The 53,542-nt window shown below is 68.5% G+C and carries 57 protein-coding genes and 1 pseudogene (2 of these 58 only partly in view); 30 read left to right on the top strand and 28 right to left on the bottom strand.

Features of this window, described 5'->3' with window-relative positions; genetic code table 11:
• Positions 1–487 carry the 5' portion of a 2-hydroxyacid dehydrogenase gene (locus ACW4E8_RS18630; protein WP_456805867.1) on the bottom strand. 449 nt of this gene lie to the left of the window's left edge, so the window shows 487 of its 936 coding nt (coding positions 1–487); it begins with the start codon at positions 485–487; its stop codon lies off the left edge, out of view.
• 387 nt (positions 488–874) lie between these two features.
• Here ACW4E8_RS18630 and ACW4E8_RS18635 point away from each other — a divergent pair, with 387 nt between their 5' ends.
• Complete coding sequence (locus ACW4E8_RS18635; RefSeq protein WP_456805868.1) at positions 875–1,330, top strand: YccF domain-containing protein; 456 nt, start codon at positions 875–877, stop codon at positions 1,328–1,330.
• A 4-nt stretch (positions 1,331–1,334) separates the two neighbouring features.
• On the opposite strand, the gene ACW4E8_RS18640 is transcribed toward ACW4E8_RS18635, so the two are convergent.
• Genes ACW4E8_RS18640 through ACW4E8_RS18650 form a run of 3 tightly spaced genes read right to left on the bottom strand, consistent with a single transcriptional unit; the run spans position 1,335 to position 3,701 of the window.
• Positions 1,335–1,805 (bottom strand): MarR family winged helix-turn-helix transcriptional regulator, encoded by a 471-nt coding sequence (locus ACW4E8_RS18640; protein WP_456805869.1) that lies wholly within the window; start codon positions 1,803–1,805, stop codon positions 1,335–1,337.
• Between the two features lie 44 nt (positions 1,806–1,849).
• Positions 1,850–2,029, bottom strand: a complete 180-nt coding sequence (locus ACW4E8_RS18645) for a hypothetical protein (RefSeq protein WP_456805870.1) — start codon at positions 2,027–2,029, stop codon at positions 1,850–1,852.
• A complete protein-coding gene (locus tag ACW4E8_RS18650; protein ID WP_456805871.1) occupies positions 2,019–3,701 on the bottom strand; it encodes an FAD-dependent oxidoreductase in 1,683 nt (560 codons plus the stop codon). Before ACW4E8_RS18650 ends, ACW4E8_RS18645 begins: the two co-directional genes overlap by 11 nt.
• Positions 3,702–3,895: 194 nt before the next feature.
• On the opposite strand from ACW4E8_RS18650, the gene ACW4E8_RS18655 reads away from it, so the two are divergent.
• From ACW4E8_RS18655 to ACW4E8_RS18665, 3 genes are all read left to right on the top strand, one after another.
• Positions 3,896–5,683 (top strand): OPT/YSL family transporter, encoded by a 1,788-nt coding sequence (locus ACW4E8_RS18655; RefSeq protein WP_456805872.1) that lies wholly within the window; start codon positions 3,896–3,898, stop codon positions 5,681–5,683.
• A 123-nt stretch (positions 5,684–5,806) separates the two neighbouring features.
• Complete coding sequence (locus ACW4E8_RS18660) at positions 5,807–6,964, top strand: acyl-CoA dehydrogenase family protein (protein WP_456805873.1); 1,158 nt, start codon at positions 5,807–5,809, stop codon at positions 6,962–6,964.
• A 32-nt stretch (positions 6,965–6,996) separates the two neighbouring features.
• Positions 6,997–7,569, top strand: coding sequence for a hypothetical protein (locus ACW4E8_RS18665; RefSeq protein ID WP_456805874.1), 573 nt, complete (start codon positions 6,997–6,999; stop codon positions 7,567–7,569).
• A gap of 100 nt (positions 7,570–7,669) precedes the next feature.
• Here the strand turns inward: ACW4E8_RS18665 and ACW4E8_RS18670 are convergent, their stop codons facing one another.
• Entirely contained in the window at positions 7,670–8,044 is a 375-nt protein-coding gene (locus tag ACW4E8_RS18670; protein ID WP_010811174.1) for a hypothetical protein, read from the bottom strand.
• A gap of 171 nt (positions 8,045–8,215) precedes the next feature.
• The gene (locus ACW4E8_RS18675) at positions 8,216–11,062 is read right to left on the bottom strand and encodes a M16 family metallopeptidase (RefSeq protein WP_456805875.1); all 2,847 of its coding nucleotides are present in this window, start codon (positions 11,060–11,062) and stop codon (positions 8,216–8,218) included.
• Positions 11,063–11,225: 163 nt separating this feature from the next.
• Here ACW4E8_RS18675 and ACW4E8_RS18680 point away from each other — a divergent pair, with 163 nt between their 5' ends.
• From ACW4E8_RS18680 to thpR, 3 genes are read left to right on the top strand one after another with little or no spacing between them, the layout of a single operon-like run.
• Positions 11,226–12,707, top strand: coding sequence for an AlkA N-terminal domain-containing protein (locus tag ACW4E8_RS18680; protein WP_456805876.1), 1,482 nt, complete (start codon positions 11,226–11,228; stop codon positions 12,705–12,707).
• Positions 12,704–13,204 carry a methylated-DNA--[protein]-cysteine S-methyltransferase gene (locus tag ACW4E8_RS18685; protein ID WP_456805877.1) on the top strand — a complete coding sequence of 167 codons (501 nt, stop codon included), beginning with the start codon at positions 12,704–12,706 and terminating at the stop codon, positions 13,202–13,204. The genes ACW4E8_RS18680 and ACW4E8_RS18685 overlap by 4 nt, the downstream gene beginning before the upstream one ends.
• 19 nt (positions 13,205–13,223) lie before the next feature.
• Positions 13,224–13,793 carry an RNA 2',3'-cyclic phosphodiesterase gene (thpR, locus tag ACW4E8_RS18690; RefSeq protein ID WP_456805878.1) on the top strand — a complete coding sequence of 190 codons (570 nt, stop codon included), beginning with the start codon at positions 13,224–13,226 and terminating at the stop codon, positions 13,791–13,793.
• Here thpR and ACW4E8_RS18695 read toward each other — a convergent pair.
• Positions 13,777–14,400, bottom strand: coding sequence for a LysE family transporter (locus tag ACW4E8_RS18695; protein WP_456805879.1), 624 nt, complete (start codon positions 14,398–14,400; stop codon positions 13,777–13,779). The genes thpR and ACW4E8_RS18695 overlap by 17 nt on opposite strands.
• Positions 14,401–14,532: 132 nt before the next feature.
• Between ACW4E8_RS18695 and ACW4E8_RS18700 the strand changes: the two genes are divergently transcribed.
• Both ACW4E8_RS18700 and ACW4E8_RS18705 read left to right on the top strand, forming a co-directional pair.
• The gene (locus tag ACW4E8_RS18700) at positions 14,533–15,426 is read left to right on the top strand and encodes a LysR substrate-binding domain-containing protein (protein WP_456805880.1); all 894 of its coding nucleotides are present in this window, start codon (positions 14,533–14,535) and stop codon (positions 15,424–15,426) included.
• A gap of 175 nt (positions 15,427–15,601) precedes the next feature.
• Positions 15,602–16,360 (top strand): flagellar brake protein, encoded by a 759-nt coding sequence (locus tag ACW4E8_RS18705; protein WP_456805881.1) that lies wholly within the window; start codon positions 15,602–15,604, stop codon positions 16,358–16,360.
• Between the two features lie 104 nt (positions 16,361–16,464).
• Here ACW4E8_RS18705 and ACW4E8_RS18710 read toward each other — a convergent pair whose 3' ends face one another.
• The 4 genes from ACW4E8_RS18710 to ACW4E8_RS18725 all read right to left on the bottom strand — a co-directional run bounded on the left by ACW4E8_RS18710 (position 16,465) and on the right by ACW4E8_RS18725 (position 20,838).
• A complete protein-coding gene (locus ACW4E8_RS18710) occupies positions 16,465–17,313 on the bottom strand; it encodes an IclR family transcriptional regulator domain-containing protein (protein ID WP_013954068.1) in 849 nt (282 codons plus the stop codon).
• A 129-nt stretch (positions 17,314–17,442) separates the two neighbouring features.
• Positions 17,443–17,859: a DUF6691 family protein gene (locus tag ACW4E8_RS18715; protein ID WP_456805882.1), complete on the bottom strand. Its 417-nt coding sequence runs from the start codon at positions 17,857–17,859 to the stop codon at positions 17,443–17,445.
• 3 nt (positions 17,860–17,862) lie between these two features.
• Positions 17,863–18,297, bottom strand: a complete 435-nt coding sequence (locus ACW4E8_RS18720; protein ID WP_456805883.1) for a YeeE/YedE family protein — start codon at positions 18,295–18,297, stop codon at positions 17,863–17,865.
• Between the two features lie 246 nt (positions 18,298–18,543).
• Entirely contained in the window at positions 18,544–20,838 is a 2,295-nt protein-coding gene (locus ACW4E8_RS18725) for a patatin-like phospholipase family protein (RefSeq protein ID WP_456805884.1), read from the bottom strand.
• Between the two features lie 234 nt (positions 20,839–21,072).
• Here ACW4E8_RS18725 and ACW4E8_RS18730 point away from each other — a divergent pair, with 234 nt between their 5' ends.
• From ACW4E8_RS18730 to ACW4E8_RS18755, 6 genes and pseudogenes are all read left to right on the top strand, one after another.
• Entirely contained in the window at positions 21,073–21,309 is a 237-nt protein-coding gene (locus ACW4E8_RS18730) for a hypothetical protein (RefSeq protein ID WP_456805885.1), read from the top strand.
• A 46-nt stretch (positions 21,310–21,355) separates the two neighbouring features.
• Positions 21,356–21,682 (top strand): hypothetical protein, encoded by a 327-nt coding sequence (locus tag ACW4E8_RS18735; protein WP_456805886.1) that lies wholly within the window; start codon positions 21,356–21,358, stop codon positions 21,680–21,682.
• A 77-nt stretch (positions 21,683–21,759) separates the two neighbouring features.
• Positions 21,760–21,963 (top strand): oxidoreductase-like domain-containing protein, encoded by a 204-nt coding sequence (locus ACW4E8_RS18740; protein ID WP_456805887.1) that lies wholly within the window; start codon positions 21,760–21,762, stop codon positions 21,961–21,963.
• Complete coding sequence (locus ACW4E8_RS18745; protein ID WP_456805888.1) at positions 21,960–22,823, top strand: NAD-dependent protein deacetylase; 864 nt, start codon at positions 21,960–21,962, stop codon at positions 22,821–22,823. Before ACW4E8_RS18740 ends, ACW4E8_RS18745 begins: the two co-directional genes overlap by 4 nt.
• Before the next feature lie 360 nt (positions 22,824–23,183).
• Positions 23,184–24,095 (top strand): DMT family transporter, encoded by a 912-nt coding sequence (locus ACW4E8_RS18750; protein ID WP_456805889.1) that lies wholly within the window; start codon positions 23,184–23,186, stop codon positions 24,093–24,095.
• A gap of 134 nt (positions 24,096–24,229) precedes the next feature.
• Positions 24,230–25,285: pseudogene (locus tag ACW4E8_RS18755) on the top strand (MFS transporter); the annotation flags it as partial.
• Between the two features lie 171 nt (positions 25,286–25,456).
• Here ACW4E8_RS18755 and ACW4E8_RS18760 read toward each other — a convergent pair.
• The 3 genes from ACW4E8_RS18760 to ACW4E8_RS18770 form a co-directional block, all read right to left on the bottom strand.
• Positions 25,457–26,020 (bottom strand): DUF1439 domain-containing protein, encoded by a 564-nt coding sequence (locus ACW4E8_RS18760; protein ID WP_456805992.1) that lies wholly within the window; start codon positions 26,018–26,020, stop codon positions 25,457–25,459.
• Positions 26,021–26,139: 119 nt separating this feature from the next.
• A complete protein-coding gene (locus ACW4E8_RS18765; RefSeq protein ID WP_456805890.1) occupies positions 26,140–26,343 on the bottom strand; it encodes a SlyX family protein in 204 nt (67 codons plus the stop codon).
• 86 nt (positions 26,344–26,429) lie between these two features.
• A complete protein-coding gene (locus ACW4E8_RS18770) occupies positions 26,430–26,855 on the bottom strand; it encodes a VOC family protein (RefSeq protein ID WP_456805891.1) in 426 nt (141 codons plus the stop codon).
• A gap of 265 nt (positions 26,856–27,120) precedes the next feature.
• Here ACW4E8_RS18770 and ACW4E8_RS18775 point away from each other — a divergent pair, with 265 nt between their 5' ends.
• On the top strand, positions 27,121–28,059 hold the full coding sequence (locus ACW4E8_RS18775) for a LysR family transcriptional regulator (RefSeq protein WP_456805892.1): 939 nt from the start codon (positions 27,121–27,123) through the stop codon (positions 28,057–28,059).
• Positions 28,060–28,074: 15 nt separating this feature from the next.
• On the opposite strand, the gene ACW4E8_RS18780 is transcribed toward ACW4E8_RS18775, so the two are convergent.
• The 3 genes from ACW4E8_RS18780 to ACW4E8_RS18790 are packed head-to-tail and all read right to left on the bottom strand — an operon-like array spanning position 28,075 to position 31,048.
• The gene (locus ACW4E8_RS18780) at positions 28,075–28,851 is read right to left on the bottom strand and encodes an enoyl-CoA hydratase (protein WP_456805893.1); all 777 of its coding nucleotides are present in this window, start codon (positions 28,849–28,851) and stop codon (positions 28,075–28,077) included.
• Positions 28,852–28,866: 15 nt separating this feature from the next.
• Positions 28,867–29,835, bottom strand: a complete 969-nt coding sequence (locus ACW4E8_RS18785; protein ID WP_456805894.1) for a tripartite tricarboxylate transporter substrate binding protein — start codon at positions 29,833–29,835, stop codon at positions 28,867–28,869.
• A 49-nt stretch (positions 29,836–29,884) separates the two neighbouring features.
• On the bottom strand, positions 29,885–31,048 hold the full coding sequence (locus ACW4E8_RS18790; protein ID WP_456805895.1) for a CaiB/BaiF CoA transferase family protein: 1,164 nt from the start codon (positions 31,046–31,048) through the stop codon (positions 29,885–29,887).
• Between the two features lie 302 nt (positions 31,049–31,350).
• On the opposite strand from ACW4E8_RS18790, the gene argG reads away from it, so the two are divergent.
• The 4 genes from argG (at position 31,351) to ACW4E8_RS18810 (ending at position 36,086) form a co-directional block, all read left to right on the top strand.
• A complete protein-coding gene (argG, locus tag ACW4E8_RS18795; protein WP_456805896.1) occupies positions 31,351–32,676 on the top strand; it encodes an argininosuccinate synthase in 1,326 nt (441 codons plus the stop codon).
• A 230-nt stretch (positions 32,677–32,906) separates the two neighbouring features.
• The gene (locus ACW4E8_RS18800) at positions 32,907–34,244 is read left to right on the top strand and encodes an MFS transporter (RefSeq protein WP_456805897.1); all 1,338 of its coding nucleotides are present in this window, start codon (positions 32,907–32,909) and stop codon (positions 34,242–34,244) included.
• A gap of 17 nt (positions 34,245–34,261) precedes the next feature.
• Positions 34,262–34,855, top strand: coding sequence for an RBBP9/YdeN family alpha/beta hydrolase (locus ACW4E8_RS18805; protein WP_456805898.1), 594 nt, complete (start codon positions 34,262–34,264; stop codon positions 34,853–34,855).
• Between the two features lie 67 nt (positions 34,856–34,922).
• Positions 34,923–36,086 carry a porin gene (locus ACW4E8_RS18810; RefSeq protein WP_456805899.1) on the top strand — a complete coding sequence of 388 codons (1,164 nt, stop codon included), beginning with the start codon at positions 34,923–34,925 and terminating at the stop codon, positions 36,084–36,086.
• 68 nt (positions 36,087–36,154) lie between these two features.
• Here the strand turns inward: ACW4E8_RS18810 and ACW4E8_RS18815 are convergent, their stop codons facing one another.
• On the bottom strand, positions 36,155–37,159 hold the full coding sequence (locus ACW4E8_RS18815; RefSeq protein WP_456805900.1) for an AraC family transcriptional regulator: 1,005 nt from the start codon (positions 37,157–37,159) through the stop codon (positions 36,155–36,157).
• Positions 37,160–37,274: 115 nt separating this feature from the next.
• Here ACW4E8_RS18815 and ACW4E8_RS18820 point away from each other — a divergent pair, with 115 nt between their 5' ends.
• The 4 genes from ACW4E8_RS18820 to ACW4E8_RS18835 are packed head-to-tail and all read left to right on the top strand — an operon-like array spanning position 37,275 to position 40,329.
• Entirely contained in the window at positions 37,275–38,333 is a 1,059-nt protein-coding gene (locus ACW4E8_RS18820; RefSeq protein ID WP_456805901.1) for a 3-keto-5-aminohexanoate cleavage protein, read from the top strand.
• 54 nt (positions 38,334–38,387) lie between these two features.
• The gene (locus ACW4E8_RS18825; protein WP_456805902.1) at positions 38,388–38,588 is read left to right on the top strand and encodes a DUF1289 domain-containing protein; all 201 of its coding nucleotides are present in this window, start codon (positions 38,388–38,390) and stop codon (positions 38,586–38,588) included.
• Entirely contained in the window at positions 38,585–39,301 is a 717-nt protein-coding gene (locus ACW4E8_RS18830; protein WP_456805903.1) for a DsbA family oxidoreductase, read from the top strand. The genes ACW4E8_RS18825 and ACW4E8_RS18830 overlap by 4 nt, the downstream gene beginning before the upstream one ends.
• A gap of 53 nt (positions 39,302–39,354) precedes the next feature.
• Entirely contained in the window at positions 39,355–40,329 is a 975-nt protein-coding gene (locus ACW4E8_RS18835; RefSeq protein ID WP_456805904.1) for a Bug family tripartite tricarboxylate transporter substrate binding protein, read from the top strand.
• Positions 40,330–40,396: 67 nt separating this feature from the next.
• Here the strand turns inward: ACW4E8_RS18835 and ACW4E8_RS18840 are convergent, their stop codons facing one another.
• From ACW4E8_RS18840 to ACW4E8_RS18850, 3 genes are read right to left on the bottom strand one after another with little or no spacing between them, the layout of a single operon-like run.
• On the bottom strand, positions 40,397–42,043 hold the full coding sequence (locus tag ACW4E8_RS18840) for a fatty acid--CoA ligase (RefSeq protein WP_456805905.1): 1,647 nt from the start codon (positions 42,041–42,043) through the stop codon (positions 40,397–40,399).
• An 11-nt stretch (positions 42,044–42,054) separates the two neighbouring features.
• A complete protein-coding gene (locus ACW4E8_RS18845) occupies positions 42,055–42,903 on the bottom strand; it encodes a TauD/TfdA dioxygenase family protein (protein WP_456805906.1) in 849 nt (282 codons plus the stop codon).
• Positions 42,904–42,928: 25 nt separating this feature from the next.
• Positions 42,929–43,909: a quinone oxidoreductase family protein gene (locus ACW4E8_RS18850; RefSeq protein WP_456805907.1), complete on the bottom strand. Its 981-nt coding sequence runs from the start codon at positions 43,907–43,909 to the stop codon at positions 42,929–42,931.
• Between the two features lie 25 nt (positions 43,910–43,934).
• Between ACW4E8_RS18850 and ACW4E8_RS18855 the strand changes: the two genes are divergently transcribed.
• The 6 genes from ACW4E8_RS18855 (at position 43,935) to ACW4E8_RS18880 (ending at position 47,795) form a co-directional block, all read left to right on the top strand.
• Positions 43,935–44,114: a hypothetical protein gene (locus ACW4E8_RS18855; RefSeq protein WP_456805908.1), complete on the top strand. Its 180-nt coding sequence runs from the start codon at positions 43,935–43,937 to the stop codon at positions 44,112–44,114.
• Complete coding sequence (locus ACW4E8_RS18860) at positions 44,102–45,100, top strand: AraC family transcriptional regulator (protein ID WP_456805909.1); 999 nt, start codon at positions 44,102–44,104, stop codon at positions 45,098–45,100. Before ACW4E8_RS18855 ends, ACW4E8_RS18860 begins: the two co-directional genes overlap by 13 nt.
• A gap of 154 nt (positions 45,101–45,254) precedes the next feature.
• Positions 45,255–45,449, top strand: a complete 195-nt coding sequence (locus tag ACW4E8_RS18865; RefSeq protein ID WP_456805910.1) for a type II toxin-antitoxin system HicB family antitoxin — start codon at positions 45,255–45,257, stop codon at positions 45,447–45,449.
• A gap of 66 nt (positions 45,450–45,515) precedes the next feature.
• On the top strand, positions 45,516–46,064 hold the full coding sequence (locus tag ACW4E8_RS18870; protein WP_456805911.1) for an MOSC domain-containing protein: 549 nt from the start codon (positions 45,516–45,518) through the stop codon (positions 46,062–46,064).
• A 78-nt stretch (positions 46,065–46,142) separates the two neighbouring features.
• Positions 46,143–47,099: a prolyl aminopeptidase gene (gene pip, locus ACW4E8_RS18875; RefSeq protein WP_456805912.1), complete on the top strand. Its 957-nt coding sequence runs from the start codon at positions 46,143–46,145 to the stop codon at positions 47,097–47,099.
• Positions 47,100–47,141: 42 nt separating this feature from the next.
• Positions 47,142–47,795, top strand: coding sequence for a glutathione S-transferase family protein (locus ACW4E8_RS18880; protein ID WP_456805913.1), 654 nt, complete (start codon positions 47,142–47,144; stop codon positions 47,793–47,795).
• A gap of 101 nt (positions 47,796–47,896) precedes the next feature.
• Here the strand turns inward: ACW4E8_RS18880 and ACW4E8_RS18885 are convergent, their stop codons facing one another.
• The 7 genes in view from ACW4E8_RS18885 to ACW4E8_RS18915 are tightly spaced (at most 49 nt apart) and all read right to left on the bottom strand, a layout consistent with a single transcriptional unit that may run on beyond the window.
• Positions 47,897–49,135: a cation:proton antiporter gene (locus tag ACW4E8_RS18885; protein ID WP_456805914.1), complete on the bottom strand. Its 1,239-nt coding sequence runs from the start codon at positions 49,133–49,135 to the stop codon at positions 47,897–47,899.
• A 33-nt stretch (positions 49,136–49,168) separates the two neighbouring features.
• Positions 49,169–49,861: a 4'-phosphopantetheinyl transferase family protein gene (locus tag ACW4E8_RS18890; protein ID WP_456805915.1), complete on the bottom strand. Its 693-nt coding sequence runs from the start codon at positions 49,859–49,861 to the stop codon at positions 49,169–49,171.
• Complete coding sequence (locus ACW4E8_RS18895) at positions 49,861–50,310, bottom strand: excinuclease ATPase subunit (protein WP_456805916.1); 450 nt, start codon at positions 50,308–50,310, stop codon at positions 49,861–49,863. The genes ACW4E8_RS18890 and ACW4E8_RS18895 overlap by 1 nt, the downstream gene beginning before the upstream one ends.
• 49 nt (positions 50,311–50,359) lie before the next feature.
• Entirely contained in the window at positions 50,360–51,589 is a 1,230-nt protein-coding gene (locus ACW4E8_RS18900; protein WP_456805917.1) for a beta-ketoacyl-ACP synthase, read from the bottom strand.
• A complete protein-coding gene (fabG, locus tag ACW4E8_RS18905) occupies positions 51,586–52,317 on the bottom strand; it encodes a 3-oxoacyl-ACP reductase FabG (RefSeq protein WP_456805918.1) in 732 nt (243 codons plus the stop codon). Before fabG ends, ACW4E8_RS18900 begins: the two co-directional genes overlap by 4 nt.
• Entirely contained in the window at positions 52,314–52,778 is a 465-nt protein-coding gene (locus ACW4E8_RS18910) for an ApeP family dehydratase (protein ID WP_456805919.1), read from the bottom strand. The genes fabG and ACW4E8_RS18910 overlap by 4 nt, the downstream gene beginning before the upstream one ends.
• 2 nt (positions 52,779–52,780) lie before the next feature.
• Positions 52,781–53,542, bottom strand: partial view of a beta-ketoacyl-ACP synthase gene (locus tag ACW4E8_RS18915; protein ID WP_456805920.1) — the 3' portion only. The gene runs 426 nt beyond the window's last position; only the last 762 of its 1,188 coding nucleotides appear in the window; its start codon lies beyond the right edge, outside the window; it ends in the stop codon at positions 52,781–52,783.

Raw genomic sequence — 53,542 nt, forward strand, 5'->3', positions numbered from 1 at the left:
CCTCGCCGCGCCGGGCAATGCGCCGGCCGATGGTGCCCAGCCCGACGATACCCAGCCGCTTGCCCGAGACATTGGGCCGCAGCGGCAGCGCGGTGCGCCAGGTGCCGGCGCGCGTGGCCGCGTCCAGCTGCGGCACGGCGCGCACGGTCGCCAGCAGCAGCGCGAAGGCGTGGTCGGCCACGCAGCTGTCGTTGGTGCCGGCGCCGTTGGCCACGGCGATGCCGCGTGCGCGGGCGTGGGCCACGGCGATGTTCTCGAAGCCCGCGCCCAGCGCGCACACCAGTTCCAGTGCCGGCATCGCGTCGATCTCCGCCGCGGTCAGGCCGGTCGAGCCGATGGTCAGTACCGCGCGGATGCGTTCGCCCTGCGTGGCGATCTGCGCGGCGCGGCCTTCGGCGTCTGGCGCGTAGAGGATCTCGAATCGTTCGGCAATGGCGTCGCGGTGGTGGGTAGCGACCTGGGTCAGGATCAGCAGCGTGGGCTTCATGGCGGGGACAGCGGAGTAGGCGGTGGAGTCGGAGAAGGGTGACAGCGTGTTGGATGCACCCGGAGTCCGTCACGCGGATAGCGGGCAGACGTCACATTCTAGCGCTGGGGCGTCGGGCTTGCCGAAGGCGACAGCACGCGCGGAGGCACGCAGAAACGGGTACGCTTTGCCTGCGGCAGCGGGGTTTGCGACCGGTCTTGCAGAGTGGAATATGCCTATAAACAAGGCTCGAACGCGTTTCCCGAAGGGCCGGCGGTGCCGTTCTGCCGGTCCCGGCGAGGCACGCAGAAACGGGTACGCTTTGCTGCCACGCCCCCTTCGCCGCCATGCCGCCACAACACCATTGCGTATCATGCGTGTTCTCTTCCTCACACGTGAAAGAACGGCATGCGCGCAATCGGCAACTTCCTCTGGTTCATCCTTGGCGGCGTGGTGATGGGCCTGGCCTGGTGGCTGGCCGGGCTGCTGGCCTTTATCTCGATCATCGGGATCCCCTGGGGCAAGGCCTGCTTCGTGATCGGCACTTTCACTTTCTTCCCGTTCGGCAAGCAGGCCATCAGCCGGCGCGAGCTGACCGGGCGCGACGATGTCGGCACCGGTGCGCTGGGGCTGGTCGGCAATGTGCTGTGGTTTGTCTTTGCCGGCGTGTGGCTGGCCATCGGCCACGTGATGGCGGCGGTCGCCAATTTCGTGACCATCATCGGCATCCCGTTTGCGATCCAGCACCTGAAGCTGGCCGGCATTGCGCTGGCGCCGATCGGCCAGACCGTGGTTACCAATGAAGTGGCCGACGCCGCGCGCCGCGATGGCGCACGCGTGCAGGTGGAAAATCTGCGCCGCTGAAGGATCAGGCGCCGGCGTCTTCGGCGCCTTCTTCGTCCTGCTGGCCGGCGTGCGCGACCAGCCGGTCGAGCAGGCTGCCCAGCAGCGCCTGTTCGGTGTCGCTCAGGCAGCCGAAGATCTCCGCATTGCGCTTGGCGATCATCGCAATCGCCTGCCGGTACAGCGGCTTGCCCTGCGCGGTCAGTGACAGCACCACGCCGCGCCCGTCGGCTTCGCTGGCCTCCTTGCTGACCAGCCCGCGCGCCACCAGTGCCTGCGCCGAGCGGCTGGCCTGGCCCTTGGTCAGGTTGGCGCCCTGCGCCAGCTCATTGACCGACAGCGGCGCAAAGGCGCCGATCGCCGCCAGGCAGCGGCCCTCGCTGAGCAGCAGGCCGCATTGCTCCAGGTAGGCGGCGGCGCTGTCCTTGTCGCTGAGCTTGTTGACCTGGTGCAGGCGGTAGGTCAGGAACTGGTCGAGGCGTGGCAGTGGCTTCATGGCGTGTCCTTGTCAGGCGTCGGCATTGTAGAGTCCTATGTTCGCTATTGCTGGCTGTGCGCCTCGGCTTCGCCGATCAGCGCGAGCACCGGCGCTAGCGCCTCCTGCCGGCTCATCAGGCCCAGGCACACCATTGCCAATAGCAGCGGGGTGCGCGCTTCGCCGGCACGGCCCATGGCCTCGCACAGGCGGGTGTAGGCGAGGTCGAGGTCTTCAGCTTGCATGGCGGGCTCCGGTTTGCATCAGGGGGGCGAGGGTGGCGCGCACGGCGTCCCATGACGGTTCGCGCCAGCGTGCCAGTACATAGCCATCGGGACGGATGAGGTAGAGCGTGCCGGGTCGTGCGCCGTAGCGGGCGTGGGCCTGGCCTGCGACGTCGGCCAGCGCCGCGGCGCCGGCCAGGTTGCCGCCGGTGACCACCACGTGTGCCTGCACGGCGTCCGGATGCGCGTGCGCGAATGCGGCCAGCGGTTCGGGCAGCGTGGGCGCATCGCTGAAGTACAGCAACGTGAACCGTTGCCCGAAGCATTGCGTGAGGTGCCCGACCTCGTCGGGGCCAGCCACGCGCATTTCCGGCGCGGGCATGCCGGGCGCGGCGCCAGGGCAGTCGTCGCCAAAGTCGCTGGGACCGTTCAGCGCCGAATCCGTATAGGCAATCGGCGCCGACTGCCGCGGATTGATCAGCGACCGCACCGCGGGCTGGTGCTGCGCCAGCCGCAACGTGGCCTCGCGCATCAGCCGGAAGGCGAAGTCGGGCGGTGCCATGAACTCGGTGCTCTTGGCGCCGTAGGCGATGTTCTGCCGCGTGGCATGCACGCGTTCGGTCGAATAGGAATCGAGCAGGCTGTCGGGCGCCTGGCCGCGCAGCACCCACGCCAGCTTCCAGGCGAGGTTGCCGGCATCGTCCAGCCCGGAGTTGAGCCCGCGCACGCCAAAGATCGGCACCAGGTGCGCGGCGTCGCCGGCAAACAGCACGCGGCCGTGGCGGTAGTCCTGCAAGGTCAGGCACTTGGCGTTGTAGATGGAGATCCACAGCGGCCGCCACGGCTCGGTCTCGCCGATCATGTCGAGGTGGCTCTGCACGCGCGGCAGCACGTTCTCCGGCTTGACGGCTTGGTCGGGGTCTTCGTCGTCGCGGATCTGGTAGTCGATGCGCCAGACATCGTCAGGCTGGCGGTGCATCAGGATGGTCGATCCGGGGTTGGAAGGCGGGTCGAACCAGGCCAGCCGCTCCACCTCGCGCCGCGTCTTCTGCACGATATCGACGATCACGTAGCGGCCTTCGTACTGGGTGCCTTCCATGCGCAGGCCCAGTTGCTCGCGCACGGTGCTGCGCCCGCCGTCGCAGGCCACCAGCCATTGCGCGTCGACCTGCACCACGCCTTCGCCTGTCTGGATCTCGGCCACGACGCCGCTGCCGTGCTGGCGCACTGCCTGCACGCGCGCGCCGAAGCGCACATCCGCTGGCGCGGCGCCGCGCAGCGCGGCGTCATGGGCGAAGGCCTCCAGGTAGTACTGCTGGATGTTGACCATCGGCGCAAAGCGCTCGCCGGGCTCGCTGGGCATGCGGAAATGCAGCACCTCGGCATCGCGGTAGTAGCTACGCCCGCCCACCCACGGCAGGCCGGTTTCGACGGTGGTGCGGTCCGCGCCCACCCAGCCGAGGATCTCCAGCGAACGCCGCGCCATGCAGATGGCCCGGCTGCCGGCGCAGTAGCCGTCGTCGGCTTCCACCACCAGCGCGGCAATGCCCTGGCGCGCCAGCAGCGCGGCCAGCGTCAGGCCGACCGGGCCGCCGCCGGCAATCAGTACCGGCACGCGCTGCGGCCATGGGCGCGATGACGAGGGCGGCGGTGCCGGTGGCACGGCCGCGTGGGGTGCGGTGGAGTCTGGCATGGCGGGGCTGTGGTGTCTCTGCGATGTAGTTGTGTACGCAACTATATCGACCAGATGGTTGCGTACGAAACTAGTGTAAACCCGGCCGGGCATCGGCCGTCCGGCGAAAGTTGGAGACAAGTCGCACATCGCCGCAGGGCGGCCTTGGCCTATGCTTCGCAAGAGGCACACTGCCTCAGCCCGCTCGCTGCGCCATGCCCACGCTCCCGACCGATGCCGCACCCCGCGCCACCTGGCTGCCCTCGCCGGGCAGCTGGCAGTACCACGTGCTGCTGGGCGCGGCAGGCATGCTGGTGCTGGGGCCGCTGGGCGGCATCGCTGCCGCGTATATGAATTTCTCGCTGGGCTTCTTTGTTGGCGGGCAGGTGCTGGCGGGCATCCTCGGCTCGGTGGTGACCGCCGGCTATGGCGCGCCCGGGCGCCACGGCGCCAACTACATCCAGACCGCGGCGGCGTCGGTGGCGGGCATGGGCGGCATGGCCGTGGTGCTGCAGGCGATGGCGTGGCTGGGCATGGCGCAGCCGCCGCTGTGGCAACTGGTGCTGTACATGCTGTGCATCGGCATGTTCGGGGTGGGTGTGGGCATGCTGTACACGCCATTGCTGGTGGACCGGATGCAGCTGACCTTTCCGTCGGGGCTGGCCGTGGCCAATATCCTGCGCGCCCTGACCGATCCGGCGCTGCTGCGGCGCTCGGTGGCGCGGCTTGGGGGCGGCACGGCGCTGGGCCTGGGCTGCGGCCTGGGCGCGGCGCGCGTGCCGTGGCTGGCGGTGCTGGACTTGTCGGCCGCAACCTTCGGCGCCGGGATGATTGTCGGCGCGCGCGTGGGCATTGCCGCGCTGGTGGGCGGGCTGGCGGGCTGGGCCATGACACCGTGGTTTGTCGCCGCGGGCTGGATGGCGCCTGGCGAGCCCTATCGCAAGGCCACCTTCCTGGTGGCGCTGGGCATGATCATGGGGGCGGCCGCCGTCGATGTGGCGTTGCTGCTTGCGCAGGCGTGCCGCCAGTGGCGTGCAGGGCGGAAGCAGCGGCACCCTGCGCCGCGGCGCGGGCCGGGCATGGGCTGGGTGGCGGCCTGGGCGCTGCTGTGGGGCGCGGCCACGGTGGCGGCGGGCGTGGCCTGGTTCGGCCAGCCGTTGGGCTTCCAGCTGATGGCGGTGCTGCTGGTGCTGGTGTTTGCCCTGGTCAACGGCATCTCGGTCGGCATGGTCGACCAGAACCCGATCTCGTCCGCCTTCGTGCTGTCCGTGATCCTGATGGCCGCCGCCGGGCTGCGCGCGCCCCATGTCGGGCTGATTGCCGCCACGGTCTTGCTGGTGGCCACGGCCGAGGCGAGCGACATGCAGCAGGACCGCTCCACCGGCTGGCGCCTGGGCAGCGACCGCATGGTGCAGTTCGGCTACCAGGTGGCGGGCATCGTCGTGGGTGCGCTGGTTGCGGTGGCGATGGCGCGGCTGTTCATGCATGCCTACCCGGTACTGGCGCTGGACCAGACCAGCCTGCCGGCCGACCAGCAGCCGGCGCGCTGGACCTCGGCCATGACATACAAGATCGTGGGCGTGCTGCACGGGCTGGCGCAAAGCCGTGCCGGCCAGCATGTGGCGGTGGCAACGGGTCTGGCGCTCGGCCTTGCCACCGCGGTATTGCGCAAGGCCATCCTCGGGCGGCCGGCGTGGCAGCGCTTTGCGCAAGCCAGCCGGCGCGGGCGGGTGGCGGATTTCCTGCTCGATGCGGTGATCCTGCCCTCGCCCTATGCGTCGTCATTCGGTGGCTTCGTCAACCTGGCGGCGGCCGGGTGGATGGCGGCCGGCGGCGTGGTGGCGGGCCTGGCCGCTGCCGTGGCCAGGCCCGCAAGGCCGGCCCGGGGTTTGCCGCAGGACATGAGCACCGCATCGCTGGTCGGTGGTGGCCTGATCGCGGGCGATGCGCTGGCGGCGCTGGCCATCGGCGTGGCGGGCCTGTTATCCGCTACATGGGGTTGAGGCCGGCTACGATTGTCAAATTATATTGACGCTTCTGTCCAGGTTTCAGTGGATTGTCAAATCGCGCGACCGGCGTACCATAGGCGGCCAGACTGACGGACTGGCTTGACCCGGAGAATCACCATGGCCCTTGACCAAGAATCCTTTGCCCTGCTGCGCGCCTCGGTGCAGCGCTTCATCGACGAACGCCTGAAGCCCGCCGAAGACACGCTGGAGGAAACCGACGACGTGCCCGCCGAGATCGTCGCGGACATGAAGGAGATGGGCCTGTTCGGCATCTCCATCCCCGAGAACTACGGCGGCATCGGCCTGTCGATGTCGCAGGAATGCGATGTGGTCTACGACCTGGGCCATACCGCCTTTGCCTTCCGCTCGGTGTTCGGCACCAACGTCGGCATCGGCTCGCAGGGCATCCTGATGGACGGCACCGAGGAGCAGAAGCAGGACTACCTGCCGCGCATCGCCAGCGGCGAGCTGATCATCTCGTTCGCGCTGACCGAGCCCAATGCGGGTTCCGACGCGGCCTCGCTGCAGACCAGGGCGGAGCTGGATGGCGACCACTATGTCATCAACGGCACCAAGCGCTTCATCACCAACGCGCCGCGCGCCGGCGCATTCACGCTGATGGCGCGCACCGGCGGTGCGGGCGCTTCGGGCATCTCGTCCTTCATCGTGCCGGCCGACACCCCGGGCATCTCGCTGGGCAAGCCGGACAAGAAGATGGGCCAGCGCGGCACCAAGACCTGCGACGTGGTGCTTGAGAACGTGCGCGTGCCGGCCGCCAACATCATCGGCGGCGTGCCGGGCGTGGGCTTCAAGACCGCGATGAAGGTGCTGGACCGCGGCCGCCTGCATATCTCGGCGCTGGCCTGCGGCATGGCGCATCGCCTGATCACGGACGCGGTGGCCTACGCCAGGGAACGCAAGCAGTTCGGCAAGCCCATCGGCGACTTCCAGCTGATCCAGGCCATGCTGGCCGACAGCCAGGCCGAGCTCTACGCCGGCCTGTCGATGGTGCGCGACTGCGCGCAACGCTATGACGCCAAGCCCGCCGGCAAGAGCGATCCGGAAGTCAGCATGCTGGCCTCGTGCACCAAGATGTTCTGTACCGAGATGGTGGGCCGCGTGGCCGACCGCGCGGTGCAGATCCACGGCGGCGCCGGCTATATCGCCGAATACAAGGCCGAGCGCTTCTACCGCGACGTGCGCCTGCTGCGCCTGTATGAAGGCACCACGCAGATCCAGCAAATCATCATCGCCAAGCAACTGCTGCGCGACTGACCATGCAACCGCCCGGCGCGGCAGGAGTCGACATGAACACGATGCAGTTACGCGGGCCGGACGGCCCGCTGCAGGCAGGGCATGATGGCGACGCGCCGCACCGGCTGCGCGCCGTGGTGGCAACTTATCGTCCCACGCTGCAGGCCTACACGCTGGCGGTGTCGCCGGCTGAGCTGATGGCGCTCAGCGCGCTGCCGGCAGAGATGGCGGGCGGCGTGGGCGGCACCTGCGATCCACGCGCGCACGCGCACCTGGCGCGCTTGCGTGGCGAGGTCCAGGCCAGCGGCATTGCGTTGCCGGGTGCAATCGTGGTCGCGGTCAGCGGCGGTAGCCTGCAATGCGAGTCTGACCACCTCTACACGCTGTCGCTGCATCCGCGCCGCGGCGACCGGCTGATCGTGCTGGACGGCTATGAGCGGCTGCTGGCGCTTGCGCATGGCGAACGGCGGCAATGCAAGACGCTGGTGTCGGCGGTGCTGTGGCGCGCGGCGCTGGATACTGCCGCGGCGGTGCCGGCGGCGGAGGCCGCCAACGAAACGATCGACGCGGCCGTGGCGCAGTCGTGCGCGGCGCGCTGGGCCAACGCCACGCGGGTGTGGCATTGACCGGGCACTGGGCACGAAGAACGTGATCAGCGCAATGTGACGGAAGCCGCCTGCATGGCGGCTTTTTCTCTTCTAGTGGCCTGGCGTGCGCGCAAGCCGCTTATTGCGGCCACACGCCATCGACATCGCGCAGCAGGTGGCCGGCGAGGATATAGTCCCCGAGCCGCGTGGCCTTGGCCTCGAGGTCGAGCAGTTCATGGTCCGCCAGCGTGCCGAGATCGAACTGGCAATAGAGATTGCGTTGACGGAACGTGGCCTTGGGTTTGGCCAGCCCTTCGATCAGGGCTTCGCGGGAACGGACGGCGATGCTTTCTTGTCCGCGATACTGCACCTTGATACCGCGCTTTTCTCCGAGCCTGCCGAGTTCGACGGCATCCTGCCATCCTGTCTCGTAGTCCAGCTCAAGCGCCAGCACGCCTTCCGAGGCCAGAAGCCTGAGCGCTTCTGCCTTGCTGCCAGCTCGCACGATTGACATCCACACCTCTTATATCGACTTATACTGTACGAATATACAGTCAACCCGGGGTCGCGGCAAGGGGCTTGCACCGGACGCCTGCCAACCGCTCCCTGTCTTGCCGCAGCGATGTTGCGCTGGCCGCGCCTGCGGCCTTTCGCCAGTGCAGCCGAATATTGTTTCCCGCGTATGTCAGGGGTGCGCCAGCGGTGCCGCGCCGGCCGCTTCGTTGCCTGTGCTCCCGGCCGCGCCGGAGCCACTTCCGCTGCCGGTTGCGCCCGCCGGCGCCGGTGCGCCGCTGAAGTCGCCAGCATAGACGCGCGACAGCGTGCCTGGCTGCATGTAGCGCCGAATGGCCGCGTTGACGGTTTCCGGCGTGGCGTTGCGCAGGCGCTCTTCGAGTTCGGCGGTGAAGGCCATGGTGCGGCCCAGGTAGAGCTGGTTGGCCAGCGCGCCGGCCAGCGCGGCGTCGTTGCTGCGGCTGACCATGCCCTGCTGCAGCAGGCCGCTGACGGCCTCGGCCAGTTCCTGCGCGGTGATGCCGTCGCGCACGAAGCGCTCCAGCTCCTCGGTCACGGCGCGTTGCAGGCGCGGCAGGTTCTGCGGAGCGTATTGCGCCTGCAGGCCGAAGCGTCCCGCGCGGTCGAGCGCGCCCACCTGCACCCAGCTGCTCGCGCCATAGCTCAGGCCTTCCCGCTGGCGCAGCCGGTCAGCCAGGCGGCTGCGCAGGCTGGCGCCGCCGAGCACGCGGTTGGCAATCATCATCAGCGCATAGTCCGGCGCGTCGCTGGTCAGGTCGATCGGCGCGGCGGCCAGGTAGATGGCATTGGCCTTGCCCGGCGCGGGCAGCGTGAACTCCGCCGGCGGGATCGGCACATAGGGGCGCTCGACGCGCGCGTAGGGCTGTTGCGCGCCCCAGTCGCCGAACAGCTGCGCTGCCTGCGCGGCTGCGGCCGGTGCATCGAAGTCGCCCACCAGGCTCAGCTGCGCATGGCCCGCGCCGTAGAAGCGCGCGTGGAAGTCGCGCAACTGCGCCAGCGTGACGGCCTGCAGGTCGGCGATGTTCTCGGCAAAGGTGCGCGCATGGCGCGGGTCGCCCGCGGGGTAGGGGTCGCCATGGCGGCCCAGCGTGTTGGACGCCATCACGCCCGGCTCGCGCTGGATGCTTTCGATATCCGCGATGCTGGTCTTGCGCAGCGTCTCGAACTCCGCCTCGGGGAAGGTCGGCGCGCGCAGCAGGTCGCGCAGCAGGGCCAGCAGTTCCGACAGGTGCGCGCGGCGCGTCTCGAAGCTGACGGTCACGCGCTCAGAGCCGCCAGAGATGCCGACGCGCGCGCGCAGCGCCTCGATGCGGTCGGCGATCTGCTGGCGGTCCATGCCAGCCGCGCCGCGCCGGAGCATGGAGGCGGTCAGCGCGCCCACCGTGGTCAGCCCCTGCAGGCTCTGCGCGTCGCCCATGCGCAGCACCAGCGCGCCGTGCACCACTTCACCGCGCGCGGGCTTGGGCAGCAGCGCCAGCTGCATGCCGTTGGCCAGCGTCTGGCGCGTGGTGTGGGCCTCGATATTGGCGGGGCTGGGATCGAATGCCGCGACCGCGGCCATCGGCTGCTTGCCCTGGTAGCCGCTGACCATGGCCGTGACATCGGGCGCCGGCGGCACCTGCGTGCGCGACGGCTGCTCGACGGGAAGGAACACGCCCACGGTGCGGTTCGATGCCTGCAGGTAGTTCAGCGCCACGCGCTGCACGTCGGCCAGCGTGGTGGTCTCGATGCGGTCGCGCGCCACGAAGAACAGGCGCCAGTCGCCCTTGGCGATGGCCTCGGACAGCGCCACGCCGAGCGCGCCGGGATCGTTCATGTAGTGCTCGTACGCGTTGCGCATGCGCACGCGCGCGCGTTCCAGCTCGGCCTCGGTCACGGGCGCCTCGGCAAAGCCCTCGACCTGCGTGATCAGCCCGGCGCGCGCGGCCGCGAGCGGCTGGTCTTTGGACGTCTCGACCATGAGCAGCAGCGCGCCCGGGTCCTTCATCGCATAGAGCGCGGTGCCGACCGACACGGCCTGGCCACGCTCGACCAGCGCCTTGTACAGCCGCCCGCCCGGCGTGTCGCCGAGGATGATGGTCAGCAGCGAGAGTGCCGTGCTGTCCGGATGCGCACCCGGGCTGACGTGGTATTGCGCGGCGACCAGGCTGTTGTCGCCGGGGCGCATCACTACCAGTTCGCGCGCGCCTTCCTGCGCGGGCTCGACGGTATGCTCGGGCGGCAGCACGCGCTGCGGGCGCGGGATCGGCCCGAAGTAGCGCTCGACGCGCGCCAGTGTGGCGGCAGGGTCGAACTTGCCCGCCACCACCAGCACCGCGTTGTCGGGTTGGTAGTAGCGGCGATAGAAGGCGCGCAGGCTGTCGATGCTGACCTGCTCCACGTCGCTGCGCGCGCCGATCGGGGCCTTGCCGTAGTTGTGCCAGCGGTAGGCGGCGGCCATGGTCTGCTGCATCAGCATGCGGCCGGGGCTGTTCTCGCCCATTTCCATCTCGTTGCGCACCACCGTCATCTCGCTGTCCAGGTCGGCACGCGAGATCACGCTGTTGACCATGCGGTCGGCCTCCATGCGCAGCGCCCAGTCGAGGTTGTCGTCGTTGGCGCTGAAGGTGCCGAAGAAGTTGGTACGGTCCTGCGCGGTGGTGCCATTCACGCTCATGCCGCGCCGGGCGAACTCGGTCGGGATGGTCTTGCCCGGCAGCGATGGCGTGCCCTTGAACAGCAGGTGCTCGAGCAGGTGGGCCATGCCGGTCTCGCCATAGTTCTCATGGCGGCTGCCGACCAGGTAGGTGATGTTGACGGTGGTGGTGGCCTTGGCCGCGTCCGGTGCCAGCACGATGCGCAGGCCGTTGGGCAGGCGGTATTCGGTGATGCCTTCGACCGACGCCACCTGCGTGGCCCTGGCAGGCGTTGCCGCGGGGGCGGTCTGCACCGGCTGCGCCAACGCCGGTGTGCAGGCAAGCGAAGCAAGCAAGGACAGGTGCAGGGCAGTGCGGCGCATGGCGTCTCCGGGCGGGCGGTGGCAGTGAGTTGGTGGGTGAGGCACGAAGCGCATTCTAGCCGCCGCCACTACCAGGAACTGTGCCGCAGCCCACGCCTGCGCGCCAGAGGGAAATGTCCGAATCCAGCGGGTAAGCGCTTGCAGGTAGCGGTAGCATGCCGTCATGCACCTCGATCCCGATACCTGCTACAAGGCCGTGGCCTCGCACGACCGCCGCTTCGACGGACGCTTCTTCGTGGGCGTGTCGTCGACGGGCGTGTATTGCCGGCCGGTGTGCGCAGTACGCACGCCCAAGCGCGAAAACTGCACCTTCTACGAGAGCGCCGCCGCGGCGGAGAAGCATGGCTTCCGCCCCTGCCTGCGCTGCCGTCCGGAGCTGGCACCCGGGCATGGGCTGGCCGATATTTCAGGCCGGCTGGCGCAGGCCGCGGCCACGCTGATCGATGAGGGCTTCATGGCGGAAGGCAGCGTTGCCGCACTGGCAGCGCGCATCGGCGTGACCGAGCGCCACCTGCGGCGCCTGTTCGATGCGCAGTTCGGCGTGTCGGTGCTGGAGTACGCGCAGACGCAGCGGCTGCTGCTGGCCAAGCGCTTGCTGGCCGACACCGCGCTGCCGGTGACCGAAGTGGCGCTGGCGGCGGGTTTCGGCAGTGTGCGCCGCTTCAACGATGTGCTGAAGACACGCTACGGCCTGACGCCGCTGGCGCTGCGCCGCCGCGCCGCCGACGGCGTGGCCGACCGGCTGGTGTTCGACCTGGGCTACCGCCCGCCGTATGCCTGGGACGCATGGCTGCGCTTCCTGGCTACCCGCGCGGTGGACGGCATCGAGGCCATCCGGGACGGCACCTATATGCGCACGCTGCTGGTGGATGCCGGCGGCAGCACGCACACCGGCTGGGTACGGATCGAACACGTGCCGCGCCGGCTGGTGCTGCGCGTGACGTTGTCGGCCTCGCTGGCGCGCGTGATTCCGCAGGCGCTGGGCAAGGTGCGCCGCCTGTGCGACCTGGGCTGCCGCCCGGACGTGGTGGACCGGCACCTGGGCGAGCTTGCCGAGGCAATGCCGGGCGTGCGCCTGCCGGGCAGCGTCGATGGCTTTGAGATCGCGGTGCGCGCGGTGGTGGGGCAGGTGATCTCGGTGGTGCAGGCGCGGCGCATCCTGGGCGCGCTGGCGCAGCACGCGGGGCAGGCGCTGGACGGCACGCCCCCGGACGGCCTGCGCTACACGTTCCCGACTGCCGCCGCCATTGCCACACTACCAGAGCAAAGCTTGCGCGATGCCGGGGTGTCGGCAGGCAAGGCGCGCACGCTGCTGGCGCTGGCGCAGCGCGTGGCCGACGGCACACTGGCGCTCGATGCGCACGCGCCGCCGGAGCAGACCGTGGCGGCGCTGCGTGAGGTCGACGGCATCGGTGACTGGACCGCGCAGTATGTCGCCATGCGCGCGCTGGGCTGGCCCGATGCGTTCCCCGGCACCGACTATGCGCTGCGCAAGGTGCTGGGCGTCAGTACCGTGCGCGCGATGCACGAGCGCACCGCGCAATGGGCGCCGTGGCGTGCCTACGCCGCCATCCACCTGTGGCATCGCTATGAAGCGATGAAGGACGCGGCCAGCGGCGCCGCCGAACCGGAGACGATCACATGACCAGCTATCGCCATATCGACAGCCCGCTCGGGACCATCCTGCTGCGCGCGCAAGGCGCACACCTGACCGGCCTCTTCTTCGCGGGGCAGAAATACCACCCCGCGGGCATTGCCGACAGCCGCGACGTGCCGCCGGCCGATGCCGCAGTGCTCGACCGCGCCGCGTCGGAACTGGCCGAATATTTCGCCGGCCGCCGCGATACCTTCACCGTGCCGGTGCGCTTTGCCGGCAGCCCGTTCCAGCAGCGCGTGTGGCAGGCGCTGCTGGCCATCCCCTGCGGCGAGACCGCGTCGTACGGCGAACTGGCCCGCACCCTGGGCCTGCCGCCCACGCATGCGCGCGCAGTCGGCGGCGCGGTGGGACGCAACCCGCTGTCGGTGATCGTGCCCTGCCATCGCGTGCTGGGCAGTGCCGGGGCGCTGACCGGCTACGCCGGCGGCATCGACCGCAAGCGCGCCTTGCTGCAGCGCGAAGGCGTCGGCACCACGCCAGGCTGATCGCGTTGGCTGCGCTGCCATGCCGCGCCTGTTCATTGCCGTGGAAGTCCCGCCCGCGCAGGCGGCATGGCTGTTGTCGACCCTGCCGCCCGCGCACGGCGTGCGGCCGGCAGCGCCAGAGCAGGTCCACCTGACCCTGCACTTCCTGGGCGAGTGCAACGTGCCTGGCGCAGCGCTGGGGGCCGCACTCGACAGCATCCGCGCGCCTGCCTTTTGGCTTCAGGCAGCCGGTACTGGGCGTTTTCGCAGCGGCCAGGGTTCGGTGCTGTGGGCAGGCCTGGCGCCAGGTCCCGGCCTGGACACGCTGCGCGCCCTGCACGCTGATGTCGGGCAGGCGCTGGCCGAGGCCGCGGGCATTACCCCGGAGCGGCGGCGCTTCCATCCGCACCTGACGCTGGCGCGCTGCAAGCCGTCCGTGCCGGAAAGCGTGCTGCGCGCCTGGCTCGATACGCACCGCACGCTGGCCAGCGAGCCTTGGCACGTGCAGCGGCTGGTGCTGTTCGAAAGCCGGCTCGGCCCGCAAGGCGTCCAGCATCTCGTGCGCCAGGCCTGGCCACTGACGGAGGCTGGCCTTACGCCAGGTTGCTGAGCCCCAGCGCCACGCCCAGCCCGCACAAGGCCGAGCCGATGGTGCGGTCCAGCAGCCGCTGGCGCCGCAGCATCGCCGCGCGCAGCGCCGGCGCGGTGAACACGCACGCCACCAGGCTGAACCACGCCAGGTGCGCCACCGACATGAAACCGCCATAAGCCCATTGCACCGGCACCGGCGTGTGCGCATCGACTACCTGGGTGTAGGTGCTGACCACGAACAGCGTGGTCTTCGGGTTCAGCGCATTGGTCAGGAAGCCCATGCGCAGGGCCGCCCACGGCCGCAGCGTGCGCGCACCTTGCAGGTCTACTGCCAGCGCCTCGCGCTTGCGCAGCGTCTGGATGCCGATCCACACCAGGTAGGCCGCGCCCAGCATCTTCACCACCGTCAGCACGCTGTGCGCATGGGCCATCAGCAGCGCCACCCCGAACATCGTATAGAGCACATGCACCTGCACCCCCAGCGCGATCCCGAGCGCGCTGAGCAGGCCGGCGCGGCGGCCGTACAGGTAGCTGTTGCGGGTGACCATGGCGAAGTCCGGGCCCGGACTGACAACGGCCAGCACGGTCACGGCGGCGACCGCCAGGGATTCGGCGATTGGGGGCATTTTCTGTCAAGTTACGTTGCAGTTATCCGGAGATCACCACATCGGGAGGTCCGGGCGTACCCAATTCTGCGTGCCGGAAAGCGCCGCCACAACCGATATATACTCGCGCAATTACGTGAGAAAAACTGACTGATGCACTGGCTGGGCTGGATCCGATTCTTCGAGGCGGCGGCGCGCCACGAAAGCTTTGTCCGGGCTGCGGAGGAACTGCACATGACCCATGGCGCGGTCAGCCGGCAGATCCGCCAGCTCGAGGACACGCTGGGCGTGGCGCTGTTCGAGCGGCGCAACCGCGGGGTCTTCCTGACCGAGGCGGGGCGCACGCTGTTCGCGGCGTCCACGCAATCGATGGAGGTGCTGGCCGGCGCCGCCGCGCGCATCCGCACGCAGCCGCCGGGGCGAGCGCTGGTGCTGTCCTGCGAGCCGACCATCGCCATGCGCTGGCTGATCCCGCGGCTGCCGCGCTTTGCCGCGCGCCATCCCGATATCCCGCTGCACCTGATGGCCGCGGGCGGGCCGATCGACTTCACCCGCAGCGGCGCCGACCTGGCACTGCGGCGCAATGACTTTGCCTTCGATGCGCGCTGGCACGCGCGCGAGGTGGCGCAGGAACGGGTGGGGCCGGTGTGCCGGCCGCAGCTTGCACAAGGGGCGGCCACGGTCCCGGCGCGCCTGCATACGCGCACGCGGCCCGAGGCATGGCAGCGCTGGCAGGCGGTGCGCGGCGATGCCGCCCCCGTCGTGCAGTGCGACGGCGACGCCTGGTACGAACATTTCTACCTCAGCCTGCAGGCCGCCGCCGCGGGGCTGGGCTGGGCCATGGCCTCGCAGCTGATGGCCGCCGACGAGATCGCCGATGGCCGGCTGGCGGCGCCGTTCGGCTTTGTGGCCGACGGATCGGCCTATCATCTGCTGTCACCCGCGCCGTTTGAACACGACACGCGCCGGCTGGTGCTGCTGGCGTGGTTGCGCGAAGAGGCGCAGGCAACGCTTGCGGCGCCGCCGCCATCGCCCCCGGACGCCTGAAAGCGGCGTGCGCGCTACCCCCCGGAAGTCTGTGCTCAAGTTCTGCCACAGATCTGCCGAAGTGAGACCATGAGTCTTGCCGGGCAATGGGGCAGGCGCTTAACATGCGCGCGGCCGGCAGGCCGAAGCCCCCCATACCCGGCGATCCCAGCCACTTCAGACGTTGCGTGAATCCATGAATCAGCACGATGCCTCCGGGCCAGCCGATAACGGCGCCGAATCCGACATTGAGCCGGCGGATGACCGTTATCGCCTGACGCACAACTCGCAGATCGGCACCGTGCTGCGCGACCTGTCTTGGCAGAAGTGCATGCTGAGCGTGCGCACCCGCACCGGGCACCAGTTCGTCACGTCGGTCCTGCACGTCGACCCGGTCAACCGCACCTTCGTGTTTGACTGGTGCAATACGGAGCCAGAGCGGATGTCGCTGATGACCTCGGAGGAGAACGCCTTCTCGGGGCTGTTGCGCGGCGTGCCGGTCAACTTCGTGGTGGGCCAGCCGGCCGCCACGCGCTATGAGGAAGGCCCAGCCTTTGTCGTCGAATTCCCGGAGAAGCTCTACCACTTCCAGCGCCGCCGCCATTTCCGCGCGCGCACGCTGGTGACCAGGGGCTACCGCTGCGAGATCCACATGTCGGACAAGACCGTGCTGGGGCTCGATATCGCCGACCTGTCGCTGTCGGGCGTGGGGCTGCGCTCGAAGACGGTCTCGGCAGAGCACCTGCCGGTCGGCACCACGGTCGGCAAGTGCCGGCTGGACTTCCGCGAGCTGGGCAAGCTTGAGCTGGACCTGCAGGTGGTTGGCCACTGGCTGGTGGGCCATGACGACAGCGCCATCCACCATTTCGGCTGCGCCTTCATCCATCCGGACGGGCGCATCGAGAACTTCCTGCAGCGACTGGTATTTGCGCTGGAACTGGCGCACCGGGGCTGATGCGCCGTAGCCGCTGCCGCAGCATATTGCCGACCACGGAGTGACCGCGGCCATGCTCAGTCCCGCGCGGCTGCGCGGGTAGTTAGCGGACTAGTCAGCGGCAATCAGGAGCCGATCAGCCGGCCGATCGCCGCCGCGGCTTCGCGTATCGGCGGCAGCAGCCGCGAGATCATCTCTGCTTCGGAGACACGCGCGGCGCGCACGCTCACGCTCAGCCCCGCCAGCACGATGCCCGAGGCCGAGCGCACCGGCACGGCCATCGCGCGCAGGCCCGGTTCCAGCTCTTCATCGACGATCACGTAGTCCACTTCGCGGGCGCGCTCGAAGCACGCTTCCAGCTCCTGGCGCGAGACCTTGGTCTGCAGCGTGCGCGGGCGCAGTTCGGCATGCTCGAAGAAGCCGTCCAGCACCGTGGCGGGCTGGTGCGCCAGCAGCAGCCGGCCGTTGGAGGTGCAGTAGGCCGGCAGGCGGCTGCCCATGCCGAGCGAGTAGTTCAGCACCCTCTGCACTTCGGAGCGCACCAGGTACAGGATGTCGGTGCCGTCCAGGATCGCCAGCGTGCAGGTCTCGTGGATGCGCGCGCTCAGGTTGTCCAGGATCGGCTGCGCCAGGGACACCAGCGAGGTCGACGAGAAATACGCGTGGCCCAGGTGCAGCACGCGGGGGCGCAGCGCAAACTGCCCGTCCTGCTGGCTGACGTAGCCGAGCTGTTCCAGCGTATAGAGGCAGCGGCGCACCGAGGCGCGCGACAGCTGCGTGCGCTGCGCCACCTGCGAGATCGTCAGCGGGCGCTTGCGTTCCGAGAAGGCCTCCAACACGGTCAGCCCGCGCGCCAGCGACAGCATGAAGTTGGGATCGCCGGCAAAACTGGCGAGCAGGTCGGCCTGGGGCCGGGCAACGCGGACGGTGTCGGCCTGTGCATGGCCAAGACCGAGGGGGCGGAGGACATCCATTGGGAGGTGTGTTGTCTGGGGCTTGTTGTCCGATAATCGCGCAATCTTAAACCGGCTGGCCGCCAGGGGCCAGCCTTTGCTGCATTCGCGCATAGCCCGCATGGCACGAGGGCTGGATGCTGCACTGCATCAGCGCCCGCGCCGCTCCGCGATCTCGTAAAGCGCCATGCCTGCCAGCATGGCGCCGACAAAGCCCCAGGCCTTGGCGTAGCCGGCACCCAGCGCCACCAGCGCCGGGCCCGGGCAGAAGCCCGCCAGGCCCCAGCCCACGCCGAACGCCGCGCTGCCCAGCACCAGCCGCGGCGTGACCGCGGCCAGCGCCGGCCACTGCATCGGCAGCCCCAGCCAGGAGCGCTGGCGCCGGCGCGCCAGTGCGAAGGCCACCACCCCCACCAGGATCGCGCCGGCCATGACAAAGGCGAGCGACGGGTCCCAGGCGCCGGCCAGGTCGAGAAAACCCAGCACCTTGGCCGGGTTGGCCATGCCGGAGAGGATCAGGCCGATGCCGAACACCAGCCCGGCCAGCAATGAGAAGAGCGTGCCCATCGGTCAGCCTCCCAGCCAATGACGCTGCACCAGCACCGTCAGGAAGCCCGCCGCCATGAAGGTCAGCGTGGCGGCCAGCGAGCGCACCGAGCCCCGCGACAGGCCGCACACGCCGTGCCCGCTGGTGCAGCCGCCGGCGTAGCGCGTGCCGATGCCTACCAGCAGCCCCGCCGCCAGCACCTCGCCCCAGCCGGCATCGATCTGAGCCGCGGGCATGGCATCGAACGCGCCCGCCAGCCACGGCGCCAGCAACAGCCCGATCACAAAGGCGGCGCGCCAGGCGGTGTCGCCGTGCGGCAGCTTCAGCAGGCCGCCGACAATGCCGCTGATGCCGGCAATGCGGCCGAGACCCAGGATCATCAGCGCCGCCGCAAGGCCGATGACCAGCCCGCCGGCCAGCGACAGCCACGGCGTGAAATGGGTGAAATCAATCTGCATGGGAGGAGGCGCGCGAAAGGGCGCGGAGCGGCCGCAAGTGCAGCCCGAGGCCCGGATTATAGGCGCCGCATGCCAGGCGGGCGCCCAAAAAAAAAGTCGCCGCTGGGGAGCGGCGACCGGGGAAGGTCGTCATTCAAGAGGGGGTCTTGGTGACGGAAAAAGTATAGACATTTGAATTAAGACATTACATACAACTTTGGTAGGGTACGGCGGGCTCACATTTGTTGGGTGCTTATGCTGGCCGGCTCAGAAGGGTTTGCCCAGGAACAGGTAAAAACTGTATGTGCCTGCGGCGGCGCGTCCATAGGCCAGGTAAAGCGGGCCCAGCGGACTGTCGAGCGCCAGGAAGACCGAGCCGGACTTGAGCAGCCCGGTCGGGCTCCCCGGCACTAGCGGGTCGCCCATGCGGCCCGCCTCCAGCGAAAAGCCTGCGTACACGCCTTGCAGCAGGGTCTGGCGCGCCAGCTTGTTGTAGTACACCAGCCGCGCAAACTGCATGTTGCCGCCCAGCAGCTGCCCGGTGGCATAACCGGATTGCTGCAGGAAGCCGCCCCACTGAAACAGGTCATAGCGCGGCAGCGGATTGCCGCCGATATTGCTGCCGACCTTGAAGGCGAGCGAGACCGTGTTGTCGCCGAACGAGTGGGCATAGATGCCGTCCGCCTGCGCTTTGACATAAGCCTGGTCTGCACCCAGCCCCGGCTGCGAGGCGTAGATGTGCAGCCGGGCCGCATAGCCGAAGCGCGGGAAGTCGACGCTGTCGAGCTGGTCGAAGAAGAGCCGCCCGGTGATGGCGCCGCGCCGGATATTGCCCGGGCCTGGCGACAGCGACTCAGGGCCGGTGCTCAGGGTGGCGTGTTCCGAGCCGGTCTGCACGCCCACGCGCAGCTCGCCGTACTTGGTGAACTGGCTGCCCGCGTCCAGCGCGATGTCAAAGCGGCGCAGGTCGTAGGTGGCGATGCGCGTGCTGCCCTGGAAGACATTGACCGGGCGCCGCTCCAGCTCGATGCGCGGCGCGATAAAGAAGTACTGGCGCGTATCCAGCGGCTGGTAGAACTCACTGATCAGCGACGAGGTCTGGCCCACCTGAGCATCGGTGCGCCATTCGGCGCCAAGCGCGTTGAGCCAGGTGCGCCGGTAGCTGCCCACCAGGTTGAAATAGGCATCGCCGCGGAAATCCGAGCTCAGCCCGAGCCCGAAGCGCAGGTAGTCGGGACCGTAGGATTTCTCCACCGCATTGACCGCCAGCACGCGCTTGCCGGGCTCTTCCAGGATGCCGTAGTTGACGTGCTCGAAGTCGCCGGTGCCGAACAGGCGGCGCATGTCCTGGTCCAGCGTGGCCTGGTCGACCGGCTGCCCGGGCTTGGTTTCCATCACCGCGGTGGCGTAGTCCGGGTTGACGCGCTGCAGCGGCGCCAGCCGGATCTCATCGACCGGGCGGGTGTCGGGCGGCTGTACTGCCTGTTGCCTGGCGCGCAGTTGTGCATATTGCGCCGGCGGCAGCGCCAGCGGCGCGAGGCGGTCCGCGACCTTGCGCGCGGCGGCCTCGCCGATGGGGATGGTTGCCGGCAGGTGGTCGAAGTCGGTCGCGGAAAAATCGCCCAGCGCCGGCTCGATCAGCACGTCGGTGGGCCGCAGCGAGGCCAGCGACGCACGCACGTTCTGCTCGGTCAGGATATTGAGCATCTGGCCGGTCACGCCGATGATCGAGGTCAGCTCCTCACGCTTCATCAGCGGCGTGCCCAGGTTCACCGCGATCACGACATCGGCGCCCATCTTGCGCGCCACGTCTACCGGCAGGTTGTCGGTCAGGCCGCCGTCGACCAGCAGGCGGCCCTCATACTCGGCCGGCGCCACCGCGCCCGGCACCGACATGCTGGCGCGCATCACGTTGGCCAGCTCGCCCTGGCTGAACACCACCGGCGTGCCCGCCACCAGGTCCGTGGCCACGGCGCGGTAGGGAATCGGAAACTGGTCGAAGTCCCGGTAGCCGGGCACCTTGGCCAGCTGGCGCAGCACAGTCTCCAGCTGCACGCCCGAGACCGCGCCCTTGGGCAGCAAGAGGCCGCTGGCCTGCACGCCGATCTCTGGCGTGAACAGGTTGGTGAAATCGTCCTGCTTGCGCCGGATGGTCAGGTCCTGGCGCGGCGGGCGTTCCTTGAAGATCTTGTCGGTGCTCAGGCCGCCGACCAGCCGCTCCATTTCGGCGGGCGCCATGCCGGTGGCATAGGCGCCCCCCACCAGTGAACCCATGCTGGTGCCTGCGATGCAGTCGACCGGGATGTGCATTGCCTCCAGCACCTTGAGCACGCCGATATGCGCCGCGCCGCGCGCGCCGCCGCCCGAGAGCACCAGGCAGATGCGGGGGCGCGCGCCTGCGGCCCGCTGCGGCGTGGCCGCGGCGGCCTGGTTCGCGGGCGGCTCAATGGCCGGCGCCGCCGGCATGGATGCCGGCTCAGCGGCCAGGACCGCGCCCGCAGCCAGCGCCAGGGCCGCCGGTACGAGCAGTTCGCGCAAGCAATGGAATGGGGCTGCCCTCATGGCACCGGGGGTTCGCAATCGGTTCTCTGTCGGCCGCAGCGGGCGGCAGTGGCCCGGCCCGGCGGCAGCCGGGCGGGGAGGTCTGACTATCTTCGGGCAAAATGCGGCATGCAGGCCGCCCGCTCGCGGCCGTGCAAAAACAATTCATCACGCCGTTCGGAAGCGTGCAGATCGGCACGCGGCCCCGTGGTGCCCTGCTCTAAGATGGACACAGGCGCGGTGCTTGGGGGTTGCATGTACGGTTATTTCTTTTGCCAGACCGCCGCGGGGCAGCTCACGCTCATTCCCCGCGAGAAGGACTGGATGCTGATGCTGGGCAATGGCGTGATGGGGAGGTTCCCGGATGCCCAGGCAGCGGTGGATGCCCTGCACGCAGGCACACTGCGGGTGCAGGGGCGGCGCATCGATGCCAGCGCGCTGGGCGTGCCGGCACGCGCGCACGACTGGCTCTACCATGTACTGAGCCGCTGACGCGGCGCACCGGCGGACGCGCTGTCCCGCCAAAGGGGGAATCGCCATGACTGCCCTGGTCGAGTGGACCCGCGAGCATACCTGCCGGCTGTTTCCGATGTCGGCCGAATACCACCGCAGCGACGGCAACCAGGTGCAGGTCAGCTGGCAGGCCGAGCCAGCCGGCTCGCCCGGACGCTGTCGTCTGAGCGCGGCCCTGCAGTTCGACCAGAGCGTGATCGACGCCGTCTACCTGGCCGACGCCCCCGAACTTGCCCGCATCGGCGCCAGGCTGGCCAACGTGGTGTCGCGCCGGCTTGCCGAGGACGACATCGCCTGCCTGGCGGGCACGGCGCTGGTGATCCCGGTCGGCGAGGGGCTGCTCAGCCACTGAGGGGTCCGGCGGCAGGCCGGGGCCGGCGGGAATATACTGGCGGTTGATCCGCCATTGCGCCTGTTCGCGAACTGTCAGTGTCCCAAGCGTCCCCCGCCGTGCCCCCCGACGACCCCCGCCCGGTGCCGCCAGAGCGGCCCGGCGATGACGAGTGCTGCGGCTCCGGCTGCGATCCCTGCATCTTCGACTACTACTACCAGGAGATGGACCGCTACCGCGAGGGGCTGCGTGCCTGGGAGGCGCGCCAGGCGGCGCGTCATGCCGAGGATCCGGCAAGTTGAGCGAGCCGCTGCAACCCCCGCACCCACCGTCCGCGCTGTTCGATTTCGTGCAGCGCCACCCGCGCCTGTTCGTGCTGACCGGCGCGGGCATCAGCACCGATTCCGGCATTCCCGGCTACCGTGACGCGCGCGGCCAGTGGCAACGCTCGCAGCCCATCACGCTGCAGGCCTTCCTGGGCTCGCACGCGGGGCGCCAGCGCTACTGGGCGCGCAGCATGCTGGGCTGGCCGGTGGCGTGGCAGGCGCGACCCAATGCCGCGCACCATGCGCTGTCGCGCCTTGGCGCGCACGGCCGGCTCACGGCGCTGGTCACGCAGAATGTCGACGGCCTGCACCAGCGCGCCGGCAGCGAGGGTGTGATCGAACTGCATGGCAGCCTGGCCAGCGCCATCTGCCTGGACTGTGGCACGCGCCATGACCGCGCCGACCTGCAGGACTGGCTGCTGGCACAGAACGCCGCGTTGCGCGATGTGATCGCCGAGCCCGCCGCCGATGGCGACGTGCATTTCGAATCGCCGCTGTTCGCGCAGTTCCGCGTGCCAGAGTGCGGGCGCTGCGGCGGCATCCTCAAGCCGGACGTGGTGTTCTTCGGTGAATCCGTGCCGCGCCCGCGGGTCGATGCCGCGCGTGCGGCACTGGAAGCAGCGGATGCCATGCTGGTGGTCGGTTCGTCGCTGATGGTCTATTCCGGCTACCGCTTCTGCGTCTGGGCCGGACAAATGGGCAAGCCCGTGGCCGCGCTCAACCTGGGCACCACGCGGGCGGACGCGATGCTCGCGCTGAAGGTCGAAGCCGGATGCGCGCCGACACTGCAGGCGCTGGTGTCCCGGCTGGAGCAGGGCACAACAGAACCGCGTTGACGCGATCGCCGCACAGGCATAGCATCGTCGAACTACTTCTTCGAAGTCTTCAATTCCCACCATGACCGCAGACCGCCAACGCCCCGTCAACGCCGCGCCCCCGGGCCGCGCGTTGCCATGCGTGCGTCGCCAGCCTGCGTTCACATCTGTCGCGCCGCCGCCGTTCATCGGCGGTGCGCACCCGCCGCCGCCGCCGCGCGGCTGACGGGCACGCCCCCCAGCCTCATTCGTCTCCGGTAGTCCCGTATCCGTGTGCCTGCGCGCACGGCAGCCGCACGCCTATGCGCGCCTGCCGCCGTGCCATGGCCGCATGCCGATGCGCGTTGCCGGAGCCTGCCAAGCTGACGACAGATGCCATCCATGACAACCGACAAAGACTGCGCGGCGCAATTCGACGCCGCCACCGGCACACGCACCACCAACACCTCCGCCTGGGCCACGCCCCTCTTCGTGCTGCTGTGGAGCAGCGGCGCCATCGCCGCCCGGCTGGCCCTCGACCACGCCACGCCCTTCGCCTTGCTGACGCTGCGCTTCGCGCTGGTCTGCGCCGTGCTAGGCGCGATCGGCCTGGCCAGGCACCGCCTGCTGCCGCCGCGCGGCGAGCGGCTCTACACCGCCCTGACCGGCTTGCTGCTGATCGGCGGCTACTCCGTCTTTTACTTCCTTGCGCTCGACCACGGCATGACACCCGGCGTGCTCGCCACCGTGCTTGGCGCCCAGCCGATGCTGACGCTGCTGCTGACCGAGCGGCGCTTCAGCGCCGCACGCATGGCGGGCCTGGCCCTCGCGCTCGCCGGGCTGGCCATGGTGGTGGCGGACAGCCTGCTGCTGGCCAGGCTGTCGCTGGCGGGGGTGCTGTGCGCGCTGGCCTCGCTCGCCAGCATGACCGTCGGCGCTATCCTGCAGAAGCGCATCACGCGAGCACCCGCTGAAGTGCTGCCGCTGCAGTACGGCGTGAGCCTCGCGGCCTGCCTGCTGTGCCTGCCGTTCCAGCCCTTCGCCTTCGATGCTTCGCTGGCTTTCGCGCTGCCGCTGCTGTGGCTGGCGCTGGTCATTTCGATCGGCGCGACGCTGCTGTTCTACCGCCTGATCCGCGCGGGCAACCTGGTCAACGTCACCAGCCTGTTCTACCTGGTGCCGGCGGGTACGGCGGTGCTCGACTACCTGCTGCTGGGCAACCGGATGGCGCCGCTGGCGATGGCGGGAATGGGGGCGGTGCTGGCGGGGTTGGGGGTGGTGTTTCGGGGAGGGCGAAATCCGATGCGCGGGTGATCTGAAATTTCGCCGGCATCGTCCCGCAAGTTCCGAAATGCACTGCGGAAAGGTCGAAATCTCGCGCATGCGGCAGCCAGGGCAGCGATCGCGCCCTATGCTGACCCGTTTCGACAACGCGTTCCTCCATTCCCATGCAAAGGCTGGCCGCCGTCCCCGGATACAAGCCGCTGCTCGCCGCCAGGATTGTCAGCGCCCTGACGGTGTGGCTCGACGCCACCGTGGTCTTTTCGCTGCTCGCCTTTCACTGGGGCGCGGATGCGACCGCGGCGGGCGTTGCTGCCTCGCTGTTCGTCATTCCGGTCCTGGTTGGCGGGCCCTTCTTCGGCTGGCTGGCCGACCGGCGCAATCCTGCCGCCATGCTGGTTGCCAGTTACGGCGCGCGCGGCATCACATCGTTGCTGCTGCTCATGGCGCCAGACCTGAGCGTGTTCGTGCTGCTGGTCATGCTCAAGGCGCTGGCCAATGCCAGCGCCTTGCCGCCGGAACAGGTCATGGTCCGATCGATGCTCAGCCATGCGCAGCTTGCCGCCAATGCCGGCATGATGACGGTGGCCGACCAGATCACCAAGGTCTGCGCGCCCCTGATCGCGGCCGGCACGACCGCGCTGTATGGGCCAATGTCGGGACTCTGGCTTTCGGCCGGCCTGTCGTTGCTCGCAATCGGGTGCCTGGTGCCGCTGCGCGACAGGGCGCGCCCGGACGCTGCGCAAAGCGCGCCAGCACGAGGCGCGTTGCGGCTGGGGCCACTGATGGCGCTGCTGCGCGGCAGTCATGCCGTGCGGGTGTCGTTCGGCTGCGTGTTCATGCTGACTGCGACATTCGGACTCTACGATCCGCTGCTGGCGCTGTTCATGAAGTCGCAGGGGTTGCCGGCATCGGCTTTTGGCATGCTGGTGAGCGGCACCGCCGCGGGCGCCGTGTGTGGCGCGCTGGCGTTCCCGCGCCTGTACCGGTGGTGTGGCATCCGCCTGGCGCCGCCCGGTCTTGCGGTGGTAGGGCTGACCGTGCTGATCCCCGGCGTGCTGGCCGGCAGCGGCATGCCCGAGATGCTGTGGCTCGGGCTCTGGGTGGTGAATGGCTGTGCCTATTGCCTGGCGTGTCTGAGCCAGGCCGTGGCGATCCAGCAGCAATGCCCGCGCCATTGTCTCGGCAGCGTCAGCGCCACCGCCAGGAGCGTGCAACTGGTGGCGCTGGTGCTCGCGCCGCTGCTGGGCGGCGTGCTGGCGCGCAAGATCGGGATTCCGCTGGTGTTCGCGCTGAGCGGCGGCCTTGCCATTGCCGGTGGCTGGTTCTGGGCCCGGCGTGCGCAACGCGGCAGGCTGAACAATCAGCGAACCCAGAGCAGGCCGGCCCGTAGCCTACCGCTGCTTCACCTCCACCCGCACCTCATCCTTGCCCACGGTAATCGCCCCCGGCTCCACGTCCTTGCCGCCGACGCGCAGTTCCTCGGGCTTGAACGTATAGACCGGATAGTCCTTCAGCAACTGCTGCGCGACCACGGCGCCGATGGCGTTGAGCTGTTCGCGGTATTGCCCCATGCCGGCGACTTCCACCTGCTGCACGGTCGGGTTGTCGAGCAGCACCGCGCGTTTGGCCGGGTCGTAGCGTACGCCGCTATTAAGCGCCAGCTTGCCGTCCACCGGCGGGGAGGGCAGCAAGGCGTTGGTCAGGCGTGCGTCGACGTGGGTGGTGACGCGGTTGTTGGCCTCGTCCAGCACCAGCCGGGGATGGCTGAGCTGCACGCTGACGACTTCGGCGTAGCGCAGCGTGGCGGGGAAGCGTTTGTCCAGCGCGGTCTGCAGTTCCTGCTGGCTCAGGGAGTACTCGCCGGTCCAGATGTTGTAGCCGGCGAATGCCGAGGACGCACCAGCGGCACCGGCGACGCAGGCAGCGGCAAACAGCAGGGAGGGGTTCAGACGCATGTGGCGGATGGGGCGCGCCTGTCGACGGCGCCGTGGATGGAGTCAGCCTGTCAGACCGCGCGGGCGGGGTGGCGTTCCGTCACATCGGCTATCGGCCTGCATGGCGCGGGCCGCGTCCATCAGTAGTGCGGCGGGATTTCCTGCTGGGGGTCGGTTTCGGCCGCGGTGTTGGCGGCGCTGCGCACCTGCTGGTACAGCGCGCGGAACTGTTCCTGCAGCAGGTCGATCTGCTGCTGTTGGCGCGCCACGGTGCTGTTCAGGGTATCAAGCAGGTCTTCCTGGAAGGCAAGCTTGATTTCGAGTTCGTTGATGCGATCGTCCATGGCAAGGTTTCTCCGGCAGGCGGCGCATTGTAAGCCCATACGCTCACGGGGCGCGTCGCTGCCGGGAAACCTGCGCGATGCGCCGCTTACTTCGGTGCCGTCAGCAGCATCCACATGATGCCGAAACGGTCGGTGACCATGCCGAACTGGTCGGCAAAGAAGGTCTTGTCCAGCGGCATCACCACCTGGCCGCCTTCCTTCAGGCTGTTGAAGGCCTTTTCGACCGCGGCCTTGTCAGGGTAGTTGATCGACAGGCCGAAGCCCTGGAAGTTGGGCTGGTTCGAGCAGCGGCCGTCGGAGGCCATGATCACGCTGTCGCCGATCTGGAATTCCAGGTGCATGACCTTGTCTTCGGTGCCGGCGCCGGGCTGGCAACCTTGGCCGGCCTTGTCGGCCTCCGGGTTGTCCTTGAACGTCATCCGCATGTTGACCTTGGCGCCGAGGGTCTTCTTGTAGAACTCGACGGCTTCATCGCAACGGCCTTCGAAAAACAGATAGGGCTGGACTTGCATGACAACTCCTGTAGGTAGGCCGCCGCTCGGGCGGCCGTGGATATCGGCATGGCGCGCGAATCAGGCGGCGCGCTGGCAACTGGCGCACGCTCTTGTGTACGCCGTCCACAATACCTTAGCAAAGAAAATGGACGGCGTCCACATCAAATGAGCGGAGTGTGTGCGGACCGGGTGGCGGGCGGGAAGCCCACGGTGCTGCACTAGAATGGCCGCGACACCACCAAGCGCCAATCCCTTCGACCGTCCCGCCCCAAACGGAGTTGCCTTGCGTTACGAACTGACCGACCTGCGCCTGTTCCAGGCCATTGCCGATGCGCAAAGCCTGTCAGGTGGCGCATCGGCCACGCATATCACCGCGTCGGCGGCGAGCTACCGGCTGAAGAACCTGGAGCACGCGATGGGCACGCCGCTGTTCGTGCGCACCGCGCGCGGCATGGAGCTGACGCCGGCCGGTGAAACCCTGCTGGTCCATGTGCGCGAACTGCTGCTTGGCGTGGAGCGCATGCATGGCGAGGTGGGACGTTTTTCTGCCGGGCTGAAGGGCAATATCCGGCTGCTGGCCAACAGCAGTTCGCTCAACGGCTTCATCATCCCCAGCGTGAGCCGCTTCCTGCTGGCCAACCCGGATGTGAACATCGACCTGGAGGAGCGCGCCAGCCAGTCGATCCTGGCGGCGGTGGCGGCGCATGAAGCCGATGTCGGCATCCTGGCGGGGGATTTCCAGACTGGCGGCGAAGCCACCGGCGTGCGCTCGGTGCGCTATGCGCGCGACGAGCTGATCCTTGCGGTGGCCGCGGATCACCCGCTGGCGCGCGAGCCCGAAGTGCGTTTCGGCGCGGCGCTGGCCTTCGACTTTGTCTGCATGAGCCGCACCAGCAGCAACTTCCTGTTCCTGCGTGACATGGCGCAGCGCGCGGGCAAGGGGCCCAACGTGCGGCTGCATGCGCACAGCTTCGATGCGGTGCTGTCGCTGGCCGAGGCCGGCGTGGGAGTGGCGCTGGTGCCGCGCAGCGTGGCGGCGCAGGCCCTGCGCGAGGCACGCGTGGTCGGCGTGCGGCTGGCTGAGCCATGGGCCCTGCGCGAGCTGAACCTGATCGTGCGCGCGGACGGCAAGCTGCCGGCGTTTGCCGAGGCCTTTGCGCAGTTCCTGCTGAACGATCCGCGCGTGGTGGCCACGCGCGAAGGCGGCGCCGTGGCGCCGTAAGCACTGCCCCGCGCTTCAGCGCTTGCGGTTCAGGAAGGTGGCCATGTGCTGCTGCGGCTCGCCGGTGTCGAAGGCGCTGCCGAACTCGGTCACGCTGTTGTTGATCGACACTTCCAGCGGCGCATCCTCCCACTCGCGCAGCAGGCGCTTCTGCTGACGCACCGCGGCCGGGCCGAAGCCGGCCAGCAGCGCGGCCACGCGTTCGATTTCCAGGTCCAGCTCCGCCAGCGGCACCACGCGGCTCACCAGCCCCCACTGCAGCGCCTCGGCGGCGTCGGAGATCTCGCCCGTCAGCAGCATCCATGCAGTGCGCGCATTGCCGATCAGGCGCGGCATCAGCGCGGCGTGGATCACCGACGGGATGCCGACCTTCACTTCCGGCATGCCCAGTTGTGCGTTGTCGGCGGCGATGCGGATATCGCACGCCAGCGCCAGTTCCAGCCCGCCGCCCAGGCACCAGCCCGGCATGCGCGCGATCACTGGCACCGGCAGGTGGCGCACGGCGTCGCACAGGCGGCGCAGGCCGCTGATGAAGGTCTCGGCGCTGGCGCGGTCCAGCGCGGCCATTTCCTTGATGTCGGCGCCGCCGACAAAGCCTTTCTCGCCGGCGCCGCGCAGCACCAGCACGCGTACCGCGTCGTTGCCGGCCAGCGCTTCGATGGCGCGCGTGAGCGATGCGATCACCGGCGTACTCAGGATATTGAGCGAGCCCGCCTGGCGGATAGTGACGGTGGCGATGCCGCGCGCGTCGATCTCGACGCCGGCGTGCGGATCTTGCTGAAGTGCGCTCATGTCGTTCCTTGTGGCTTACTGGAGCCTGGTGAAGTGGATGTCCTCGACGACTTGCTTCCAGTGCGCATTCTGCGCCCGGATCAGGTCGCCGAAGGCCTTGCGCGAAGTCGGTGCCGGGATCGCGCCTTGCTTTTCGATGGCGGCGATCACCTCCGGCTCGGCCAATACCTGGCGCACGGCGTCGTTGAGCTTGTCGAGGATGGCCGAGGGCGTGCCCGCCGGCGCGCCCAGGCCGAACCACGACGGGTTGTTCATCGCCGGCAGGCCGGCCTCGGCATAGGTCGGCACATTGGGCAGCACCTTCAGGCGCTGCTTTGCGGCGACCGCCAGCGGCTTCAGGCGCCCGCCCTGGATCAGGCCCGACGACGACGGGATATTGTCGAAGACCACCTGGATCTGGCCCGCCACCGCATCGTTGAGCGCCGGGCCCAGGCCCTTGTACGGCACGTGCAGCATGCGCGTGCCGGTGGCGTTCATGAACAGCTCGCCGTTCATATGGCTCAGGCCGCCGTTGCCGGACGAGCCGAACGAGTACTTGCCCGGGTTGGCCTTCAGCAGCTTGATGAACGACTGCAGGTCCGTGGCCGGGAACGCCGGGTTGACCACCAGCACGTTGGGCACGTCGGCCAGGTTGCTGACCGGCGCGAAGTCCTTGACCGGGTCGTAGGCGGTCTTCAGGTAGACGTTGGGGTTGACCGCGTGCGAGCTTTCCACTTCCATCACCAGGGTGTAGCCGTCGGCCGGCTGCTTGGCCGCGTAGGCGCTGCCGACAGCGCCGCCGGCGCCGGGGCGGTTCTCGACCACCACCGGTTGCCCCAGCACCGGGCCCAGGCGCGTGCCGACGATGCGCGCGATGATGTCGGTGGTGCCGCCGGCGGCGTAGGGGACGATCAGCTTGATCGGCCGGTCGGGATACGCGGTGGCATGCGCGGCGCCGCTTGCGCATGCAGCCAGCAGCGCGATGGCGGTGAAGGTTGGTTTCATCGGTGTCTCCGTGTCAGTGTTTTCGGTCTTGTGGGTAGCTGCGCGCCGTTCAGCCCGCCGGGCTGTGTTCGCCCAGCAGCGGCGGCGGTGGCAGCGGCAGGTCGTGCCCGGCCAGCATCGGGTTGCGCACCATGGGTACGCGGCCCATGACGGGGTGTTCGGCCACCTGCAGCAGGCCGCGGTGCTGCACCTGCGGGTGGGCGAAGACTTCGTCCATGGTGTGGATCGGCCCCCAGGGCACGCCGGCCGCATCGAAGGCATCGGTCCACGCAGCACGGGCGCGCGTGGGGAAGAGACCGGTCAGCAGGGCGCGCAGCGCGGGCAGGTGCTCGATGCGCGCGGAGTTGGTGGCGTAGCGCGGGTCCTGCGCAAGATCCGGCATGCCGGCCACGGCGCAGAAGCGCGCGAACTGGCTGTCGTTGCCGATCGCCAGGATCAGGTGACCGTCGGCGCAGCGGAACACCTCATAGGGCGCGCAGTTGGGATGGGCATTGCCGCTGCGCTGCGGGTTCTGGCCCGACACCAGGTAGTTGGCGGCCTGGTTGGCGTTCATCGCTACCGCGACATCGAGCAGCGCGATATCCAGGTGTGCACCCAGCCCGGTCGCCTGGCGTTGGTACAGCGCGGCCAGGACTGCGGAGGTGGCATACATGCCGGTGCTCAGGTCGACCACGGCGACGCCGGTGCGGAGCGGGCCGGCGCCGGGCGTGCCGTCGGGCTGGCCGGTGTAGCTCATCAGCCCGCCCATGCCCTGGAACACATAGTCGTAGCCGGGTTTGTCCGCCATCGGCCCGCTCTGGCCGAAGCCGGTGATCGACAGGTAGACCAGGCGCGGGTTGATCGCCTTGAGCGTGTCGTAGTCCAGCCCGTAGCGGCGCAGCGTGCCGACCTTGTAGTTCTCGACCAGCACGTCGGCCTCGCGCGCCAGCTCACGTACCTGCGCGGCGCCCTCGGGCGTGCCGTAGTCGATTGCGACCGAGCGCTTGCCGCGGTTGCAGCAGATGAAGTAGCCGGACAGGCGCTGCGTGTCGCCGCTGCCCTCGGGCGCTTCCAGGTAGGGCGGGCCCCAGCCGCGGGTATCGTCGCCGCGCTCCGGGTGCTCGACCTTGGTCACCTCGGCGCCCAGGTCGGCCAGGTTCTGGGTACACCAGGGACCAGCCAGGATGCGCGACAGGTCCAGGACCCGGACTCCTTCCAGGGCGCGATGCAGCATGACGACTCCGCTTTCAGACAACAGTGCGGCGGAGTATAGGGAGGGGTCCTGGAGCGAACCAGTCGAGAGTTTTGAAAGGCGCGTTCGCGGGATTTGAATGGTCCGGCAGGCCCGGATGCAGGTGGCGCCGACGCCCCCGCCAGTTCCGGCGTTTGGCGCGTGGGCGCTGCCGTGTCACAATTCGCGTTTGGCACTGACTCGGCACGTGACTCGGCCGGCCGCGTCGCCGTGCTTCCCGCCGCCCCGGCGCGCGTATTGGAAGCCCGCCCAAGAGCCGACAAATTCACTTAGATTTTCTGGCGATGACTACCATCCTGCAGCACATTCCTTCCGGCCAGCGCGTCGGAATCGCCTTCTCCGGCGGCCTTGACACCAGCGCGGCACTCCTCTGGATGCGCCAGAAGGGCGCGATTCCCTACGCCTACACCGCCAACCTGGGCCAGCCGGACGAGCCGGACTACGACGACATCCCGCGCCGCGCCAAGGCCTACGGCGCCGAGGAAGCCCGCCTGGTCGACTGCCGCACGCAACTGGTGGCCGAAGGCATCGCCGCCATGCAGTGCGGCGCGTTCCATATCTCGACCGCCGGCATCACCTACTTCAACACCACCCCGATCGGCCGCGCCGTCACCGGCACCATGCTGGTTGCTGCGATGAAGGAAGATGGCGTCAACATCTGGGGCGATGGCAGCACGTTCAAGGGCAATGACATTGAACGCTTCTACCGCTACGGTCTCCTGACCAACCCCGGCCTGCAGATCTACAAGCCGTGGCTGGACCAGCAGTTCATCGACGAACTGGGCGGCCGCGCCGAGATGTCGGAGTTCATGCGCCAGAACGGCTTCGACTACAAGATGTCGGCTGAAAAGGCGTACTCGACCGACTCCAACATGCTGGGCGCCACCCACGAAGCCAAGGACCTGGAGCAACTGGATTCGGGCATCCGCATCGTGCAGCCGATCATGGGCGTGCAGTTCTGGCGCGATGACGTGGAAGTCAAGCGCGAAGAAGTCACCGTGCGCTTCGAGGAAGGCCAGCCGGTTGCGCTGAACGGCCAGACCTTCGCCAATGCCGTCGACCTGTTCATGGAAGCCAACCGCATCGGCGGGCGCCATGGCCTGGGCATGAGCGACCAGATCGAGAACCGCATCATCGAAGCCAAGAGCCGCGGCATCTATGAAGCCCCGGGCCTGGCGCTGCTGTTCATCGCCTATGAGCGCCTGATCACCGGCATCCACAACGAAGACACCATCGAGCAGTACCGCGACAACGGCCGCCGCCTGGGCCGCCTGCTGTACCAGGGCCGCTGGTTCGACCCGCAAGCCATCATGCTGCGCGAAACCGCCCAGCGCTGGGTGGCGGGCGCCATCACCGGCGAAGTCACCATTGAACTGCGCCGCGGCAACGACTACTCGATCCTGAACACCACCTCGGCCAACCTGACCTACAAGCCGGAACGGCTGACCATGGAAAAGGGCGAGTCGATGTTCACGCCGCTGGACCGTATCGGCCAGCTGACCATGCGCACGCTGGATATCGTCGACACGCGCGAGAAGCTGCAGACGTATGCCAAGAGCGGCCTGCTGTCGTCCAAGGTCAGCGCCTCGCTGCCGAAGCTGGAAGACTGAGCTTCGCTGCGCCTTGCCTGACGGCGAGGCAGCCAGAAACCGGCACCCTCGGGTGCCGTTTTTTTCGTCTCGGCGTTTTCCCCAGCTGTCCCGGAATGTCAAACGTACGTCCCGGAATATCAAACCGCGCGGTCCCGATCGCCAGATACTGCCTGCGCTCGTCACCCTTCGGGGGCGGGCTGTGAACGCACGGCGGCGCGAAGACCGCCGGTCTGCTTCCGGAGACGCCCATGTCCAGACCCCGCCTTGCCCTTGCCGCAGAGTCGGCCACGCCGGCCCTGCCGGCTGCTGCCGGACTGCGCTACGCGTGGCTCGTCTTTGCGCTGACCTTCGCGCTGCTGCTGTCGGACTATATGTCACGCCAGGTGCTCAACGCGGTGTTCCCGCTGCTGAAGGCCGAATGGCAGCTCGGTGATACGGAGCTGGGCGCGCTCGGCGGCGTGGTGGCGCTGATGGTGGGCGTGCTCGCGATTCCGCTGTCGCTGCTGGCCGACCGCTGGGGACGCGTGCGCAGCCTGATCCTGATGGCGGCGCTGTGGAGCCTGGCCACGCTGGGCTGCGCGGTGGCGGACAGCTTCGGCCAGATGTTCCTGGCGCGGCTTTGCGTTGGCATCGGCGAGGCGGCGTATGGCAGCGTGGGTATCGCGGTGGTGGTGTCGGTGTTCCCGCGCCATCTGCGCGCCAGCCTCAGCGCTGCGTTTATTGCCGGCGGTGCCTTCGGCTCGGTGCTTGGCATGGGGCTGGGCGGCGTCCTGTCGGCCCACTTTGGCTGGCGCATCGCCTTTGCCGGGATCGCCGGCTTCGGCCTGGTGCTGGTGGCGTTCTACTACCTGACGATCAGCGAGCATCGGCTGCGCGGGCTCCAGCAACGCATGGGTGCGGCCAACGGCGACGCGGCGCCGGCCCGGCAACTGGAACCGCGCCGGATCGTGCGTGAGCTGCTGACGGTGCCTTCCATGCTCTGCGCCTGCGCGGGCAGTGCGCTGCAGCTGCTGGTGATGGCGGCGCTGCTGGCCTGGCTGCCCAGCTTCCTGTCGCGCGACTACGGCATGGCGTCCGGGCGCGCCGGCGTGGCTGCGGCAATGCTGGTGCTGATGGCCGGCGTGGGCATGGTGGCCTGCGGTGCGCTGACCGACCGCGTGGCGCGGCGCGTGCCCGCGCGCAAATGGCAGATGGCCATCGCCTACAGCGTGGTCTGCTGCGTCCTGCTGATGACGGCGTTCCGGCTGCCCGCGGGCCACGCGCAGCTGGTGCTGATCGGCGCGGGCATGCTGGTGGTGGGCGGCACCGCCGGCCCCGCCAGCGCGATGGTGGCCAACCTGACGCGGCCTGCCATCCATGCGACCGCCTTTGCCACGCTGACCCTGATCAACAACCTGCTGGGGCTGGCACCGGGCCCGTTCCTCACCGGCGTGCTGGCAGACCACATCGGCCTGACCGGCGCCCTGCAATGGATTCCGCTGGCCGGTGCGGCCGCGGTCCTGCTGTTTTGCATCGGCCGCCGGCACTACGCGGCGGACCTGCGCCGCCTGGATGGCCACTCCGTGCCTCACGTTGTTCCTGCCTGACTCTTTCCAATCCGACCATGACTGCTACACCCACCCACACTGTCCTGATGGTGCCGGGCTTGCGCGACCACGTCGCCGAGCACTGGCAGACGCTGCTGCAAGCCGAACTGCAGGCGCAGGGGCACGATGTCCGCTGCGTGCCGCCGCTGGAGCACGACAAGCTCAGCTGCGCGGCCCGCGTCGCCGCGCTCGATGCGGCGCTGGCGGCCATCGACAAACCGGTCGTGCTGGTCGCGCACAGCGCCGGCGTGATGATCACCGTGCACTGGGCGGCACGGCACCAGCGCCAGATTCTGGGCGCGCTGCTGGTGACGCCGCCGGATTTCGCGCAGCCGCTGCCGCCTGGCTATCCGGCGCAGGACGCGCTGGTGCAGGGGGGCTGGCTGCCGACGCCGCTCGCGCCCTTGCCCTTCCCCAGCCTGGTTGCTGCCAGCGGAAACGACCCACTGGCCAGCCATGCGCGCGTCACTGAGATGGCCGCCGCATGGGGCAGCCGGCTGGTGGATCTGGGCAACGTCGGCCACCTCAACCCTGCCGCGGGCTACGGCCCGTGGCCGGGTGCCCATGACTTGCTGGCGGAACTGGGCACCCTGGTCACGCACGATTCGTGACCTCGCCGCGTCCGCGGCACAACAAAAGAATCCGGCCGCAAAGGCCGGGCAACCAAGGAGGAGATAAATGAAAACCAGAAGCACCGTCATGGCCCTGATGCTGGGCAGCCCGCTGGCGGCCGCCGCGCAATCGTCCGTCACGCTGTATGGCGTGGCGGACGTCAATGTCGAATACGTGAACCGCGTCGGCGCCGTGCCCGTTGCCACTAACGGCTTCAACCCAGGGCCGGGCGACAAGGTGTTCCGCATGGCCTCGGGCGGGCTGTCCGGGTCGCGCTGGGGCCTGCGCGGCGCGGAAGATCTTGGTGCGGGATGGCAGGCGTCGTTCGTGCTGGAAAGCGGCTTCAGCCTGGACAACGGCACCATGCAGCAGGGCGGTCGCCTGTTCGGCCGCCAGGCCTTTGTCGCCCTGCAGCGCGCCGGCATCGGCCAGCTCAGCCTGGGCCGCCAGTACACGTCGATCTTTGAAGCGCTGGCGAACTTCTCGCCTACCGCCTACGCCACGCAATATGAACCGGTGGTGCTGCAGGCGGGCGCCAATTTCCGTGAGGACAACACGGTCAAGTACACCGGCCAGTTCGGCCCGCTGACGGCGCGGGCGCACTGGTCGTTCGGCGCCGGGCTGGCGCTGCCGCAGACTGTTGGCATTGCCACCCCGATCGGCGGCAATGGCGAAGTGCCCGGACAGTTCCGGCGAGACACCGCCTACGGGGCCTCGCTGGCGTATGCCACCGGACCGTTCGGCGCCACCATCGGCTATGACCAGTGGAACCCCACCATCGGCACCAGCAGCGGCACCGTGCGCAAGGCCGTCGTGGCAGCCAGCTATGCCTTCGGCCCGGCCAAGATCATGGGCGGCTATCGCTGGGGCCAGAACAAGAATGCCGCCGACGTGGTGATCCAGCGCGACGACTATTACTGGATTGGCGCCAACTACCAGGTCACCCCGGCCGTGGGGCTGACGCTGGAGTACAACTACGACAATGTCAGGAGCCTGTTCGGGAATACGCAGGTCGCTAACCCGTGGCAGATTGCCTTTGTCGCCAACTACGCGTTCTCGCGGCGCACTGATGTGTACGTGTCCACTGCCTATGCCCGGAATGCCGGGCTGATGCTGGAATCGCTGGCTACGGTCTATGCCAACAGCCTGTCGCTGGGGAACAGCTATGCCGCGGCAAACGGGCAGAAGAGTATGGTTGGTGTGGCGTTGGGGGTGAGGCACAAGTTCTGAGCTGGGTGCTGTGGCCTGGGATCCTTGGCTTGTTGCCAAAGCCCCCAACTCCGCAAGAAACCTCTCCTTCATTCCCCCGCCTGCGCCCGCCATGCCGACACGCTGCATCCAAAACGCCCGCTGAACCACCGCGAGAACGCGCTCAGAGACGAAAACCCCAGCAGCGCGGCCACTTCCGACAGCGGGCGCTCGCGGTTCTCCAGGTAGCGGATCACCAGGTCGGCACGGACCTCGGCGAGGATATCGGAGTAAGTCGTATGTTCCTGCCCGAGCCGCCGATGCACGGTGCGCCGGTCGACGCTCAGGTGCTGGGCCACGCGCTCGACCGAGCACAGTCCGGTGGGCAGCAGCGCGTAGACCAGCTTGCGCACCATGTCCGACATGCTCGCCACGGTCGACTGCGCCAGCAGCGTGCCGAGATAGTGCTTCACCTGCTGCGCCATCACCGGGTCATACGACGGCAACGGCGCTTCCAGGTCCGAGGCCAGGCAGACGATGCCGTCGAAATCCTGGTTGAAGGTGCAGGGCATGCCGAACACACGTGAAAACGTGGCCGCACTGGCCGGTGCCGGGTGGGTGAAGCAGAGGCTGCGCGGCCGCCAGGACTGCCCCAGGAACAGCCTCAGCATCCGGAACACCACGCCGACCGCAAGGTCGGCGGCCTGCCGCAAGGTGCCGGGCGCCTCGCTGAGCACCTGCAGCCGGATCATCACCAGGTCTTCGCCGTCTTCGATGCGCATCGACAGCGACTCATTCTGCAGGCCCATGTAGCGGACCATCGACTCCAGCGCGCGGCGCAGCGTGGGTTCTTCACGCACCACGAAGGCGAGCGGGCCGAGGTTGGAGAACTCGCGCAGCTCGGCCATGCGCAGGCCGAAATCGTCGACCCCGGCGGCGTGCGCCGACGCATCCAGCAAGCGGCCGACCGACGCCGCAGGGATGCGGATATCGGGATCGAGCAGGACCGAGCGGTTGATCTTTGCCGCCCTCAGCTGCTGGTATGGATCCAGCCCCAGCGAACGCGCGACTTCCACGTAATTGGTCAGGCTGGCGCTGCGCAGATAGTAGGACATGGGCGGATTCCGTGCTTTCCCTGAGTGTCCCGAAATGTAAATCGGATGTCCCGGATCGTCAAATCGCGCCAACTCGTTCGCCGATACTTCAAGCACTAACCAACCGGAGCCATCCATGCAATTCCTTGACGATTCCCTGCACCCCGAAAACATGGACAAGGTGGTGATCACCGTTGCGCCCTATGGCCCGGAATGGATGCCGCAGGACTTCCCCGAAGACATCCCCGTCACCATGGAAGAGCAGGTCCAGAAGGCCGTAGATTGCTACAACGCCGGCGCCACGGTGCTGCACCTGCATGTGCGCGAGCTCGACGGCAAGGGCTCCAAGCGCCTGTCCAAGTTCAACGAGCTGATCGCCGGCGTGCGCGCCGCGGTGCCGGACATGATCATCCAGGTCGGCGGCTCGATCTCGTTTGCGCCGGAAGACGACGGCCAGGCGGCCAAGTGGCTGTCCGACGACACCCGCCACATGCTGGCGGAGCTGGAGCCCAAGCCCGACCAGGTGACCGTGGCGATCAACACCACGCAGATGAACATCATGGAGTTGCTCTATCCGGAATACCTGAAGGGCACCTCGCTGGAACATCCGGCCTACCAGGCCGCCTATCGCGAAATGACCGTGCCGGCCGGCCCGGGCTGGGTGGAAGAGCACCTGCGCCGGCTGCAGGCCTCGGGCATCCAGCCGCATTTCCAGCTGACCGGCATCCACGCGCTGGAAACGCTGGAGCGGCTGGTGCGCGCCGGCGTCTACACCGGCCCGCTGAACCTGACCTGGATCGGCATCGGCGGCGGCTTTGATGGCCCCAACCCGTTCAACTTCTTCAACTTCGTGCACCGCACTCCGGACGGCTGCACGCTGACCGCCGAGTCGCTGCTGAAGAACGTGCTGCCGTTCAACATGATGGCGATGGCGATGGGCCTGCACCCGCGCTGCGGCATCGAAGACACCATCATCGACCAGCACGGCAACCGCATGACCTCGGTGCAGCAGATCGAGCAGTGCGTGCGCGTGGCGCATGAACTGGGCCGCGAGATCGCATCGGGCAAGGAAGCCCGCGAGATCTACCGCATCGGCACCTGGTACGACAGCGCCGACGCCACGCTGGAAGCCAATGGCATGGCGCCTAACCGCAAGACGGGGCAGAAGAACCTGCCGCTGCGCGCGGCGGCCTGACGCTGGCCGCAGGGCCGGCATACCGGCCGGCCCTATGCACTACCGGAGTCCGTGATGCATCACCCTGACGCCCTTATCAATCCCTGCATCAACATCTGCCGCATGGACCTCGCCAACCGCTATTGCCAGGGCTGTGCCAGGACACGGCTGGAGATCGGCCGCTGGGCGCAGATGAGCGAGGCAGAACGCATGCAAGTGCTGGCGGCGGCGCCGACCCGCCGCGGGCAGCGTGCCGCTACGGGCTCTCTGCCATGAACCAGGCCGCCTCCCTCTTCATCCAGGTCGGGTTCGACCTGGTCTGCCCCTGGTGCATGATCGGCAAGCGCCATCTTGAAACAGCGCTGGCGCAGCTGGCCAAGGAACGGCCCGATGTAGCGGTCACGGTCGAATGGCGCAGCTGTCTCCTGTTTCCGACGCTGCCGCCGGCCGGCATCCCCTATCGCAAGTTCAGCCTCGCGCGGCTTGGCAGCGCCGAAGCCGTGGCGCTGCGGCAGGCGCAGGTATGCGCCGCGGCGCGCGAGGCCGGCATCACGCTGCAACCCGACCGCATCGAAGTGCTGCCCAACACCGTGCTTGCGCATCGCCTGATCCGGTACGCGCGCCAGGCTGGTGGCGAAGCGGCCGCATCCGCGCTGATCGACCGATTGTTTGAAGGCTACTTCCTGCGCGGTGAGGACCTCGGCAATCCGCGCGTGCTGCACGCGGCAGCGATCGCCTGTGGCATGCCGATGCCGCAAGCGGTGGCGCCAGCCACTGCGCAAGACCTGGCGTGGCTGCCGCCGCTGCATGGCGAGGAGGTGCCGCTACCCAATCCCGGCCTGGGCGTGCCGCGCTTCGTGATCAACGGTGCGCCGCCGATCGCCGGCGCCAGGCCGCCGCGTGCCTTGCTGGAGGCAATGCTCCGGGCGCTGGCCCGCGCGGCTCCCGCTTCCCCACCCCCGCCTGGCATCGCGCTCACCGCCCGGTGACGCCGCGCCGGGCAATGCTGGACAGAAGATCCATACTACATAACGGAGACAACATGCCCACCCACCCTTCATTCCTGCTGCGCATCGCCGCCGTGGCGGCCGGCCTGGCGCTGGCGGCCCCCGCTGCCATGGCCTGGACCAGCAAGCCGGTCCGGATGCTGGTGCCCGCCCCCGCGGGCGGCACCATGGACGTGCTCGCCCGCCTGCTGGCCGACCAGTTGTCGGCGGACCTTGGCCACCCCGTGGTGGTCGACAACAAGCCGGGCGCCGGCGGTGGCATTGCCATCACCACCATGCTGGCCGCGCCTGCTGATGGCCAGACCATCATGGTCACCGCCAGCAATGTGCTGACCGAGATCCCGCATGTGCTCAAGCAGCCGTTCGACCCGCTGAAAGACGTCAGGCCCATCGCCGCCGTGGCGCGTTCGCGCATGGTGATGATTGGCGCGCCTGGCCTGCCGGCCAAGGACCTGAAGGGCCTGGTCAGCTATGCCCGGGCCAATCCGGGCAAGCTCAGCTTTGCCTCGTACAGCGCCGGCACCGCTTCGCACTACGCCGGCATGATCATGAACCAGAAGGCCGGGCTGGACTTGCAGCATGTGCCCTTTGCCGGTTCCGCGCCGGCGCTGACGCAGGTGATGGGCAATCAGATTGCCGTGATGTACGACGGCATGGTGACCTCGCTGCCGATGATCCGCGCCGGCAAGGTGCAGGTCTATGCCGTGGCGTCGAAGAGCCGCTCGGCGCTGCTGCCGCAGGTGCCGACCTTTGCGGAAATGGGTTACCCGGACATGGAGTTCAGCAACTGGGTGGGCGTGATTGCGTCGTCAAAGCTGTCGCCCGAACTGGCCGAGAAGATCCACGCGGCTGCCTACAAGGCCGCGGCTTCTGCCAAGGTGCGTGACCGCATGGAGGCGCTCGGCTATGAGCCGCTGCCGGCGCAGCCCCTGCCGCAACTGAGCGAATCAGTGCGCGCGGAGTTCGAGCGCAATGCCGGCATCGTCAAGGCGTTCAATATCCAGCCCTGAGTTAGTTCCCGGCAACGCAAAAGGGCAGCCTCATCCGAGGCTGCCCTTTCTTCTTCTTGCTGCCGGCTCAGGCGCCGGTGCTGCGCAAGCGCTTCTTGTCGATCTTGCCGACGCTGGTCTTCGGGATCTCGTCGACAAACAGGATCCGCTCAGATTCCGGCACCGCATACTTGCTGAGCCGGTTGGCCTCGACGCGCGCCAGCAGCGACGTACGAATCGCATCCGCGGTCACCGTTGCACCTGGCTTGCGCACCACGAATGCCATCGGCCGCTCGCCCCACCGGGCGTCGGGCACACCGATGACCGCGCACTCCTGCACGCCCGGCACCTGCGTGACCAGGCTCTCGACCTCGATCGACGAGACCCATTCGCCGCCGGTCTTGATCACGTCCTTGATCCGGTCGACGATCTGCACGAAGCCGTCGTCGCCCATTACCGCGATGTCCTGCGTATGCAGGTAGCCGCCGGCCCACAGCTCGGCCGATGCCTCGGGCTTGCCGTGGTATGCCTTTGTCAGGAACGGCGCGCGCAGCACGATCTCGCCGCGCGCCCGGCCGTCGCGCGGCACGTCGTGCATGGACTCGTCCACCAGGCGGAAGTCCACCATCGCCACCGGCCGGCCCGTCGAGCAGCGCATGCGCACTTCGGTCTCATGATCTCGATGCGCGTCGCCTGGCGGCAACTGGGCCAGCGCGACGATGGGGCCGGTCTCCGACATGCCATAGCCGGCAAACACATCCATGCCGCGCTCGAGGGCAGCCTCGCACAACGCCGGCGGCAGCGCCGAGCCGCCGATGATGAGCTTCCAGCCCGACAAGTCCTGGCCGCTTGCCTGCGCCGCCTGCAACAGCATCTGCAGCAAGGTCGGCACGCAGTGCGAGAACGTGACCCGCTCGGTCTCGCGCAACTGCAGCAGCATGTCCGGCGCATAGCGCCCCGGCAGCACGATGCGCAGCCCGAGCATGACCGCGACATACGGGATGCCCCAGGCGAGCACGTGGAACATCGGCGTGATCGGCATGTAGACGTCTTCCCGGTGCAGGCGCTGCCCTTCGCGCGGCGCGCACAGGCTGGTGGCGGAGGCCAGCGCATGCAGCACGATGTCGCGATGGCTGTAGCACACGCCCTTGGGATCGCCTGTGGTGCCCGTCGTATAGAAGGTGGCGGCGCGGGTGTTCTCGTCGAATTCGGGGAAGTCGAAGTCGGGCGAGGCCGCGCGCAGCAGCGTCTCGTACTCGCCGCAGAATGGCAGTGATGTCGGCGACACGTGCTGGCCGTCGGCCAGCAGGACAAAGCTGCGCACGCTGGTCAGCTGGCCGCGAATCTCTTCCATCACCGGCAGGAAGTCCGGATGGAGCAGCACCACCTCGGCGCCGGAATCGTTCAGCGTGTACAGGATCTGCTGCGCCGACAGCCGCACGTTGACCGTGAACAGCGTCGCGCCCATCATCGGCACGCCGAAATAGCATTCCAGGTAGCGGTGGCTGTCCCAGTCCATCACCGCCACGGTGGTGCCGTGCGCTACCCCCTGCGCGGCCAGCGCGGAAGCCAGCCGGCCGACGCGCTGGCGGAATTCGCGATAGCTATGGCGCAGCTGCCCGCGGTACGTGATCTGCTGGTCGCCGTGGAGCGACAGCGAATTGAGCAGCAGCTGCCTGACGAGCAAAGGATAGGCGTAGGCCTGCGGCGCCGCAGGCACAAGGTTTGGTTGCATGTCTGTCTCCGTCAGAACGGCACGTCGCCGATGATGCCGGCGCGTTCCATCTTGCGCACCGTGGGCGCATAGTCCTGCACCGCGTAATGCTGGGTGCAGCGGTTGTCCCAGATCGCCACGCTGTTCTTCTTCCAGCGCCAGCGCACCTGGTACTCCGGGACCTCCGCCTGCGCGCACAGGTAATGCAGCAGATCGCCCGCGCCGGGCATGAAATCCTTGCCGAAGCGGACCACATCGTCGCGGTGGTAGTTGGCAAAGTGCGAGGTGAAGGCGTTGACGAACAGGACCTTCTCGCCCGTCTCCGGGTGGGTGCGCACCACGGGATGCTCCACCATCGGGAACTGCGCCGCCAGCGCGGCACGCTTCTCCGGCGGCATATTGGCGCCGAAGGTGTGTTCGATGCTGTGCTTGGCGCGCAGGCCTTCAATGCGGGCCTTGATGTCCTGCGGCAGGCGCCGGTACGCCTCGCCCATGTTCACCCATATGGTGTCGCCGCCCACTGCCGGCGTTTCCACGCAGCGCAGCACGCAGCCCATCGGCGGCGCCTGGCGCCAGGTGGCGTCGCAATGGAAGGAGTTCTCGTAGTGCTCGACCTTGCTTTCGGGCGACTTGTAGATCTGCACCAGGCCCGGGTGTTCCGGGTCGCTGCCCACCACCGGGTGGTCTTCCAGTTCGCCGAAGCGGCGGGCAAAGGCAACGTGTTCGGCGCGGGTGATGTCCTGGTCGCGCAGGAACAGCACCTTGTATTGCAGCAACAGCGCCTTGATCTCGGCGAACAGGCCGGCGTCGCGTGATGCATCGGCCAGGCTGACGCCGCTCAGTTCGGCGCCGATGGTGCAGGTCAGGGGTTCTGCATGCATGGTGTTGTCTCCTCTGTTGTTGATCTCAGATGACGAAGATCGACGAGCCGGTGGTGCGGCGCGCCTCCAGGTCCTGGTGCGCCTGCACCGCATCTTCCAGCGCATAGCGCTGGTTGATGCCGATGCGGATGCGGCCCGCGCCCACGTGGTCGAACAGCTCGCCCGCCAGCGCTTGCTTCTCCGCCGGGTCGGCGATGTAGTCGGCCAGCGCCGGGCGCGTCAGGAACAGCGAGCCCTTCATTGCCAGCAGCACCGGGTCGAACGGCGGAATCGGGCCCGACGCGGTGCCCACGCACACCATGGTGCCGCGCCGCTTGAGCGAATCCAGCGACGCCATGAAGGTGGTCTTGCCGACGCTGTCGAACACCACCGAGACCCCCACGCCATCGGTCAGCTCGCGCACGCGCTTGGCCACGTCTTCGCGGGTGTACTGGATGATGTGGTCGCAGCCGTGCGCGCGCGCCACTTCGGCCTTGGCTTCAGTGGACACCGTGCCGATCACGGTCAGGCCCAGCAGCTTGGCCCACTGCGACACGATCAGCCCGACCCCGCCCGCCGCAGCGTGCAGCAGGATGGTGTCGCCCTGGCTGAACGGATAGATGCGGCGCATCAGGTAGGCCGAGGTCAGCCCGCGCATGGTCATGGCCGCGGCAGTTTCGAAGGCAATGCTCTCCGGCAGGCGGATCAGCGGCGCAGCCGGCACCAGGCGCTCGGTGCTGTAGGCGCCCAGCGTGTTGACGAAGCCGGTGTAGGTGACGCGGTCGCCCGCCGCCACGTTGGTCACGTCCGGGCCGACGGATACCACCACGCCGGCGGCTTCCACGCCCATGCCGCTGGGCAGGGGCACGGGATAGGTGCCGTTGCGGAAGTAGGTGTCGGCGTAGTTCAGCCCCACTGCCACGTGGCGGATGCGGACCTGTCCCGGCCCCGGCTCGCCCACTTCCATGTGTTCGTAGCGCAGCACTTCGGGGCCGCCGGTCTCGTACATACGGACAACGTTTGCCATGGTCTTGTCTCCTGGAGTTTCGTTGGTGCAGAACATGCTGCAGATGCAGGGAACTGTAGAGATTGCCGCCCCGGCCGGCTTTGCATTGGCTACCGATGACTTTGCATTTCATGCCACGCGGCCCTATGATCGCTGCTGCGGCGGGCAGGCTGCCCGCCGGCAACGGACAACGCATCGCAAGGCAATGCTGGCTTGGAAACCCTGATACGTGCTGCCGCACTGACCAACTTCCTCGAGGTTTCGCGCGACCTCGGTCTGGACCCGCAGCCGTTGCTGCGCCAGGCGCGGTTGCGGCGGGCCTGGCTGGACGATCCCGACCAGCGCGTCCCGGTCAGCGCCTGCGTGGCGCTGCTGGAAGCCGCCGCGCAGGCCTCGGCCTGCCCGACCTTCGGGCTGCGCATGGCGGAGTCGCGCCAGCTGTCGGATTTTGGCGTGATGAGCCTGCTGATCAGCCAGCAACCCACGCTGCGTGCCGCGTTGGCCACCACCATCCGCTACCGGCACCTGGTCAATGACTCGGTGGCGCTGTTGCTCGAGGATGCCGGCAGCGCGGTGGTCATCCGGCAGGAAGTGCTTAGCGAAGCGCCCTCGCGGCAGGCCACCGAGCTGGCCATCGGCGTCGTATTCCGCATGTGCGCGCTGCTGCTGGGCCCGCGCTGGCAGCCGATCGCCGTGAGCTTCACGCATGCGGCGCCGGCCGACCTGCGCACCCATCGCCGCCTGTTCGGTTGCCCGCTGGAGTTCAACGCGGACTGCAATGGCATCATCTGCCGCGCGGCCGACCTCGACGCGCCGAACCCGACGGCGGACCCGGTCATGGCGCGCTACGCGCAGCAGTTCATCGATACGCTGCCCCGCGCCAACCCGCAATCCATCGGCCATGAAGTGCGCGCCGCCATCTACCTGATGCTGCCGATGGGCCGCGCCACCTGTGAAGCCGTCGCGGAAGGCCTGGGCCTGAGCCTGCGCACCATGCAGCGCCAGCTCGACGACGCGGGCGAAACCTTCACTGACATCCTGAACGACGTGCGGCGCGAACTGGCGCGACGGTACGTGGAGAATCCGCGCTATTCGCTGCTGCGGGTGTCGCAGTTGCTGGGGTATGGATCGGCCAGTTCGTTTACCCGGTGGTTTTCGGCGCAGTTCGGGATGGCGCCGGCCAACTGGCGCAGGGATCACGCGCAGCGCTAGCGCGGGGCGATGCCGTCAGCCTGGCGCGCCGCGGAGCGTCCCGCCACGCGGCTGCTGAGGGACTGGGTGAAGGCGACGTTCGCCGGTTAAGGGCTGGGCTACTGTAGAGTTACACAATTCTGAGCAAGGCTTGCATGTCGCCAGGTGATTGCCCATGCTATATCCCGTCCATATCGAGCCCGGTGACGCGACCCGCGCGCACGGCATCACCTTGCCCGATTTCCCGGGCTGCTTCTCCGCTGCCGACGATTGGTCGGACATTCCCGCCAAAGTCCAGGAGGCCGTAGAAGCGCACTTCGCCGATGGCGAACCGATCCCCCGCACCGTCCGACGTGCAACGCTGGGTTGATAGTCGGCAGTACGAGGGTGGTGTCTGGCTACTGGTTGATATCGACCTGTCGCGCGCGAGAATCGAGTGACCACACCGGCCATTGTCCTTGCCGTTGCTTACGCAGCAACGCATGATTTCTCTAAGCAATTGCGTAACGAGATCCGGCTGATTGCGGGGCTGGGCATAGAAGGCGACGCCCATGCCGGCCAGACCGTCAAGCACCGCTCACGGGTTCGCGTGGATCCCACGCAGCCCAACCTGCGCCAGGACCACTTGATCGGCGCGGAGCTCCATGCCGAACTGGCCCGCGCCGGTTTCGACATCGGACCTGCCGACCTGGGCGAGAACATCACCACGCAAGGCCTGGACCTGCATGCGTTGCCCGTCGGCACGCGGTTGCAGCTTGGCGCGAGCGCCATGGTCGAACTGACAGGCCTGCGCAACCCCTGCGGGCAGATCGAAGCCTTCCGGCCGGGTTTGCTGACGCAGGTGCTGGGGCGGGCCGAGGACGGCACGCTGATCCGCAAGGCTGGCGTCATGGGCGTCGTGGTCACTGGCGGCGTGGTGCGTCCTGGCTATGCCATCTCGGTCAGCCTGCCGCCGCCACCGCATCGCGTGCTCGAGCGCGTATAGCGCGCCAGCCTGCCCCCTGCGGCAAGGCGATTCCCTCCGGCGTACACTGTGGCTCCCGATCTCCGGAGACCCGTATCCATGCCTGCCCTGCGCACCCTCTATCCTGAAATCGAGCCCTATGAAACCGGCACGCTGGATGTCGGTGAGGGGCATGTCATCTCCTACGAGCGCGTCGGCACGCCCGGTGCCAAGCCGGCGGTGTTCCTGCATGGCGGGCCGGGCGGTGGCATTTCGGCGGAGCACCGGCGGCTGTTCGATCCGGCGCGCTATGACGTGCTGCTGTTCGACCAGCGCGGCTGCGGGCGTTCGACGCCGCATGCGGGGCTGGAGGCCAATACCACCTGGCACCTGGTCGACGATATCGAGCGCTTGCGCGATCTGGCCGGCGTCGAGCGCTGGCTGGTGTTCGGCGGCTCATGGGGCTCGACGCTGGCGCTGGCCTATGCGCAGAAGCACCCGCAGCGCGTCAGCGAACTGGTGCTGCGTGGCATCTACACGGTGTCGCAGGCGGAGCTGGATTGGTATTACCAATACGGCGTGTCCGAGATGTTTCCCGACAAGTGGGCGCGCTTCCAGGCGCCGGTGCCCGAGGCCGAGCGCGGCAACATGATGGCCGCGTACCGCAAGCTGCTGACCGGTGACGACCAGGACCAGCAGGTGGAAGCGGCGCGCGCATGGAGCGTTTGGGAAGGCGAGACCATCACGCTGCTGCCGGACGCCGACAACAGCGCCAAGCATGACGACGGGCACTTCGCGCTGGCGTTCGCGCGGCTGGAGAACCACTACTTCACGCACCGCTGCTGGCTGGAAGACGGGCAGCTGCTGCGCGACGCGCACAAGCTGGCCGACATCCCCGGCGTGATCGTGCACGGCCGCTATGACATGCCGTGCCCGGTGCGCTATGCCTATGCGCTGCACCAGGCGTGGCCCACGGCCGAATTCCACCTGATCGAAGGCGCCGGCCATGCATGGACCGAGCCGGGCATCATGGACCAGCTGATTGCTGCGACCGATCGCTTTGCGGCGCAGCGGTAGTCGCGCGCCGACCACCACCGAAGATCACCACCGGAGACCACGATGGAGCTATACGCCCACCCGTTTTCGTCCTATTGCCAGAAGGTCCTCGTTGCGCTGTACGAGAACGCCATCCCCTTCGAGTTCCGCATGCTGTCCCCCGAGCACACGCAGAACATGGCCGAGCACTCCAGGCTGTGGCCGCTCAAGCGCATGCCGGTGCTGGTGGACGGCAGCCGCACGGTGTTCGAGTCCAGCATCATCGTCGAATACCTGGATCAGCATCACCGCGGCCCCGTGCGCTGGCTGCAGGAGTCGCCCGACGCCGCGCTGGAAGTGCGCATGCTCGACCGCTTCTTCGACCAGTACGTGATGACGCCGATGCAGCGCATCGTGGCCGACTACCTGCGCCCGGCGGAGCACCGCGATGCCTATGGCGTGGCCGAGGCGCGCAAGCTGCTTGACTCGGCCTATGCCTGGCTTGAGCCAATGCTGGCGGGGCGGGAATGGGCCTCGGGTAGCGCCTTTACGCTGGCCGACTGCGCCGCCGCGCCGTCGCTGTTCTATGCGGACTGGGTGCATCCCATCCCCGATGCGTGCGGCAACGTGCGCGCCTATCGCAACCGGCTGCTGGCGCGGCCATCGTTCGCGCGCGCGGTGGACGAGGCGCGGCCTTACCGCCCGCTCTTCCCACCGGGTGCGCCGGACCGGGACTGACGGGCAAGGTCAGGGCGCGGGTGCGGGTGTTGCTGGACTACCTGGCGCAGGCGATTGCGGGGTTGCCGGGGTTGACCCCGGTGTGAGCGGCCGGCTGGCGCTCAATGCAACCGGCCCCGCGCCACCAGCATCGTCAACGGCCGCGCCAGCAGCGTGCTGGCCAGCGCCATCAGCAGCAGCCCGGAAAACGCCGCGGTGCTGATGATGCGCGCGTCCAGCAGCACGGTCAGCACCACCACCTCGACCAGGCCCTTGGTCTGCAGCAGCGTGCCCAGTGCCAGCGATTCGCGCCAGCCCATGCCCGCGAGGCGCGCAGGCAGCGCGACGCCGGCCATCTTGCCGGTGATCGCGATGGCCAGTGACAGCGCTGCGATCAGCAGCGTCATCGGGTTGTCCAGCGAGATCTCGGTGCGCAGCCCGGCGGCAAGGAAGAAGAAGGGCAGCAGCACCACCACCGTGACCGGTTCGAGCTGCTGGCGCACACGCTGCGCTTCGCGTGCGGGCCATACCAGCCCGGCGACGAAGCCGCCCATCACATGGTGCAGCCCGGCCAGTTCTCCCAGGAATGCCGAGGCCAGCACCAGGAACAGTGCCATGGCCAGCAGCATTTCTGTTTCCGGCGCGCGGCGGCGCAGCAGCCATGCCAGAGCGGGGCGCACCGCCAGGAACATGAACGCCAGGTAGGCACCGGCGCGGGCCGCCACGGTGAGGGCGCTGGCGCCATCCTGGCCGCCATGCTGCAGCAGCACCAGTGTCAGGAACAGCCACACCCAGGCATCGTTGACGGCCGCGCAGCGCAAGGCCAGCTGGCCCAGGTGGGTGCCGGTCAGGCGCATCTCGCGCAGCAGCGCACCCAGCACCGGCAGCGCCGTGACGGCGGTGCAGATCCCCATGGCGCAGGCAAACCAGTAGGGGCTGGCCAGTTCCCCGGCGACCGGCCAGCCGGCCGTGGTCATCCACCAGCCGGCAGCGGCCCCCAGCGCGAACGGCGCCGCAATGCTGCCCAGCGAGATCTGCAGGGTCGCGCGCCAGTGCGCGGGCACGCTGTCTTCGCGCAGGTGCAGGCCGGTCAGGAAGCAGAACAGCGTCACCGCCAGCCACTGCAGGCCGGACAGCATCGGCAGGCGCTCGGGCCCGAACAGCGCGGTCCAGCCCTGCGGCGCCAGCTGCCCGAACACCGACGGCCCCAGCACGATGCCGGCCAGCACCTGCACGCCGACCAGCGGAAACACCGACCGCAGGCCGGCACCACGCCACAGCAGGTAGGGCAGCGCGACCACCAGCATCGCCTGCAGGAAGAAAATGCTGACCCCGTTCATCGGGTCACCCTGGCGTAGCATGCGCCAACCGGCGCAACGTGTTCAGACATCGATTCAGGCATGGTTGATGGCAGCGGAGCCGCTCGGCACCAGCCGCCAGTAGCGCGGGGCGGTGGGCATCTCCGGTGTGGTCAAGGTCCGAAAGTCGGTGGCGCAGAGCGCCAGCACATGGCCGTCATGCAGCCAGGTACAGGCGTTGGCGCGCTGCGCGCACGACCCATCGAGCGTTAGCGCATGACCCAGCAAGGTGGCGAACAGGCCGCCGCCGTACAGCTTGAGCCCGGCTTCCTTCAGCGTCCAGGCATGCGCAAACTGGTGCATGGTATCCGCTGGCGTCACGTGGCTGGCAAGCGTGGCGCGCTCGGCCTCGGTGGTGATCGCACCATAGAGTGCGTCGAGGCCCTTGCGTGGCCGCACGGGTTCGAGATCGAGGCCAAGGGCGTTGCTGCCCACGGCGCAGGCGATCCGGTCACCGCTGTGCGAGATCGACAGGCGGGCCGGCACCGGGCCGCAAACCTCGGGCGGCGCATCCGCGCCATCCGTCAGCGTCCAGTCTTGCCAGGTGCCGCCGAAAGCTTCGGCCAGCAGCGTGCGGGCCAGCCAGCGGCCCGCCACGAACTGCGTGCGCCGCCGGGTTGCCTGCATCGCAGCCAGGCGCGCGTGCTCGCCTTCAGACATCCACGACTGCGCGTCGGGTGCCTGCGTGGCAAGCGCCGTCACGCATCCAAGGCGCAGCCAGGTTGCCATTACTGCGCGATCTTGGCGTAGGTGCCCTTCAGCGCCACGCCCACCACCACCGCACCGGCGTGGCATTCATAGTCGGTCGCGCTCGTGACCTCATTCTTCTTGTAGTAGCTTACGATGTCGATGACGGCATTGGCGCCCTTGGACTTGGCCGTGTCCTGCAGCGCGATCAGCGCCGACAGCGCGGCCCACCGGCAGCCGTCCTCGTCGCTCTTGCCCACGCCGTTGGTCTTGCGGTTGGAGACGTCCGACTCCAGGCGCTCCAGCACCTTCGGTGTCTTCTGCCCGGCCAGGTAGAAGCGGAAGGAATCGTCGAGCTTTTCCTTGGCTTCCGGCATGTTGAGCACTTCCTGCAGCGGCAGCATGTACTTGGTGTCGCGGGCGAGCGCGGGGGTGGAGAGCAGGGCGCTGGCGCAGATCGTCAGGGCGACGGCGGAGAGAACGGGCTTCATAGACCTTCCTTCTTCTGGTTGATATGCGGTTGGCAATCTAAAAAGGACTTCAGTCTTCCCAACGGCGGAACACCAGCGATGTGTTGATGCCGCCAAAAGCGAAGTTGTTGCTCATCACGTAGTCCACCGCCAGCTCGCGCGGGGTCTGCATGATGTAGTCGAGGGGCGCGCAGCGCGGGTCGGGGCTGCTCAGGTTCAGCGTGGGCGCAAACCAGCCGTCGCGCATCATCTCGATGCTCATCCAGGCTTCGAGCGCGCCGCATGCGCCCAGCGTATGGCCCATGTAGCTCTTGAGCGAGCTGACTGGCATGGCGGGGCCGAACACGGCATGCGTGGCGTGCGACTCGGCCACGTCGCCGTGGTCGGTGGCGGTGCCGTGCGCGTTGACGTAGCCGATGCTGGATGGCTCCAGGCCTGCGTCTTCCAGCGCCAGGCACATCGCCACGGCCATGGTTTCGGCCTTGGGCTGGGTCACGTGCGCGCCGTCGCTGTTGGTGCCGAAGCCGACGATCTCGGCCAGGATGCGCGCGCCGCGCGCCTGGGCGTGCCCCAGTTCCTCCAGCACCAGCGTGCCCGCGCCTTCGCCCAGCACCAGGCCGTCGCGCCCGCTGTCGAAGGGGCGCGGGGTGGCCTGCGGGGTGTCGTTGCAGGTGCTGGTGGCAAAGAGCGTGTCGAACACCGCCGCCTCGGTGGCGTCGAGCTCTTCCGCGCCGCCCGCCAGCATTGCCACCTGGCGGCCGCTGCGGATGGCCTCATAGGCGTAGCCGATGCCCTGGCTGCCCGAGGTGCAGGCGCTCGAGGTGGTCACGATGCGGCCGGTGATGCCGAAGAACACGCCGATATTGACCGCCGTGGTGTGGGGCATCATGCGGATATAGGTGGTCGCGCTGATGTCCTCGGTGGTGCGCTCGCTGCGCATGCGACCGAAGTCGGCGACCGCCTCGGGCGTGCCGGTGGACGAGCCGTAGGCGATGCCAAGCCTGCCGCTGGCCAGCAGCGGGTCGCCGATGAGGCCCGCGTCCTGCAAGGCCGCCTCGCTGGCCAGCACCGACATCAGCGCCACCTTGCCCATCGAGCGGGTCCGCTTGCGCGTGTAGTGCGCGGGCAGCGTTAGCGGCGGCACGGGCGCGCCCAGCAGTGTGTTCAGGCCCTTGATGCCTTCCCAGTCCGGCATGCGCACCACGGCGCTGCGCCCCGATGACAGGAAGCTGCGCACGGATGCCCAGTCATTGCCCAGCGCGCAGACCGCGCCGGTTCCGGTGATGACGACGCGCTTCATCCGAACATGCCCCCGTTGACCGAAATCACCTGGCGCGTGATATAGCCCGCATCGGGCGACAGCAGGAAGGCCACGGTGGCGGCGACTTCGTCGGGCGTGCCCATGCGCCGCGCCGGGATCATGCGCAGCGCTTCGTCGCGCACGTGCTGCTCGACCATGTCGGTGTCGATCAGGCCGGGCGCTACGCAGTTGACGGTGATCGCGCGCTTGGCCAGTTCGATCGCCAGCGCCTTGGTGGCGCCGATGATGCCGGCCTTGGCCGCGCTGTAGTTGGCCTGGCCGCGGTTGCCCACCAGCCCCGACACCGACGACAGCGTGACGATGCGGCCAGGCTGGCGGCGCTGCACCATCGGCATCACCACCGGGTTGAGCACGTTATAGAAGGCATCAAGGTTGGTATGCACCACCTCGTCCCATTCAGCGCCGGTCATGGCCGGGAAGGCCGCGTCGCGCGCCAGGCCCGCGTTGCACACCACGCCGTAGTAGCAGCCATGCGCAGCAATATCGGCCAGCAGCGCGCTGGCGGCGTCTTCACGGCGGGCCACGTCGAAGCACAGCACGCGGGATTTGCGCCCGCACGCGCGCACCGCGTCGGCAACGGAGTCGGCCTCGTCGCGGCGCGAGCGGCAGTGCACCACCACGTCATAGCCGTCGCGGGCCAGCCGCAGGGCAATGGCGCGGCCGATGCCGCGCGACGAACCCGTGACCAGCACGGTCGGATTACTCATGGCTGTTGTCCTTGCAGAAAGGCCTGCGCATCCGCAGGCTGGAACACGGAGACATTGGCGCGGGCGACCTCGCGGCCGTCCAGTGCCAGGCGGCAGGCAAACTGGCCCAGGCCGTTGTCACCGGTCAGTTCGGCGTGCACGCTGATGGTCAGCTCGCTGCCGATGGGGAAAGCCGGCACGTCGCACTCATAGCGGCGCGAGCCCAGCAGGAAGCCGATGCCGGGCGCGCGGCCGGCGCGCCGGTCGCGCATGCCCGCCCAGGCGGCGATGGCCTGCGCCATGTATTCGATGCCGACCCAGCCGGGCATGCCGGCCGCATCGGTGAAGAGTTGCGCGGCCTGCACCGTGGCGCGTGCCGTGCAGCCTTCGTCGTCGGCATGCACCAGCGCGTCGAGCAGCAGCATGGCGCCGCCGTGGGGCACCACGTCGGCAACGGGTGGCAGGGTAGCCAGGTCTTGCATGCTTAGCCCTCCCCCAGCACCAGTACGCCGTTGCTGCCGCCAAAGGCAAACGACAGGCTCATCAGGTGGCGCGGCGCGCGCCCAAGCGCGCTGCCCGGCCCGGCCACATTCAGCGGCGGCAGCGCCGCATCGGCCACGCCGTCCCACCAGTGCGGCGGCAGCTGGCCGTGCGGGTTGCCGGCGAGCGTCAGCCACATCAGGGCGGCTTCGATGGCACCGGCCGCGCCAAGCGTGTGGCCCGTCAGCGGCTTGGTGGAGCTGACCGGCACCTCGCGGCCCAGCACCGCTGCCACGGCATGGGCTTCCATCACGTCGTTGGCCGGCGTTGCGGTGCCATGCAGGTTGACATAGTCGATCACCTGCGCGCCGATGCCGGCACGGGCCAGGGCCTGCCGCATGGCCAGTTGCGCGCCCTTGCCCTGCGGGTCGGGCGCGGACATGTGGTAGGCGTCAGACGATTCGCCCCAGCCGGCCAGGCGCACCGGCCCGGCTTCGCGCGACATCAGGAACAGCGCTGCGCCTTCGCCGATGTTGATGCCGTTGCGGTTGGCCGACAGCGGGTTGCAGCGCGCGGCGCTGACCGATTCCAGTGAGGAAAAGCCGGCCACGGTAAAGGCGCACAGCGTATCGACGCCGCCAGCCAGGACCAAGTCCGCCAGCCCGTGGCGCAGCAACCGCGCGCCGGCCGCCAGCGCTTTCGCGCTGGACGAACAGGCGGTCGAGATCGTGTATGCCGGTCCGGTCGTACCCATCGTGGCGGCGAG

This window comes from Cupriavidus sp. CP313 (genome assembly GCF_054072015.1).

What these genes read in the sequence shown, in the direction of transcription:
- ACW4E8_RS18675 (WP_456805875.1), bottom strand. Translation starts at nt 11,062, where the DNA reads ATGCGCCGCACTGCCCTGCACCTGTCCTTGCTTGCTTCGCTTGCCTGC.
- ACW4E8_RS18685 (WP_456805877.1), top strand. Translation starts at nt 12,704, where the DNA reads ATGACCAGCTATCGCCATATCGACAGCCCGCTCGGGACCATCCTGCTG.
- ACW4E8_RS18715 (WP_456805882.1), bottom strand. Translation starts at nt 17,859, where the DNA reads ATGGGCACGCTCTTCTCATTGCTGGCCGGGCTGGTGTTCGGCATCGGC.
- ACW4E8_RS18695 (WP_456805879.1), bottom strand. Translation starts at nt 14,400, where the DNA reads ATGCCCCCAATCGCCGAATCCCTGGCGGTCGCCGCCGTGACCGTGCTG.
- ACW4E8_RS18760 (WP_456805992.1), bottom strand. Translation starts at nt 26,020, where the DNA reads ATGCGTCTGAACCCCTCCCTGCTGTTTGCCGCTGCCTGCGTCGCCGGT.
- ACW4E8_RS18720 (WP_456805883.1), bottom strand. Translation starts at nt 18,297, where the DNA reads ATGCAGATTGATTTCACCCATTTCACGCCGTGGCTGTCGCTGGCCGGC.
- ACW4E8_RS18850 (WP_456805907.1), bottom strand. Translation starts at nt 43,909, where the DNA reads ATGGCAAACGTTGTCCGTATGTACGAGACCGGCGGCCCCGAAGTGCTG.
- ACW4E8_RS18885 (WP_456805914.1), bottom strand. Translation starts at nt 49,135, where the DNA reads ATGCTACGCCAGGGTGACCCGATGAACGGGGTCAGCATTTTCTTCCTG.
- ACW4E8_RS18890 (WP_456805915.1), bottom strand. Translation starts at nt 49,861, where the DNA reads ATGGCAACCTGGCTGCGCCTTGGATGCGTGACGGCGCTTGCCACGCAG.
- ACW4E8_RS18650 (WP_456805871.1), bottom strand. Translation starts at nt 3,701, where the DNA reads ATGCCAGACTCCACCGCACCCCACGCGGCCGTGCCACCGGCACCGCCG.
- ACW4E8_RS18865 (WP_456805910.1), top strand. Translation starts at nt 45,255, where the DNA reads ATGCTATATCCCGTCCATATCGAGCCCGGTGACGCGACCCGCGCGCAC.
- ACW4E8_RS18845 (WP_456805906.1), bottom strand. Translation starts at nt 42,903, where the DNA reads ATGCATGCAGAACCCCTGACCTGCACCATCGGCGCCGAACTGAGCGGC.
- thpR (WP_456805878.1), top strand. Translation starts at nt 13,224, where the DNA reads ATGCCGCGCCTGTTCATTGCCGTGGAAGTCCCGCCCGCGCAGGCGGCA.
- ACW4E8_RS18840 (WP_456805905.1), bottom strand. Translation starts at nt 42,043, where the DNA reads ATGCAACCAAACCTTGTGCCTGCGGCGCCGCAGGCCTACGCCTATCCT.
- ACW4E8_RS18665 (WP_456805874.1), top strand. Translation starts at nt 6,997, where the DNA reads ATGAACACGATGCAGTTACGCGGGCCGGACGGCCCGCTGCAGGCAGGG.
- ACW4E8_RS18640 (WP_456805869.1), bottom strand. Translation starts at nt 1,805, where the DNA reads ATGAAGCCACTGCCACGCCTCGACCAGTTCCTGACCTACCGCCTGCAC.
- pip (WP_456805912.1), top strand. Translation starts at nt 46,143, where the DNA reads ATGCCTGCCCTGCGCACCCTCTATCCTGAAATCGAGCCCTATGAAACC.
- ACW4E8_RS18765 (WP_456805890.1), bottom strand. Translation starts at nt 26,343, where the DNA reads ATGGACGATCGCATCAACGAACTCGAAATCAAGCTTGCCTTCCAGGAA.
- argG (WP_456805896.1), top strand. Translation starts at nt 31,351, where the DNA reads ATGACTACCATCCTGCAGCACATTCCTTCCGGCCAGCGCGTCGGAATC.
- ACW4E8_RS18645 (WP_456805870.1), bottom strand. Translation starts at nt 2,029, where the DNA reads ATGCAAGCTGAAGACCTCGACCTCGCCTACACCCGCCTGTGCGAGGCC.
- ACW4E8_RS18660 (WP_456805873.1), top strand. Translation starts at nt 5,807, where the DNA reads ATGGCCCTTGACCAAGAATCCTTTGCCCTGCTGCGCGCCTCGGTGCAG.
- ACW4E8_RS18830 (WP_456805903.1), top strand. Translation starts at nt 38,585, where the DNA reads ATGAACCAGGCCGCCTCCCTCTTCATCCAGGTCGGGTTCGACCTGGTC.
- ACW4E8_RS18880 (WP_456805913.1), top strand. Translation starts at nt 47,142, where the DNA reads ATGGAGCTATACGCCCACCCGTTTTCGTCCTATTGCCAGAAGGTCCTC.
- ACW4E8_RS18735 (WP_456805886.1), top strand. Translation starts at nt 21,356, where the DNA reads ATGACTGCCCTGGTCGAGTGGACCCGCGAGCATACCTGCCGGCTGTTT.
- ACW4E8_RS18900 (WP_456805917.1), bottom strand. Translation starts at nt 51,589, where the DNA reads ATGAAGCGCGTCGTCATCACCGGAACCGGCGCGGTCTGCGCGCTGGGC.
- ACW4E8_RS18770 (WP_456805891.1), bottom strand. Translation starts at nt 26,855, where the DNA reads ATGCAAGTCCAGCCCTATCTGTTTTTCGAAGGCCGTTGCGATGAAGCC.
- ACW4E8_RS18750 (WP_456805889.1), top strand. Translation starts at nt 23,184, where the DNA reads ATGACAACCGACAAAGACTGCGCGGCGCAATTCGACGCCGCCACCGGC.
- ACW4E8_RS18700 (WP_456805880.1), top strand. Translation starts at nt 14,533, where the DNA reads ATGCACTGGCTGGGCTGGATCCGATTCTTCGAGGCGGCGGCGCGCCAC.
- ACW4E8_RS18820 (WP_456805901.1), top strand. Translation starts at nt 37,275, where the DNA reads ATGCAATTCCTTGACGATTCCCTGCACCCCGAAAACATGGACAAGGTG.
- ACW4E8_RS18805 (WP_456805898.1), top strand. Translation starts at nt 34,262, where the DNA reads ATGACTGCTACACCCACCCACACTGTCCTGATGGTGCCGGGCTTGCGC.
- ACW4E8_RS18825 (WP_456805902.1), top strand. Translation starts at nt 38,388, where the DNA reads ATGCATCACCCTGACGCCCTTATCAATCCCTGCATCAACATCTGCCGC.
- ACW4E8_RS18730 (WP_456805885.1), top strand. Translation starts at nt 21,073, where the DNA reads ATGTACGGTTATTTCTTTTGCCAGACCGCCGCGGGGCAGCTCACGCTC.
- fabG (WP_456805918.1), bottom strand. Translation starts at nt 52,317, where the DNA reads ATGAGTAATCCGACCGTGCTGGTCACGGGTTCGTCGCGCGGCATCGGC.
- ACW4E8_RS18785 (WP_456805894.1), bottom strand. Translation starts at nt 29,835, where the DNA reads ATGAAACCAACCTTCACCGCCATCGCGCTGCTGGCTGCATGCGCAAGC.
- ACW4E8_RS18655 (WP_456805872.1), top strand. Translation starts at nt 3,896, where the DNA reads ATGCCCACGCTCCCGACCGATGCCGCACCCCGCGCCACCTGGCTGCCC.
- ACW4E8_RS18835 (WP_456805904.1), top strand. Translation starts at nt 39,355, where the DNA reads ATGCCCACCCACCCTTCATTCCTGCTGCGCATCGCCGCCGTGGCGGCC.
- ACW4E8_RS18815 (WP_456805900.1), bottom strand. Translation starts at nt 37,159, where the DNA reads ATGTCCTACTATCTGCGCAGCGCCAGCCTGACCAATTACGTGGAAGTC.
- ACW4E8_RS18910 (WP_456805919.1), bottom strand. Translation starts at nt 52,778, where the DNA reads ATGCAAGACCTGGCTACCCTGCCACCCGTTGCCGACGTGGTGCCCCAC.
- ACW4E8_RS18680 (WP_456805876.1), top strand. Translation starts at nt 11,226, where the DNA reads ATGCACCTCGATCCCGATACCTGCTACAAGGCCGTGGCCTCGCACGAC.
- ACW4E8_RS18800 (WP_456805897.1), top strand. Translation starts at nt 32,907, where the DNA reads ATGTCCAGACCCCGCCTTGCCCTTGCCGCAGAGTCGGCCACGCCGGCC.
- ACW4E8_RS18705 (WP_456805881.1), top strand. Translation starts at nt 15,602, where the DNA reads ATGAATCAGCACGATGCCTCCGGGCCAGCCGATAACGGCGCCGAATCC.
- ACW4E8_RS18810 (WP_456805899.1), top strand. Translation starts at nt 34,923, where the DNA reads ATGAAAACCAGAAGCACCGTCATGGCCCTGATGCTGGGCAGCCCGCTG.
- ACW4E8_RS18710 (WP_013954068.1), bottom strand. Translation starts at nt 17,313, where the DNA reads ATGGATGTCCTCCGCCCCCTCGGTCTTGGCCATGCACAGGCCGACACC.
- ACW4E8_RS18725 (WP_456805884.1), bottom strand. Translation starts at nt 20,838, where the DNA reads ATGAGGGCAGCCCCATTCCATTGCTTGCGCGAACTGCTCGTACCGGCG.
- ACW4E8_RS18670 (WP_010811174.1), bottom strand. Translation starts at nt 8,044, where the DNA reads ATGTCAATCGTGCGAGCTGGCAGCAAGGCAGAAGCGCTCAGGCTTCTG.
- ACW4E8_RS18635 (WP_456805868.1), top strand. Translation starts at nt 875, where the DNA reads ATGCGCGCAATCGGCAACTTCCTCTGGTTCATCCTTGGCGGCGTGGTG.
- ACW4E8_RS18790 (WP_456805895.1), bottom strand. Translation starts at nt 31,048, where the DNA reads ATGCTGCATCGCGCCCTGGAAGGAGTCCGGGTCCTGGACCTGTCGCGC.
- ACW4E8_RS18895 (WP_456805916.1), bottom strand. Translation starts at nt 50,310, where the DNA reads ATGAAGCCCGTTCTCTCCGCCGTCGCCCTGACGATCTGCGCCAGCGCC.
- ACW4E8_RS18780 (WP_456805893.1), bottom strand. Translation starts at nt 28,851, where the DNA reads ATGAGCGCACTTCAGCAAGATCCGCACGCCGGCGTCGAGATCGACGCG.